The organism is Methylobacterium sp. 142-1Y, assembly GCF_057747795.1.
Map to the genome: position 1 here is coordinate 3,713,670 of NZ_CM173224.1, position 55,751 is coordinate 3,769,420.

51 protein-coding genes and 1 tRNA gene (1 of these 52 only partly in view) are annotated in these 55,751 nt (G+C 70.7%); 23 read left to right on the forward strand and 29 right to left on the reverse strand.

Annotated elements, in window-relative coordinates; all coding sequences use genetic code 11:
* A protein-coding gene (locus tag AC3AOF_RS16975; RefSeq protein WP_236989736.1) for a Pls/PosA family non-ribosomal peptide synthetase crosses the window boundary here: on the forward strand, nt 1-3,474 show its 3' portion. 606 nt of this gene lie to the left of the window's left edge; the window shows 3,474 of its 4,080 coding nt (coding positions 607-4,080); its start codon lies off the left edge, out of view; the stop codon is at nt 3,472-3,474.
* Between the two features lie 285 nt (nt 3,475-3,759).
* Here AC3AOF_RS16975 and bchO read toward each other — a convergent pair whose 3' ends face one another.
* From bchO to bchF, 17 genes are all read right to left on the reverse strand, one after another.
* Complete coding sequence (gene bchO, locus AC3AOF_RS16980) at nt 3,760-4,647, reverse strand: alpha/beta fold hydrolase BchO (protein WP_488345967.1); 888 nt, start codon at nt 4,645-4,647, stop codon at nt 3,760-3,762.
* A 5-nt stretch (nt 4,648-4,652) separates the two neighbouring features.
* A complete protein-coding gene (locus AC3AOF_RS16985; RefSeq protein ID WP_488345968.1) occupies nt 4,653-6,602 on the reverse strand; it encodes a VWA domain-containing protein in 1,950 nt (649 codons plus the stop codon).
* Entirely contained in the window at nt 6,599-7,621 is a 1,023-nt protein-coding gene (bchI, locus tag AC3AOF_RS16990; protein WP_488349007.1) for a magnesium chelatase ATPase subunit I, read from the reverse strand. The genes AC3AOF_RS16985 and bchI overlap by 4 nt, the downstream gene beginning before the upstream one ends.
* 521 nt (nt 7,622-8,142) lie before the next feature.
* Complete coding sequence (hemA, locus tag AC3AOF_RS16995; RefSeq protein WP_236989733.1) at nt 8,143-9,354, reverse strand: 5-aminolevulinate synthase; 1,212 nt, start codon at nt 9,352-9,354, stop codon at nt 8,143-8,145.
* A gap of 47 nt (nt 9,355-9,401) precedes the next feature.
* A complete protein-coding gene (puhE, locus tag AC3AOF_RS17000; RefSeq protein ID WP_236989732.1) occupies nt 9,402-10,184 on the reverse strand; it encodes a putative photosynthetic complex assembly protein PuhE in 783 nt (260 codons plus the stop codon).
* Between the two features lie 8 nt (nt 10,185-10,192).
* On the reverse strand, nt 10,193-11,254 hold the full coding sequence (acsF, locus tag AC3AOF_RS17005) for a magnesium-protoporphyrin IX monomethyl ester (oxidative) cyclase (protein WP_236989731.1): 1,062 nt from the start codon (nt 11,252-11,254) through the stop codon (nt 10,193-10,195).
* The gene (locus tag AC3AOF_RS17010; protein WP_058619061.1) at nt 11,251-11,550 is read right to left on the reverse strand and encodes a hypothetical protein; all 300 of its coding nucleotides are present in this window, start codon (nt 11,548-11,550) and stop codon (nt 11,251-11,253) included. Before AC3AOF_RS17010 ends, acsF begins: the two co-directional genes overlap by 4 nt.
* Nucleotides 11,550-11,999, reverse strand: a complete 450-nt coding sequence (gene puhC, locus AC3AOF_RS17015) for a photosynthetic complex assembly protein PuhC (protein ID WP_236989730.1) — start codon at nt 11,997-11,999, stop codon at nt 11,550-11,552. The genes AC3AOF_RS17010 and puhC overlap by 1 nt, the downstream gene beginning before the upstream one ends.
* A 9-nt stretch (nt 12,000-12,008) precedes the next feature.
* Nucleotides 12,009-12,632, reverse strand: coding sequence for a photosynthetic complex putative assembly protein PuhB (gene puhB / locus AC3AOF_RS17020; protein WP_236989729.1), 624 nt, complete (start codon nt 12,630-12,632; stop codon nt 12,009-12,011).
* 14 nt (nt 12,633-12,646) lie between these two features.
* Nucleotides 12,647-13,438 (reverse strand): photosynthetic reaction center subunit H, encoded by a 792-nt coding sequence (gene puhA, locus AC3AOF_RS17025; RefSeq protein WP_236989728.1) that lies wholly within the window; start codon nt 13,436-13,438, stop codon nt 12,647-12,649.
* A gap of 12 nt (nt 13,439-13,450) precedes the next feature.
* Complete coding sequence (locus AC3AOF_RS17030; protein ID WP_488345969.1) at nt 13,451-14,857, reverse strand: MFS transporter; 1,407 nt, start codon at nt 14,855-14,857, stop codon at nt 13,451-13,453.
* The gene (bchM, locus tag AC3AOF_RS17035; protein WP_488345970.1) at nt 14,854-15,555 is read right to left on the reverse strand and encodes a magnesium protoporphyrin IX methyltransferase; all 702 of its coding nucleotides are present in this window, start codon (nt 15,553-15,555) and stop codon (nt 14,854-14,856) included. The genes AC3AOF_RS17030 and bchM overlap by 4 nt, the downstream gene beginning before the upstream one ends.
* Complete coding sequence (bchL, locus tag AC3AOF_RS17040) at nt 15,555-16,448, reverse strand: ferredoxin:protochlorophyllide reductase (ATP-dependent) iron-sulfur ATP-binding protein (RefSeq protein ID WP_048451562.1); 894 nt, start codon at nt 16,446-16,448, stop codon at nt 15,555-15,557. The genes bchM and bchL overlap by 1 nt, the downstream gene beginning before the upstream one ends.
* Nucleotides 16,445-20,152 (reverse strand): magnesium chelatase subunit H, encoded by a 3,708-nt coding sequence (locus tag AC3AOF_RS17045; RefSeq protein WP_488345971.1) that lies wholly within the window; start codon nt 20,150-20,152, stop codon nt 16,445-16,447. The genes bchL and AC3AOF_RS17045 overlap by 4 nt, the downstream gene beginning before the upstream one ends.
* The gene (bchB, locus tag AC3AOF_RS17050) at nt 20,127-21,662 is read right to left on the reverse strand and encodes a ferredoxin:protochlorophyllide reductase (ATP-dependent) subunit B (protein ID WP_488345972.1); all 1,536 of its coding nucleotides are present in this window, start codon (nt 21,660-21,662) and stop codon (nt 20,127-20,129) included. The genes AC3AOF_RS17045 and bchB overlap by 26 nt, the downstream gene beginning before the upstream one ends.
* A gap of 4 nt (nt 21,663-21,666) precedes the next feature.
* Nucleotides 21,667-22,941, reverse strand: coding sequence for a ferredoxin:protochlorophyllide reductase (ATP-dependent) subunit N (locus tag AC3AOF_RS17055; RefSeq protein ID WP_488345973.1), 1,275 nt, complete (start codon nt 22,939-22,941; stop codon nt 21,667-21,669).
* The gene (gene bchF, locus AC3AOF_RS17060) at nt 22,938-23,429 is read right to left on the reverse strand and encodes a 2-vinyl bacteriochlorophyllide hydratase (protein WP_236989722.1); all 492 of its coding nucleotides are present in this window, start codon (nt 23,427-23,429) and stop codon (nt 22,938-22,940) included. The genes AC3AOF_RS17055 and bchF overlap by 4 nt, the downstream gene beginning before the upstream one ends.
* Nucleotides 23,430-23,870: 441 nt before the next feature.
* On the opposite strand from bchF, the gene AC3AOF_RS17065 reads away from it, so the two are divergent.
* The 9 genes from AC3AOF_RS17065 to map all read left to right on the forward strand — a co-directional run bounded on the left by AC3AOF_RS17065 (nt 23,871) and on the right by map (nt 34,149).
* The gene (locus AC3AOF_RS17065) at nt 23,871-24,596 is read left to right on the forward strand and encodes a cobalamin B12-binding domain-containing protein (protein WP_488345974.1); all 726 of its coding nucleotides are present in this window, start codon (nt 23,871-23,873) and stop codon (nt 24,594-24,596) included.
* Nucleotides 24,597-24,676: 80 nt separating this feature from the next.
* A complete protein-coding gene (gene ppsR, locus AC3AOF_RS17070) occupies nt 24,677-26,089 on the forward strand; it encodes a transcriptional regulator PpsR (RefSeq protein ID WP_236989720.1) in 1,413 nt (470 codons plus the stop codon).
* A gap of 342 nt (nt 26,090-26,431) precedes the next feature.
* Nucleotides 26,432-27,346, forward strand: a complete 915-nt coding sequence (gene chlG, locus AC3AOF_RS17075) for a chlorophyll synthase ChlG (RefSeq protein WP_488345975.1) — start codon at nt 26,432-26,434, stop codon at nt 27,344-27,346.
* Nucleotides 27,343-28,677 (forward strand): BCD family MFS transporter, encoded by a 1,335-nt coding sequence (locus AC3AOF_RS17080; RefSeq protein WP_488345976.1) that lies wholly within the window; start codon nt 27,343-27,345, stop codon nt 28,675-28,677. The genes chlG and AC3AOF_RS17080 overlap by 4 nt, the downstream gene beginning before the upstream one ends.
* A 358-nt stretch (nt 28,678-29,035) precedes the next feature.
* Nucleotides 29,036-30,277: a geranylgeranyl diphosphate reductase gene (locus AC3AOF_RS17085; protein ID WP_488345977.1), complete on the forward strand. Its 1,242-nt coding sequence runs from the start codon at nt 29,036-29,038 to the stop codon at nt 30,275-30,277.
* Nucleotides 30,274-30,762: a TspO/MBR family protein gene (locus tag AC3AOF_RS17090; protein ID WP_488345978.1), complete on the forward strand. Its 489-nt coding sequence runs from the start codon at nt 30,274-30,276 to the stop codon at nt 30,760-30,762. Before AC3AOF_RS17085 ends, AC3AOF_RS17090 begins: the two co-directional genes overlap by 4 nt.
* A 247-nt stretch (nt 30,763-31,009) precedes the next feature.
* Nucleotides 31,010-31,279, forward strand: coding sequence for a hypothetical protein (locus AC3AOF_RS17095; protein WP_236989715.1), 270 nt, complete (start codon nt 31,010-31,012; stop codon nt 31,277-31,279).
* A 20-nt stretch (nt 31,280-31,299) separates the two neighbouring features.
* The gene (locus AC3AOF_RS17100; protein WP_236989714.1) at nt 31,300-32,862 is read left to right on the forward strand and encodes a cytochrome c; all 1,563 of its coding nucleotides are present in this window, start codon (nt 31,300-31,302) and stop codon (nt 32,860-32,862) included.
* Nucleotides 32,863-33,393: 531 nt separating this feature from the next.
* Complete coding sequence (gene map / locus AC3AOF_RS17105) at nt 33,394-34,149, forward strand: type I methionyl aminopeptidase (RefSeq protein WP_236989713.1); 756 nt, start codon at nt 33,394-33,396, stop codon at nt 34,147-34,149.
* A 62-nt stretch (nt 34,150-34,211) separates the two neighbouring features.
* On the opposite strand, the gene AC3AOF_RS17110 is transcribed toward map, so the two are convergent.
* The 4 genes from AC3AOF_RS17110 to AC3AOF_RS17125 form a co-directional block, all read right to left on the reverse strand.
* Nucleotides 34,212-35,138 carry a bestrophin family protein gene (locus tag AC3AOF_RS17110; RefSeq protein WP_488345979.1) on the reverse strand — a complete coding sequence of 309 codons (927 nt, stop codon included), beginning with the start codon at nt 35,136-35,138 and terminating at the stop codon, nt 34,212-34,214.
* Nucleotides 35,139-35,418: 280 nt separating this feature from the next.
* Nucleotides 35,419-35,991, reverse strand: a complete 573-nt coding sequence (locus AC3AOF_RS17115) for a YceI family protein (RefSeq protein ID WP_236989711.1) — start codon at nt 35,989-35,991, stop codon at nt 35,419-35,421.
* Entirely contained in the window at nt 35,988-36,593 is a 606-nt protein-coding gene (locus AC3AOF_RS17120) for a cytochrome b (protein ID WP_236989710.1), read from the reverse strand. The genes AC3AOF_RS17115 and AC3AOF_RS17120 overlap by 4 nt, the downstream gene beginning before the upstream one ends.
* Nucleotides 36,594-36,618: 25 nt before the next feature.
* A complete protein-coding gene (locus AC3AOF_RS17125; RefSeq protein ID WP_236989709.1) occupies nt 36,619-37,230 on the reverse strand; it encodes a YceI family protein in 612 nt (203 codons plus the stop codon).
* Nucleotides 37,231-37,430: 200 nt separating this feature from the next.
* On the opposite strand from AC3AOF_RS17125, the gene AC3AOF_RS17130 reads away from it, so the two are divergent.
* Entirely contained in the window at nt 37,431-38,294 is an 864-nt protein-coding gene (locus AC3AOF_RS17130) for a LysR family transcriptional regulator (RefSeq protein WP_236989708.1), read from the forward strand.
* 12 nt (nt 38,295-38,306) lie between these two features.
* Here AC3AOF_RS17130 and AC3AOF_RS17135 read toward each other — a convergent pair whose 3' ends face one another.
* A complete protein-coding gene (locus tag AC3AOF_RS17135; protein WP_442919258.1) occupies nt 38,307-39,587 on the reverse strand; it encodes an alpha/beta hydrolase in 1,281 nt (426 codons plus the stop codon).
* A gap of 292 nt (nt 39,588-39,879) precedes the next feature.
* Between AC3AOF_RS17135 and AC3AOF_RS17140 the strand changes: the two genes are divergently transcribed.
* The 3 genes from AC3AOF_RS17140 (at nt 39,880) to AC3AOF_RS17150 (ending at nt 41,827) form a co-directional block, all read left to right on the forward strand.
* A complete protein-coding gene (locus AC3AOF_RS17140) occupies nt 39,880-40,671 on the forward strand; it encodes a glycosyltransferase family 2 protein (protein WP_488345980.1) in 792 nt (263 codons plus the stop codon).
* A gap of 93 nt (nt 40,672-40,764) precedes the next feature.
* The gene (locus AC3AOF_RS17145) at nt 40,765-41,442 is read left to right on the forward strand and encodes a hypothetical protein (RefSeq protein ID WP_488345981.1); all 678 of its coding nucleotides are present in this window, start codon (nt 40,765-40,767) and stop codon (nt 41,440-41,442) included.
* Nucleotides 41,432-41,827 (forward strand): type II toxin-antitoxin system death-on-curing family toxin, encoded by a 396-nt coding sequence (locus AC3AOF_RS17150; RefSeq protein WP_488345982.1) that lies wholly within the window; start codon nt 41,432-41,434, stop codon nt 41,825-41,827. Before AC3AOF_RS17145 ends, AC3AOF_RS17150 begins: the two co-directional genes overlap by 11 nt.
* 155 nt (nt 41,828-41,982) lie before the next feature.
* Here AC3AOF_RS17150 and tnpC read toward each other — a convergent pair whose 3' ends face one another.
* Nucleotides 41,983-43,266 (reverse strand): IS66 family transposase, encoded by a 1,284-nt coding sequence (gene tnpC, locus AC3AOF_RS17155; protein WP_236993540.1) that lies wholly within the window; start codon nt 43,264-43,266, stop codon nt 41,983-41,985.
* Between the two features lie 348 nt (nt 43,267-43,614).
* On the opposite strand from tnpC, the gene AC3AOF_RS17160 reads away from it, so the two are divergent.
* The 4 genes from AC3AOF_RS17160 (at nt 43,615) to AC3AOF_RS17175 (ending at nt 45,989) form a co-directional block, all read left to right on the forward strand.
* Nucleotides 43,615-44,082, forward strand: coding sequence for a chemotaxis protein CheB (locus tag AC3AOF_RS17160; protein ID WP_488345983.1), 468 nt, complete (start codon nt 43,615-43,617; stop codon nt 44,080-44,082).
* Complete coding sequence (locus AC3AOF_RS17165; protein ID WP_488345984.1) at nt 44,082-44,648, forward strand: HWE histidine kinase domain-containing protein; 567 nt, start codon at nt 44,082-44,084, stop codon at nt 44,646-44,648. Before AC3AOF_RS17160 ends, AC3AOF_RS17165 begins: the two co-directional genes overlap by 1 nt.
* Nucleotides 44,638-45,387, forward strand: a complete 750-nt coding sequence (locus AC3AOF_RS17170) for a Crp/Fnr family transcriptional regulator (RefSeq protein WP_488345985.1) — start codon at nt 44,638-44,640, stop codon at nt 45,385-45,387. The genes AC3AOF_RS17165 and AC3AOF_RS17170 overlap by 11 nt, the downstream gene beginning before the upstream one ends.
* A 344-nt stretch (nt 45,388-45,731) precedes the next feature.
* Entirely contained in the window at nt 45,732-45,989 is a 258-nt protein-coding gene (locus AC3AOF_RS17175) for a hypothetical protein (protein ID WP_236989701.1), read from the forward strand.
* Between the two features lie 7 nt (nt 45,990-45,996).
* Here the strand turns inward: AC3AOF_RS17175 and argE are convergent, their stop codons facing one another.
* The 3 genes from argE to AC3AOF_RS17190 form a co-directional block, all read right to left on the reverse strand.
* Nucleotides 45,997-47,187 carry an acetylornithine deacetylase gene (gene argE / locus AC3AOF_RS17180; protein WP_488345986.1) on the reverse strand — a complete coding sequence of 397 codons (1,191 nt, stop codon included), beginning with the start codon at nt 47,185-47,187 and terminating at the stop codon, nt 45,997-45,999.
* A gap of 136 nt (nt 47,188-47,323) precedes the next feature.
* Nucleotides 47,324-47,665 (reverse strand): DUF1491 family protein, encoded by a 342-nt coding sequence (locus AC3AOF_RS17185; protein ID WP_236989699.1) that lies wholly within the window; start codon nt 47,663-47,665, stop codon nt 47,324-47,326.
* A 109-nt stretch (nt 47,666-47,774) separates the two neighbouring features.
* Nucleotides 47,775-47,975, reverse strand: coding sequence for a hypothetical protein (locus AC3AOF_RS17190; RefSeq protein ID WP_236992764.1), 201 nt, complete (start codon nt 47,973-47,975; stop codon nt 47,775-47,777).
* Nucleotides 47,976-48,443: 468 nt separating this feature from the next.
* Here AC3AOF_RS17190 and AC3AOF_RS17195 point away from each other — a divergent pair, with 468 nt between their 5' ends.
* Both AC3AOF_RS17195 and AC3AOF_RS17200 read left to right on the forward strand, forming a co-directional pair.
* Nucleotides 48,444-49,625, forward strand: a complete 1,182-nt coding sequence (locus AC3AOF_RS17195; protein WP_488345987.1) for an MFS transporter — start codon at nt 48,444-48,446, stop codon at nt 49,623-49,625.
* A gap of 27 nt (nt 49,626-49,652) precedes the next feature.
* Nucleotides 49,653-50,723 carry a spore photoproduct lyase family protein gene (locus AC3AOF_RS17200; RefSeq protein WP_488349008.1) on the forward strand — a complete coding sequence of 357 codons (1,071 nt, stop codon included), beginning with the start codon at nt 49,653-49,655 and terminating at the stop codon, nt 50,721-50,723.
* Nucleotides 50,724-50,736: 13 nt separating this feature from the next.
* Here AC3AOF_RS17200 and AC3AOF_RS17205 read toward each other — a convergent pair whose 3' ends face one another.
* Nucleotides 50,737-51,045 (reverse strand): ETC complex I subunit, encoded by a 309-nt coding sequence (locus AC3AOF_RS17205; RefSeq protein WP_236989697.1) that lies wholly within the window; start codon nt 51,043-51,045, stop codon nt 50,737-50,739.
* A 25-nt stretch (nt 51,046-51,070) separates the two neighbouring features.
* Nucleotides 51,071-51,147, reverse strand: a tRNA-Pro gene (locus tag AC3AOF_RS17210).
* Between the two features lie 395 nt (nt 51,148-51,542).
* Between AC3AOF_RS17210 and AC3AOF_RS17215 the strand changes: the two genes are divergently transcribed.
* Nucleotides 51,543-52,571 (forward strand): P63C domain-containing protein, encoded by a 1,029-nt coding sequence (locus AC3AOF_RS17215; protein ID WP_488345988.1) that lies wholly within the window; start codon nt 51,543-51,545, stop codon nt 52,569-52,571.
* Between the two features lie 563 nt (nt 52,572-53,134).
* The gene (locus AC3AOF_RS17220; protein ID WP_236989695.1) at nt 53,135-53,938 is read left to right on the forward strand and encodes a BglII/BstYI family type II restriction endonuclease; all 804 of its coding nucleotides are present in this window, start codon (nt 53,135-53,137) and stop codon (nt 53,936-53,938) included.
* Here the strand turns inward: AC3AOF_RS17220 and AC3AOF_RS17225 are convergent.
* Nucleotides 53,928-54,779, reverse strand: coding sequence for an MT-A70 family methyltransferase (locus AC3AOF_RS17225; protein ID WP_236989694.1), 852 nt, complete (start codon nt 54,777-54,779; stop codon nt 53,928-53,930). The two genes, AC3AOF_RS17220 and AC3AOF_RS17225, sit on opposite strands and share 11 nt — an antisense overlap.
* A 259-nt stretch (nt 54,780-55,038) precedes the next feature.
* Here AC3AOF_RS17225 and AC3AOF_RS17230 point away from each other — a divergent pair, with 259 nt between their 5' ends.
* The gene (locus tag AC3AOF_RS17230) at nt 55,039-55,644 is read left to right on the forward strand and encodes a PAS domain-containing protein (protein ID WP_236989693.1); all 606 of its coding nucleotides are present in this window, start codon (nt 55,039-55,041) and stop codon (nt 55,642-55,644) included.
* Nucleotides 55,645-55,751: the final 107 nt, after the last annotated feature.

Below are 55,751 nucleotides of genomic sequence, written 5' to 3' on the forward strand. Positions count from 1 at the left end.
GGCGTGCCGAAGGGCATCGTCATCAGCCACCGCAACATCTGCCACTTCCTGCGCTCGGCCAACGACCTCTACGGCGTCACGGGCGACGACGTGGTGTTCCAGGGTGCGTCCGTCGCCTTCGATCTCTCGATGGAGGAGATCTGGGTTCCGTATCTGGCCGGCGCGACCCTGTTCGTGGCGAGCCCGGCCCAGATGGGCGATGCCGAGGCCCTGCCCGACATCCTGATCGAGGCCGGCATCACCGTCCTCGACACGGTGCCGACCCTGCTCGGCCTGATGACCAAGGACGTGCCCGCCTTGCGGCTGATCCTGCTCGGCGGCGAGGCTCTCCCCGAGCCGCTCATCGCCCGCTGGGCCACCGGCTCGCGAAAGCTGTTCAACACCTACGGGCCGACAGAGGCGACCGTGGTGGCGACCGCCGCCGAGATGAAGCCCGGCGACCCCGTCACGATCGGCGGGCCGATCGCCAACTACACCGCCTACATCGCCGACGAGGCCCTGAACCTGGTCGGGCCCGGCGTGCAGGGCGAACTCCTGATCGGCGGTCCCGGCATCGCCAAGGGCTACCTCGCCCGGCCGGAACTGACGGCGGAAAAGTTCGTCGCCAACCCGTATGGCGGCAATAGTTCGGACCCGGTGCTCTATCGCTCGGGCGACGCGGTCTCGCTGGATCACGCCGGCCGCATCGTCTTCCACGGCCGCATCGACGACCAAGTGAAGGTTCGCGGCTTCCGGGTCGAGCTCGGCGAGATCGAATCGCGGATCCGGGTGCAGCCGGGCATCGCCTCGGCGGCGGTGGTGCTGCGCCAGGATGACGGCGTCGACCGGCTCGTCGCCTTCGTGGTTCCCGAGCGGGGCGCCGAGTTCGATCGCGGCCGGCTGCGTTCGGCGCTCGCCGAGACGATGCCGCCCTACATGATCCCGGCGCATTTCGAGGTGGTGGAGAGCCTGCCCGTGCTCGCCGCCTCCGGCAAGGTCGACCGCAAGGCGCTTCGCGCTCGGCCGCTCGCCGTGGTCGAGACCTCCGGCGAGCAGGAGGAGCCCCGCGACGAGACGGAAGCCGCTTTGCTCGCCGCCGCCCACACGGTGTTCGGCAACCAGCCGATCCCGTTCGAGGCCGACTTCTTCAACGATCTCGGCGGGCACTCGCTGCTCGCCGCGCGCTTCGTCTCGGCGGTGCGCACGGTGCCGGCGCTCGCCGCCATCACCCTCCAGGACGTCTATAACGGCCGCACCTTGCGGGCGATGTCCGAGACCCTGATCGAGCGGACCGGCGGCGCGGGCGCGGCGGCCGCGACCCACGACCTGTCGTTCGCGCCGCCGCCGCTCATGCGCCGCTTCCTGTGCGGCCTGGCGCAAGCCGCCGTGCTGCCCTTCGTGATCGCGCTCGCCACCGCGCAGTGGCTCGGCATCTTCGTCACCTACCTGCTCATCACCGGCGGAGAACTCGGCTTCTTCTCCGAGATGGCGGTGCTGCTGCTGGTCTATATCGGCCTCAACGCCGCCACGGCGCTGATCGCCATCGCGGTGAAGTGGCTGGTGCTGGGGCGGACGAAACCCGGACGCTATCCGCTCTGGGGCACCTACTATTTCCGCTGGTGGCTGACCCAGCGCCTGACGCCGCTGGTCCACGTCAAGTGGCTCCAGGGCTCGCCGATGATCCGCATCTACCTGCGGCTGCTCGGGGCCAAGATCGGCGAGGACGCGCTGATCTCCGACATCGAGATCGGCGCGCCGGACCTCGTCAGCATCGGGCGCGGTGCCTCGCTCGGCGGCCGGCTGACGCTCGCCAATGCCGAGGTGGTCGGCAACGAGCTGATCATCGGACCCGTCTCGATCGGCGACGACGTCGCCATCGGCACCTCCTGCGTCGTCGGCTACGACACCCGCATCGAGGATCACGCGGAACTGGCCGACCTCACCACCGTGCCGTCGGGCACCGTGGTCGGCCGCGCCGAGGCCTGGGACGGTTCGCCCGGCCGCAAGGTCGGCATGGTCGATCTCTCGGACATCCATCCGGAGCCCGAGGTCTCGGGCCAGCGCCGGGCGGTGTTCTTCGCGATCTACGCCGTGCTGCTGGCGGCGATTCCGGCGGTCGGCCTGCTGCCGATCTTCCCGGCCTTCTACATCTTCGACCAGATCAGCGATTCGCTGGCGACGATGACCGACGTGGATTACCACTGGTACCTGCCGTTCCTGACCTGGCCGACGGCGATGCTGATGACCGCCGGCACGGTCGGGCTGATCGCCGGCATCCGCTGGCTGGTGCTGCCGCGCCTGCGCGAGGGCAGCTACTCGATCCATAGCGGCGTCTACCTGCGCAAATGGGCGGTGGCGCTCGCCGCCGAGGTGACGCTGGAAACCCTCTCGTCGCTCTTCGCCACGGTCTACATGCGGGCCTGGTACCGGCTGATGGGCGCCGGAATGGGCCAGGGCGCCGAGATCTCCACCAACCTCGCCGGCCGCTACGACCTCGCGGAAGTCGGCCCGCGCAACTTCATCGCCGACGAGGTCGTCTACGGCGAGGAGGAGGTGCGCCGCGGCGTGATGGAGCTGGCCCCGGTCCGCACCGGCGCCCGGGTCTTCGTCGGCAACGACGCGGTGGTGCCGCCCGGCGCCATCATCCCGGACGACGTGCTCATCGGCATCAAGTCGAAGCCGCCGGCCAACGACCGCATGGCGCCCGGCGAGACCTGGTTCGGCTCGCCGCCGATCAAGCTGCCGGTCCGCCAGAAGGTCGATCTCGGCCAGGCCCAGACCTTCGAGCCCGGGATCTGGCCGCGGGTCCGCCGCGGCGTGTTCGAGGCCTTCACCTCCTCGTTCTCGCCGATGCTGTTCATCACCTTCGCCATCCTGGCGATCGACTTCGTATTCTACCCGGCCATCCTCGCCGGCGACTGGTCGGGCCTCGCCATCAGCTTCGTCGCCACCAGCGTGGTGATCGCGGTGCTGCAGACCCTGGTGGTCATCGCCGTGAAGTGGCTGCTGATGGGCCGCTACGAGCCCGGCATGCACCCGATGTGGTCATGGTGGGCGATGCGCACCGAGGCGGTGGCGGTGATGTACTGGGGTCTCGCCGGCAAGGTGCTGCTCGAGCACCTGATGGGCACGCCGTTCCTGCCCTGGGTGCTGCGGCTGTTCGGCACCCGCACCGGCGAGGGGGTGTGCCTGCTCGCGACCGACATCACCGAGTTCGACTGCGTCACCATCGGCGACTTCGCCTCGGTCAACCGGATGTCGGCGCTCCAGACCCACCTCTACGAGGACCGGGTGATGAAGGTCGGCCGGGTCGAGGTCGGCCGCGGCGTCAGCGTCGGCGCCTTCGCGACGGTGCTCTACGACACCAAGGTCGGCGACTACGCCCAGCTGCGTCCGCTCACCATCGTGATGAAGGGCGAGAGCATCCCGGCCAATTCCCGCTGGGAGGGCGCGCCGGCGGTGCCGGTGGTGCATCAGGCGATGGCGGCGGAGTAGGGTCGCCACGCGCGAACCCTCCCCCCTCTGCGGGGGAGGGTGCCCGGCGGAGCCGGGCGGGAGAGGGGAACCACGGTTCCGGAATTGACTGAACCGCTCTGAAGGGCGCCCTCCCGACCACCGTCGCGCTGCCCCTCTCGGCGGGACTTCGTCCCGCTGCGCTCACTGCGTTCGCCACCCTCCCCCCGCAGAGGGGGTGAGGGTTGTTGCGCGGCGGCCGTCGCTCCCACTTGGTGAGGTCGGTCCGTTTGCCGGATTGATCGACGCAACCGCTCGAACAGCCCCTCAGCCCAGAACCCCCTCCCGCTCCGCCCCGGCCCGGATCAACTCCGCCACCAGCTCCGGCTTCTCCTCGTGGGCCAGGTGCCCGAGGCCGCGCAGCAATTCGACTTTGGCCCGGCCGCCGAGGCGGTCGGCGAGGGCGAACGACACGTCGGGGGCGATGGTGCGGTCCTGGCCGCCGACGATCAGCAGGAGCGGGCCCGCGAGGCGGGGCAGGTCGCGGTCGAGGGGGACGAGGTCCCAATGCGCCATCATGCCGAGGGCGCCTGCGACGTGGCCGGGAGTCTGGAACAGGCGCCGGTACAGGTCGAGGCCGGTCCGGTCGAGGGCCGAGCCGGTGCCGTGGATCAGCCGCTCCACCGCCGCCCGGTCGGCCGACCAGGCGAAGACCCGTGGCGTCACCGGGTTGAGGAACAGGGCGCGGGCCATCGCCGGGAAGATGAAGCCGGCCATGCCCGGAAAGGGCTTCAGCGCCGCGTTGAGCCCGACGAGGAGGCGCGGCGCCAGGGCGCCGTCGAGGCAGAGCCGCGCCAGGATCGCGGCGCCCGCGGAATGGCCCGCCGCGACCTCCGGCCGAGCATCGAGGACGCGCAGCAACTCGGCGAGCGCCCGGGCCATGCGCGGCAGCGAGGGCGTTCGCAGCGGATCGGTGAAGCCGTGACCCGGCAAGTCGGGGGCGATCACCCGGAAGTCGCGGGCGAGCAGCGGCATGAGCCCGCGCCAGGAATGGGTCGCCGCACCCGTGCCGTGGACGAGGAGCAGGACCGGGCCCTCGCCCGCCTCCTGCACGTGCCAGGTCAGGCCGCCGGCCGAGACGAAGCGGCTCGCCTCGCGGTTCGGCCAGTCGCGGCCTGCCCGCGCGAAGACGGGCCTGTCGTCGGAGCGCGCCATCGCGGTCAACAAGCAGGGGCCGCTTCGCGCACGGCCTGCGTCAGGCGCGCGGCGTCGGCGAGCGGCATCGCCAGGTAGCGCGCCGCCATCGCGGCGGCGAGCGCCCTCGCAGAATCCTGCGGGCGGGCGGCGGTGTCGATCACGAGCGCCCGCGTGCCCTCGGCGGCGAGCGCCCGGGCCGCCGCGAGGGCATCCGCCGCGGCCTGCGCCCGGCCCGGCGCGCCGGAGCGGTCGACATTGGCCCGGCCGTCGGTGAGGAGCAGCACGACCGGGCTTCGGCCGCTGCGGCGCTCGGCGGCGGCGAGCCGGCCCGCCGCCGCGATCCCGGCCGCGAGCGGGGTGCCGCCGCCACCCGGCAGGGAGGCGAGCGCACGCTTGGCCCGTACCAGCGAGCGGGTCGGGACCAGCAACAGGTCGGCGCCGCGGCCCCGGAAGGCCACCAGGGCGACCCGGTCGCGCCGGACGTAGCATTCGGCGAGCAGTGATTCGACCGCCCCCTTGGCCTCGGCCAGGCGTTCGAGGGCGGCGGAGCCGGAGGCATCGACCGCGAAGATCGTGGTGGTCTCGCGCTTCTGCACCAGGCGGCGGATGCGCAGGTCGTCGGCCGTGATCCGCAGGCGCGCCTCGCCCTCGCCCCGGCGCAGGCGCTGCCAGGGAGCGGCGGCCCGCAGGGTCTCGATCAGGGCGAGGCGCCCGCGGCGCGGATCGCCCGGCCGGGTCCCGACCGGCCGGCCGCGCTGGGCCGAGGCGGCGGCGCCCATGCGGCCGGCGCCCGGGCTGCGGGTGCGCGGTCCGCCTCCCGCGACGAGGCGGGCGAGGAGGCCGGGCGGCAGGCTCGCGGCCGCGGCGGCGAGAAGACGGTCCTCGCCGCCCTCCTGGCCGACGGGCCCGGCCTCGTCGCTCTGCTCCGGCGGCGGCTCGGCGGGGTCGTCCGGCGTTTCTTGCGCCTCCTGCGGCCAGCAGCACGCCCGGGGCGCCAGCACCAGGGCGGCCGCGAGAGCCAGATCGGAATCCTCGACCGCGTCGCGTCCGGCCAGGACCGCATGCAGCCGCGCCACCCGCAAGGCCAGGAGCGGCGCACGCAAGGACGCGATGCCGAGCCGCGATGCGAGAGCGCAGAGCGTGACGGCGGCGTCGGGGGGCTCGTCGGGTTCGGACGGGACCTCGACCCGGTCCGCATCACGGGACACGACACCGACGCCGAGTCCGTCGTCATGTCCCCTCCCACCCGTGACCTCATCCTGAGGTGCCCACGCAGTGGGCCTCGAAGGAGGGCTCCAGATATCGTGGCGATCCCTGGAACCCTCCTTCGAGGCTCCCTCCGGTCGCACCTCAGGATGAGGGCCCGGGTGGGAATGGACCGTTCCGGGGATGGACCACACTGTCGTATTCCAGGGGCCCGCATGGGCAACGGCGAGGCCCGGCGCCGCCATGACGGCACTCACCGGCACACTATCGAGATCGAGATGAAACGCCAGCCGGTCGGCGAGGCAGGCCGGTACCGCCTCGTCCTCGCCCTCCCCTTCGTCGAGGAGCACGAGGCCGACCTGCGCCGGGTGGCGGGCCGCGATCCCGTCCCGGGCGATTTCGACGAGGCCGGTATCGAGCGCTTGCGCGATCCGCGCCGCGGTACCGGGGGCCAGCCGCTCGGCCATCGGGACGACGATCACGCCGCCATGGCTGCGGGCGAGGAGCCCCGTTTGCGCTACCGGCTGCCCCGCCGCCAGGGTCGCCGGCAGGTCGAGCCCGCCGAGCAGCGCGTCGTCGGCGATGCCGGCCGGCAGGCGCGTCACCGGCGTCCCATCGGGGAGAAGGCGGCGCAGGTGGTCGAGCCAGGCCTCGCGCACCGGGCCGGGCCGGGCGCGCAGCACGACGCCCGTGCCCGCCGGATCGCGCGCGAGGAGGGACGCCGCCAGGCAGGCCTGGATCCAGACCGGATCGGGCGCGGCGCTCACCCGAGAACCTCGGCGAGCGCCCGGGCGATTCGGGCCTCGGAACCGGCCTCGTCGAGGGGGTTGCGGCGCAGGCGGTGGCTCAAGCAACTCGGGGCGACCGCGCGCAGGTGGTCGAGGGTCACGGTCTCGGCGCCATCCAGGCTCGCCTGGGCCCGGGCGGTGCGCATCAGGGTCAGCTCGCCGCGCAACCCGTCGGTGCCGAGCGCCAGGCACAGCCGCGCCGCCGCCTCCAGCACCGCATCCGGCACGGTCACGTCGGGCAAGCTCGCCCGCGCCGCCAGGATGGCCTGCCCCAGCCGCGCCTCCTCCGCCGCCCATTCGGCGGCGAAGGCGGCCGGGTCGCGCTCGTAGGCGTCGCGGCGGCGCACGATCGTCACCCGGGTCACGAGGTCGGTCGGCGTCGTCACCGTGACGGCGAGGCCGAACCGGTCGAGGAGCTGCGGCCGCAGCTCGCCCTCCTCCGGGTTGCCGCTGCCGACGAGGACGAAGCGGGCCGGATGGCGCAGGCTCAATCCCTCGCGCTCGACGGTGTTGACGCCGGAGGCCGCCACGTCGAGGAGCAGGTCGACGAGGTGGTCCTCGAGCAGGTTGACCTCGTCGATATACAGAAAGCCCCGGTTGGCGCGGGCGAGCAGCCCCGGCTCGAACGCCTTCTCGCCGGCCCCGAGCGCCCGGCCGATATCCAGCGCCCCGACGACCCGGTCCTCGGTGGCGCCGAGCGGCAGGTCGACCACCGGCACCGGCACGGTCTTCACCGTGAGCCCCTGCCCCCTTCGCGCCGCGCAGGCCGGGCAGAGGGAGGCGGCATCGACGGGATCGCAGGCATAGGCGCAGCCCGCCACGGCCCGCATCGGCGGCAGGAGGGCGGCGAGCGCCCGCACGGCGGTGGACTTGCCGGTGCCGCGATCGCCGAAGACCAGTACGCCGCCCACCGCCGGATCGACCGCCGCGACGAGCAGCGCGCGGCGCATCGCGTCCTGCCCGACGATGGCCGCGAACGGATAGGGCGGACGGGGCATCGCCTCGGGACGTGCGGCGGGATCCACAGCGATCGGCTTCGAGAAGCCCGGCTTGGGGGCCCGCCGGGACAGGGCCGAGTGGGTGGGGGCCACGGTGCGTGTCCTTGCGGGTGGATGAGAGGGGCAGGATCGGACGGAGAGGTGGGATTGTCTAATGAAAATGACGGTTGTTTTTGGTGACAGTGCTGCGCCGATCGTCTTCGAAGGATCACATCATACCGTGTCCGGAAGATCCCTTCCGGACACGGTATGACCAGCCCGCGCGGCGCCTGAGCGAAGCCGGTTTCCGCATCGCGAAGCGATCAGCCGGAAACCGAATCAGTCGAGCGCAGAGAACCCTCCCCCCTCTGCGGGGAGGGTGCCCGGCGGAGCCGGGCGGGAGAGGGGAACCACGCTTCCGGAGAGGTCGCGAGCGTGGTGAAGAGCGCCCTCTGGAACACCGTCGCGCTGCCCCTCTCCCGGCCCCTGCTCACGCAGGGTCCACCCTCCCCCGCAGAGGGGGAGGGTTCAGGCGGCGTGCCTCACGCCGCCCGCGCCAGCCCGATCCGGCCCCAGATCGTCCCGAGGGCCAGCGTCAGGTGATCGATATCCGCATCGCTGTGCAGCGGCGACGGGGTGATCCGCAGCCGCTCGGTGCCGCGGGGCACGGTCGGGTAGTTGATCGGCTGGACGTAGATCCCGAACTCGTCGAGCAGCGTGTCGCTGATCTCCTTGCACTGGACGGGATCGCCCACCATCACCGGCACGATGTGGCTCGGATTGTCGAGGAGCGGGATGCCGATGGCCGAGAGCCGCCGGCGCACCGCGGCGACGCGGTCCTGATGCCGCGCGCGCTCCGCCCCGCTCGCCTTGAGGTGGCGGATGCTCGCCGCCGCCCCCGCCGCTATGGCGGGCGGGAGCGAGGTGGTGAAGATGAAGCCCGAGGCGAAGCTGCGCACGAAATCGCACAGCGCGCTGGAGGCCGCGATGTAGCCGCCCGACACCGCGAAGGCCTTGCCGAGCGTGCCCTCGATCACGGTGAGGCGGTGCATCAGCCCCTCGCGCTCGGCGATGCCGCCGCCGCGGGGTCCGTAGAGGCCGACCGCATGGACCTCGTCGAGATAGGTCATGGCGCCGTGCGCCTCGGCCACGTCGCAGAGCTCGGCGATCGGCGCGATGTCGCCATCCATCGAGTAGACCGATTCGAAGGCGACGAGCTTCGGGAGCTTCGGGTCGACGAGGCGGAGCTTGCGGTCGAGGTCGTCGGGATCGTTGTGGCGGAAGATATGGCGCTCGGCCCGGCTCGAGCGGATACCCTCGATCATCGAGGCGTGGTTGCCCTCGTCCGAGAACACGACGCAGCCCGGCAGCTTCGAGGCGAGCGTCCCGAGACCGGCCCAGTTCGAGACGTAGCCCGAGGTGAAGAGGAGTGCGGCTTCCTTGCCGTGCAGGTCGGCGAGTTCCTGCTCCAGCAGCACGTGGTAATGGTTGGTGCCCGAGATGTTGCGGGTGCCGCCCGCCCCCGCGCCGCAGCGGTCGATCGCCTCGTGCATCGCGCCCGTCACCGCCGGGTGCTGGCCCATGCCGAGATAGTCGTTCGAGCACCACACCGTCACCTCGCGGGTGCCGTGGGCACCGTGCTGGGTGGCGTAGGGGAACCGGCCGGCCTGGCGCTCGAGGTCGGTGAAGACCCGGTAGCGTCCCTCGCGGTGCAGACCCTGGAGAGCGGCGGAGAAGTGCGCTTCGTAGTCCATCGAACGTCCCCTTGTACGGCGTTTTTCCGGTTGTTTTCTTCTGGGTGTCAGGGTGCGGCGTCGGCTCCCGGGCGGCGGGCGGGCAGCCCCCAGCCCCAGAGCGCGGCCGAGGGCAGCGGCAGCATCAGGAAGCCGTGCTCGAGGATGGCGAGCGCCATCAGGGTCGCCATCATGGTGTGGCCGGAGCGCTTGAAGGCCGACGCGCTCTCGGTGACGGCGGGGTGCAGCAGCACCAGGAGGAAGCCGGTGGCGAGGATCATCGCCACCGGAAACAACGCGTTCATCGGCGCGCGGCGAAAGAAGCTGCCGAGATAGCGAAGATGTTCGGGCAGGAACTCGGCGTGGAGGTTGCGCACGCCGAGAAAGAGGTTGAGCCGGGCGCTGAGGTTCATCCCCCACAGCACCAGGTAGGTCCAGAGCGCCATCCGGTTCGGGCCGCCCGCCGTGAGCCAGGCGATGGCGGCAAAGCCGAGGATGATCGCCGCCTCGTGCCAGAGATTGGTCGCGGCGGCGGCGCCGAAGCGGGCGAGGCCCCGGTCGGTGGCCGAACCCGGGGTGCGCCGGGGACCGGCGACATAGCCCATGTAGAAGGCCATCTCCTGCCAGCCCCAGACGATCAGCGCCGCCGTGAAGGCCGCGTAGGCCCCCGCCTCGCTCTCTTGGGTTGTGCTCCAGGCGATCACCCAGAGCGCACCGAAGAGCGCCACGGTCGTCGCGCCGAAGCTCCAGGCATGGGTGCGGCGCGGCCGGTGGTTCAGCCAGAGGATCGCCCCGGTCAGGAACCACCAGATCACGACGGCATAGACGATCGGCGCGGCATAGTCGGACATGCGGGGCGCTACCAGGCGGGGCTGAGGCGGATCTGCGCGGGCATCGGGTTGGCCTTCGCCGGCATCACCATCAGCCGCCCGAAGGCGAGTGCTGCCTTGGCGACGTAGCCGGCATGCTTGATCTTGCCGACGATCCCGCCCCTCGCCTTCGCCTCCTCGATGCCGCGGGCGCAAGCGAGCAGCCGCTCCAGCCCGGCCCGGAAGCCCGGATTTTCGATGTCGAGGGTGAGCGGGAAGACCTGGCGCGAGATTTCCGAAGTGATGGCGAAGACCTGGAAGTCGTATTGCTTGGGATCGACCCCGAGCGCCTTGTGGAAGGCCGGCCGGCACTGGTCGCGCACGTACATCGTGCAAAACACGGCGAGCAGAAAGAACTTGATCCAGTAATAGTTGATGCCGGTGAGCAGCTTCGGGTTGGCGCGCATCAACAGCGCGAAGGCCTCGCCGTGGCGGAACTCGTCGTTGCACCACTTCTCGAACCACTTGAAGATCGGATGAAAGCGCTTGTCCGGATGGCGCTCGAGGTGGCGGAAGATCGCGATGTAGCGCGCGTACCCGATCTTCTCCGACAGATAGGTGGCGTAGAAAATGAATTTCGGCCGGAAATACGTGTACTTCTTGGCCTTGGTCAGGAAGCCGAGATCGATGCCGACCCCGAAATCCTTGAGCGTGTCGTTGATGAAGCCGGCGTGACGGGCCTCGTCGCGGCTCATATAGGCGAACAGCTCGCGGATGTCCTTGTTCTTGGCGCGCTTGCGCATCTCGGCATAGAGCACGCAGCCCGAGAACTCGGCGGTGATCGACGAGACCAGGAAATCGAGGAATTCCTTGCGCAGCTCCGGGTCGAGACCGGAGAGGTCGAGATCGAAGTCGGAATTGCGCACGAAGTGGCGCTTGTTGGGATCGGCGCGCATCTCGGCGAGGAGCACGTCCCACTCGGCCCGCACCGGCTCGACGTTGGTGCGGTCGAGTTCCTCGAAGTTGGTGGTGTAGAAGCGCGGGCTCAGGAAAGTGGTTTCCTGGGCCGACTTGGTGCTCTCGTTCGGGGTCTTCAGGGTCGTCGCGCTCATAGCCGCGTCCTTTCCGAGAAGCTGACTTCGTAGAGTTCGGTGAGTTCGAAATGGCCCGCGATGCGGGTCCACAGGCGCTCCATGGCGCCGGCGCGCACCACCGTAGCGGTGCGGCGCACCACGATCCGGTCGCCATAGGGAACGGAGGTCGGCGCGTCGTGCACCGTCACCTCGTCGCCGGGGGCGATCAGCAGGCCGCCGTCCAGCGTGACATGGGCGTGCAGGCTTTCCGCCGTCTGCTCGATCTCGACCGTGCACGGCACCTCGATGCGGCGCTTGCCGCCGAACCACTGCATCACGATGCGCCCCTCCCCTGTTCGAGCAGCCGCGCGAAGGCGACCGCGTTGTCGAGCCCGAAGGCTTCGAGGTTGATCCGCCGGCCCGACGCGACGTCGTCGAGGGTCAGCGTGCCGTTGTCCCAGCGGGTGAGCCGGAACGGCGGGTTGCGGGGCAGGCCCTCGCGCAGGCGCGCCTGGGCCATGACCCGCAGGGTCGCCCGCAGGAACCCGTCCTCGCCGGGCTGCACCTCGGCGACGAGGCGGCCGCTCTCGGCGTTGCGGAGATCGACGCGGCCGTCCGGCCGGTCCTCGACCGCGAGGTCGAGCACCTGGACGGGATTGGCCGGCGGCATCTGGGTGGTGCCCACATCGCCGAACCGGCCGATCGCCACCGCGGCGAGCGAGAAGGCGACGAGGAGGCCGGCATTGCGCAGGAGCGCGCGGGGGACCGGGATGTCGTGCGCCATGGTTACCCCCTAGTGGCCCGCCGCCGCGAGGCGGCCGGGGAGGACGGGGCTCGCGACCGGGGCCGGCGGCAGGGCCTGGACCGGCTGGCCGTTCGCCTCGGCGAGCGCCATGGCGATGCGCTTAGCCACTCCTTCCGCGTCCGGCACGCAGCGCAGCATCGGCTCGGGCCGGGTCAGGCGCCACGGCCGGGCATGGGGCCAGAGATGCAGGTAGGCGAGCCGCACGCCGGGCTTGAGCAGGAGCGGCAGGTCGCCGCTGCCGTCGTTGAAGCGGCGGAACGAGGCGCCCTCGATCTCCTTCAGGGGGAGATTGATGTCCATCTGGAGCGCGATGCCGATGCGCAGCATCAGCCGCCGGTCGGTCAAGGTGTAGACCGTGGTGCGGCAGGCGCCCCAGGCGAGCGCGAACAGGATCGCCAGTCCCAGGGCACCGGCGAGCAGGATCGGCCAGGCGGCGGAGACACGCCCCGAGGCATAGGCCTGGAAGGCGGCGAGCCCGGCGAAATACAGCGCGACGAGATCGACGTGGAAGGCGCGGCGCGCCAGGCTGAGGAGCGCCGGGCGGCCCTGCCACAGCAGGCGCTCGCCCTTGGGCAGCGGGCCGGGCAGCCCGTGAGGAAGCAGGTCCGTCACAGCAGCGGCTCCTGTCACAGCAGCGGTTCTTGGCGGCGATCGGTGGCGTAGAGCGTGCCGGCGCCGTAATAGGCGATGACCCGCTCCTCCTCCCGCAGGGTGATGCTGTCGGGGTCGCGCGGCTGCGGCACGCCGGCGAACTGGCGGGCGAGCAGGGCCTCGACGACGATCTTCTTGTGCCGGCTGAAGCGGTTCAGGTCGGCGAAGGTCACCGGGATCAGCACGGTGCGGTCGCGGGCGCCGTCCAGCTCCATCTCGTAGTAGCGCGGCAGCGACTCGCCGCGATCGACCCAGATCTCCGTGACGGTGCCGGCGAGCACGCCGTCGGCGCCGTAGACCGGCATGCCGCGCGGATCGGGATCGGACGACGCGACGGTGAACTCCTCGGCGACGCGCATCGGCACGATGCGGGTCTTGCCCTCCCAGGTCAGGTCAGGCCGCTCGGCGCGGAGCGCATAGGCACCCGGGCCGACGCCGTCGGCGAGCCGCGAATCGTCGGTCGAGGTCGGGACGATCGGGGCGCCGGGCCAGGGTTCGAGCTTGACCGCCTTGAGCTCGCCGACCGGGCCCTCGTGCGGACGCGGCGCCAGCACGGCCGAGCCGTCGGCGAGCAGGAAGGTTTTGGGAGACGGCACGAACAGCCAGTCCCAGCCCTTCAGGCCGCCATGGACCTCGGATTCGAGCGGATAGCCCTCCCGGCGATCCTCGCGGCGCAGGTAGAAGACCAGGCCGGCAAAGAAGATCCAGAAGGCGTAGAGCACCACTTGCGCGACGTCGAGATAACCTGTGAGGGCACCCTTGGGCATGATGGCCTCCTTCTAGGATAGGGCCGGACGGGCGGAGAGCGGGGGAAGAGCGGGCCGGCGCACCAGCGGCCCGATCGCCACCAGGGTGGCGAAGAGGAGCCCGATCTCGATGTGGTAGACGACGAGGTAGCCGGTGGACGCCTCGGACAAGGCCTCGCCGAGGCGGCCCGAGACCGCCAGCGCCGAGCCGGCATCGCGCAGGATGCCGCTCGCCGCGATGGCCAAGCCCGCGGCGCAGGCCTGGACGGCGCCCCAGGCGCCGAGCGCGAGCCCGGTCTGCTCGGGGGCCGCGCCGGCCATCGAGGCGGTCAGCGTCCCGTGGGCGAAGAGCCCGCCGCCGAGCCCGATCAGCGCGACGCCGCAGGCGAACAGCCCGCCGGAGCCCAAGGGGGCGGCGAAGACCACCGCCGAGAAGGCCGCGATGCCGACGACGGCGCCGGCCGCCGCGACCCGGAACGGATCGCCGCCGCGGTTGAGCCAGCGCGCCGCGGTCAGCAGCCCGATCCCGCCGCCGATTGCGAGCACGGCGGTGAGAGCGGTGGTCGCGGCCACCGGCAGGTGCAGGATCTGGCCGCCATAGGGTTCGAGCAGGATGTCCTGCATGCTGAACCCCGCCGTGCCGAGGCCGGTGGCGATGAGCCGCCGCCGGGCCTGCGGCTGGGCCGCGTAGGCCTCCCAGGCCTCGCCGAAGCGGCGGGCGGGCGCGGATTTGCGCGAGGTGTCGCGCGGCTCCTGCTTCCACAGGGCGATGCCGTTGAGGACGAGGGTGGCGAGCGCCGCGCCCTGGATCACCTGGATCAGTCTTATCGCCGAGAAATTGTGGAGTGCCAGCCCGAACACCACGGCGCTCGCCATCATGCCGGCGAGCAGCATGGCGCAAAGCAGCGCCACCACCTTCGGGCGGGCGTGCGCCGGCGCGAGGTCGGCGGCGAGCGCGAGCCCCACCGTCTGGGTGGTGTGCAAGCCCGCACCGACGAGCACGAAGGCGAGGGCCGCCGCGGCCTGGCCGATGACGATCGGACCAGTCGTGTCCCCCGACAGGATCAGGAGGGCGAAGGGCATGATGGCGAAGCCGCCGAATTGCAGCAGCGTGCCGAACCACAGGTAGGGCACGCGCTTCCAGCCCAGCACCGAGCGGTGGCTGTCGGAGCGAAAGCCCACGAGCGCCCGGAACGGGGCGGCCAGCAGCGGCAGCGACAGCATGACGGCGACGATCCAGGCCGGCACGTCGAGCTCGACGATCATCACCCGGTTGAGGGTGCCGATCAGCAGCACCGCCGCCATCCCGACCGTGACCTGGAACAGCGACAGGCGCAGCAGCCGGCCGAGCGGCAGTTCCTTCGTCGCGGCATCCGCGAAGGGCAGGTAGCGGGGCCCGAGATCGGCGAGCACCCGGGCGATGCGGCTCGCCGTGCTCATCGGCGTGCCAGTTCGAGGGCGTTGGAGAGGTAGAAGCCGGAATTGATCCGCCGGCTGCGGGCGACGGCGAAGGCCTGAAGGCCCGGATCGGCGGCGACGCGGCGGCGTAAGGTCCCCTCGCCGACCGGCTCGATCGCCGGCGCCCGGTCGCCGCGGGGGAAGAGGCGACCGGCCGCGTGCATCACGGTCAGCAGCGGGGTGCGCGGGGCGACCGTGAACACCACCGACGCATCGGTGCGGCGCGCGAGCGCCGAGAGGGCGCGGACGATGTCGGGGGTGCGGTAATGGATCAGCGAATCCATCGCCACGACGTGGTCGAAGCGTCCCAGCCCCTCGCCCAGCATGTCGCCGACCTGGAAATCGAGGCGGCCCTCGAGCCGGAGGCTCGCGGTGCGCTCGCGGGCGAGGCCGACCAGCGTCGGCGACACGTCGATCGCCACGACATCGGCGCCGCGGCGCGCCGCCTCGAGCGCGAGCGCGCCGGTGCCGCAGCCGGCATCGAGCAGGCGCCGGCCGGAGAGGTCGGCGGGGAGCCAGGACAGGAGTTCGGCCCGCATCGCGTCGCGGCCGGCCCGCACGGTGGCGCGGATGCGGCTCACCGGCGCGTCCGAGGTGAGCCGCGCCCAGGCCTCGACGGCGGTGCGGTCGAAATAGGTTTCGAGCTGGGCCCGGCGGGTGGCGTAGGTGGAGCTGGTCATCAATCGAATCCCAGGAACTCGAACAGGTCGCGATCCTTCATCGGCACCGCCGGAAGCGGGTCGACGCCGGCCCAGAGTTGCTCGGCCAGTTGCAGGTACTCGGCCTGCACGGCGAGCAGTTCCGGCGAGGGATCCATCTCGAACAAGGTCGCCTTCTTCAGGCGCGAGCGGCGCACCACGTCGAGATCCTGGAAATGCGCCAGGCGCTTGAGGCCGACCGCGTCGTTGAACCGGTCGATCTCGTCGGTCTTGGCCGAGCGGTTGGCGATGACGCCGCCGAGGCGCACGCCGTAATTCTTGGATTTCGCGTGGATCGCCGCGACGATGCGGTTCATCGCGAAGATCGAATCGAAGTCGTTCGCCGTGACGATCAGCGCCCGGTCGGCATGCTGGAGCGGCGAGGCGAAGCCGCCGCAGACCACGTCGCCCAGAACGTCGAAGATCACCACGTCGGTGTCTTCCAGAAGGTGATGCTCCTTGAGGAGCTTCACCGTCTGGCCGACGACGTAGCCGCCGCAGCCGGTGCCGGCCGGCGGGCCGCCGGCCTCGACGCAGCGCACGCCGTTATAGCCCTCGACCACGAAATCCTCGACGCGCAGCTCCTCCGAGTGGAACTGCACCGCCTCCAGGGCGTCGATGACGGTCGGCGCCAGGCGCTTCGTCAGCGTGAAGGTCGAATCGTGCTTTGGGTCGCAGCCGATCTGGAGCACGCGCTTGCCGAGCTTCGAGAAGGCGACGGAGAGGTTCGACGAGGTCGTGCTCTTGCCGATGCCGCCCTTGCCGTAGACGGCGAAGACCTTGGCGGTCTCGATGCGGATATCCGGGTCGAGGGCGACCTGGAGGCTTCCCTCCTCCCGGCGCGCCGGGACGGGGTTTCGGATCGCGATGTTCATGCGGCAGCCTCCGCGGTGATGCCTTCGAGCCGGTCCTCGAGGGCCTCCTCGGCCCGGTCGAGGGCGGCCCGGGTCTCGGGGTCGGGGGTCCAGAAGCCGCGCCGATGCGCCTCGATCAGGCGATGGGCGACCTTGGCCGAGGCGGCGGGGTTGAGCGCCGCCATGCGCTCGCGCATCGCCTCGTCGAGGACATAAGTTTCGGTGATGCGCTGGTAGATCCAGGGCGCGACCTGATCGGTGGTGGCCGACCAGCCCACGGTATTGGTGAGATGCTGGTCGATCTGGCGCACGCCCTCGTAGCCGTGGCCCAGCATCCCCTCGACCCATTTCGGGTTGAGCATGCGGGTGCGGGTCTCGAGCGCCACCTGCTCGGAGAGCGAGCGCACCCGGCCCTCGCCGCGGGTCTGGTCGCTGATATAGACGGGGACCGAGGTCCCCCGGGCCTTCGCCACGGCGCGGGCCATGCCGCCGAGCCCGTCGAAGTAATGGTCGACGCTGGTCACCCCGACCTCGACCGAATCGAGGTTCTGGTAGGCGAGATCGACGCCCGCCAGCACCGCCTGCATCAGGGCGCGGCGCGGTTCCGGCTTGCCCGTACGGCCGTAGGCGAAGCTCTTGCGCCGCGAGAAGGTCTCGCACAGCTCGGTCTCGTCCTCCCAGCGCCCGGACTCGACGAGGTGGTTGAGGTTGGCGCCGTAGGCCCCTTCCGCGTTGCTGAAGACCCGGAGCGCCGCCGTCTCGAGGTCGATGCCCTGCGCCGCCTGATGGGCGAGCGCGTGCTTGCGCACGAAGTTCATCGCCTCCGGTTCGTCGGCGCTGGCGGCGAGCCAGGCCGCTTCGGCGAGCAGCTTCGTCTGGAGCGGCAAGAGATCGCGGAAGATGCCCGACAGGGTCGCCACCACGTCGATGCGCGGGCGGCCAAGGTCTTCGAGCGGGATCAGCACCGCGCCGCAGAGCCGACCATAGCCGTCGAAGCGGGGGGCTGCGCCCATCAGCGCCAGGGCCTGGGCGACCGGCGCGCCCTCGCTCTTCAGGTTGTCGCTGCCCCACAGCACCAGCGCGATGCTCTCGGGGTACGCGCCGCCGTCAGAGGCGTGGCGGGCGAGCAGCTTCTCGACCTGGGCGCGCCCGTCGGCGAGCGCGAAGGCGCTCGGGATCCGGTAGGGGTCGAAGCCGTGCAGGTTGCGCCCGGTCGGCAGGATCGCGGGCGAGCGCAGCACGTCGCCGCCGGCGACCGGGGCGATGAAGCGGCCGTCCAGCGCCCGCAGCAAAGCGGGGATCTCGTGATCCTCGGCGAGCAGCCGGTCGGTCTCGGCCAGCGCCCGGAAGGCGGCGAGGGCCGCATCGTCGGTACCGGGACCGGCCACCTCTTCGGGCGAGGCGCCGGCCACCAGCCGCATGATCCCGGCACGGTCCGGCGCGAGGCCGTGGACGGATTCGGCGAGCGCGAGCAGCAGGTCGATGCGCTCCTCCGGCGGCGTGCCCTGCCCGACCACGTGCAGCCCGTGCGGGATCAGGGTGTGTTCGAGCTCGATCAGCCGGATCGCGAGGTCGGCGATGCGGTGTTCCGCGTCCTCGCCCCAGCCGTCGCCCTCGGCGAGGTCGAGGCCGCAGGCCTGGCCGTGGATCAGCACCGCGAGCTTTGCCCGCTCGGCGGCATCCTCCGGCGGCAGGGCGCGGCGGCGCTCGAGCGAGGCCTTGAGGTCGATGAGCCCGCGATAGAGCCCGGCCTGGGCGAGGCTCGGCGTCAGGTAGCTCACCAGCGTCGCGGCTACCCGGCGCTTGGCGAGCGTGCCTTCCGAGGGATTGTTGGCGGCGTAGAGGTAGACGTTCGGCAACGCGCCGATCAGCCGCTCGGGCCAGCAGGCGGAAGACAGCCCGGTCTGCTTGCCGGGCATGAATTCGAGCGCCCCGTGAGTGCCGAAATGCAGGACCGCGTCGGCACAGAAGTCCTCGCGCAGGTAGCGGTAGAAGGCCGAGAAGGCGTGGGTCGGGGCAAAGCCCTGCTCGAACAGCAGGCGCATCGGGTCGCCCTCGTAGCCGAAGGCCGGCTGCACCCCGACGAACACGTTTCCGAGTTGCGCACCGAGCACCAGGATCGACGACCCGTCGCTCTGGTGCCGGCCCGGCGCCGGACCCCATTGCGCCTCGATCTCGGCGAGATGGGCCTCGCGCCGCACATGGTCGTCGGCCGAGATGCGATGGGCGACGTTGGCGGGCGCGCCGTAGCGGGCGGCATTCCCCTCCAGCACCCGGGCGCGCAGGGCGTCGACGGTCTCCGGCACCTCGACGGAATAGCCGTCGGCCTTCAGGCCCTGGAGCACCCGGTGGAGCGACTCCCACACCGACAGGAAGGCGGCGGTGCCGGTGGCGCCGGCGTTGGGCGGGAAGTTGAACAGGACGACGGCGACCTTGCGCTCCGAGCGCGCGCGGGACCGCAGGGACACGAGGCGCGCGACCCGGTCGGCGAGGCGCGCGGTCCGCTCGGGATGCTCCGCCATGTCGCGGGAATCGCCCATGCCGGCCGCGCGGCCGCCGAACACCATCGGGGCGGTGGCGCCGTCGAGTTCGGGGATCGCCACCATCATGGTCGCCTCGACCGGCGACAGGCCGCGGGCGGAGGCCTCCCACTGCTCCAGGGTCTGGAACTCGACGGCCTGCGCGGCGAGATAGGGCACGTCGAGCCGCGCCAGCATCGCGCTCGCCGCCGCCGCATCGTTGTAGGCCGGCCCGCCGACGAGGGAGAAGCCGGTGAGCGAGACCAGGGCGTCGATGGCCGGCCGGCCGTCGCGCAGGAAGAAGGTTTCGACCGCCGGGCGGTTGTCGAGCCCGCTGGCGAAGGCCGGCACCACGGTGAGCCCGCGCGCCTCCAACGCCGCGATCACCCCGTCGTAATGCGCCGTGTTGCCGGCGAGCACGTAGGAGCGCATCAGCAGGAGCCCCACCCGTCCCGCCTTGCCGGAAGCCGGCAGCCGGTCGAGGCGCTCGGTCACCCGCTCGGTCAGGCGCGGGTGGTAGAGGCCGGTCTCCGGGTAGGTCAGGGGCTCGGCCGCCGAGAGGTGGCGGCGCCAGGCGGCGCGCTCGCCCGCGGCGTAGCGGCCAGCGAGGAAGCGCACGAGGTTGACGACGTTCTCGTCCGAACCGGCGAGCCAGTATTGCAGGGTCAGGAAATAGGCCCGCACGTCCTGGGCCGAGCCCGGGATGAAGCGCAGGATGCGGGGGATCTGGCGGATCAGCGCCATCTGGCGCGCGCCGTTCCCTTGCGTTCCTCCCGGCCCCGACTTGCCGCGCAGCCGCTTGAGGAAGTCGAGTGCGCCGCGCTGCGAACCGTCCATGGCGAAGCGGTTCATCCGCGTGGTGCGGACCACTTCCGCCGCCGAGAGGCAGCCCACCATCGCGTCGCAATGCGGGCGGCGGGCGAGCAAAGCGGGGAGCACCGCCCGGACGTGCTCGTCCATGAACAGCATCGCCGAGAGCACGATGTCGGCCCGCGCGATGTCGGCCCGGCAGGCTTCGACGGCCGAGGGGTCGGTCTCCCACTCGGCGGCGGCGTGGAAGCCGAGGACGAGGCCCGGCGCGGTCTCGGCCAGCACCCGGCGCGCCCGCTCCACCGCCCCGGCGAGGTGGTTGTCGAGGGTGACGATGACGACGCGCAGCTCCGGCAGCGCGCCCGGTCCGTCACCGGCTGAAATGCGCTTTGGCATCGTACAGGGTCTCGACGGTGATGAGCGGGAGCGCCCGCTCGCGGGCGAAGCGTTCGGTGTTGTGCCGGGCCTTGCCCCGGACGAAGAACGGGACCTTCTTCAGTTCGCGCTCGGCCTCGATCGACCAGACCACCGGCGTCGCGGCGGTGGAGGCGGCCGCAACGACGACCGTCTCGGCCTCCTCGCGCGGCCGGCCGCCGAGATGCGAGGGGGCGACGCGATCGTGGAATTCCGGGTCGTCCCGGAACATCGCCAGCAGGTGCTCCTCCAACCCCATCATCAGCGGGTGGACGAAGGTGTCGAAGAGCACATTCGCACCCTCGAAGCCCATCTGCGGCGCGTGGCGGGCCGGCACGTCCTGGACGTGCATCGGCGCCGAGATCACCGCGCAGGGAATGCCGAGCTTCTTGGCGACGTGGCGCTCCATCTGGGTGCCGAGCACCAGCTCCGGCTGCGCGGCGGCGATCGCCGCCTCGACCGCCAGGTAATCGTCGGTGATCAATGCCTCGATGCCGTGGCTTGCGGCTTCCGCCCGCACCTCGCGGGCGAATTCGCGCGAATAGGTGCCGAGCCCGACGAGGTTGAAGCCGATCTCGTGCGTCGCCACCCGGGCCGCCGCGACCGCATGGGTGGCATCGCCGAACACGAAGACCCGCTTGCCGGTCAGATAGGTCGAGTCGACCGAGCGCGCGTACCAGGGCAGGCGCGAGCCTTGCGCCCCGAGGACCGGCGCGGGATCGATGCCGGCGAGCGCCGCCACCGCCTCGATGAAGGCGGTGGTGCCCTTCACGCCGATCGGCGCGATCTCGACGAAGGGCTGGCCGTGGGTCTTTTCCAGCCATTGCGCCGCGCTGCGGGCCACTTCCGGATAGAGCACGACGTTGAAGGCCGCCTGGCCCAGCCGCCCGAGATCGGCCGGCGTCGCGCCGAGCGGCGCCACCACGTTGACGGCGATGCCGAGGTCCCCGAGGAGGCCGCGCACCTCGCGCAGGTCGTCGCGGTGGCGGAATCCGAGCGAGGTCGGTCCGAGGATGTTGCAGCTGGCTCTCAGCCGCTCCGGGGCTGGCGCGGCGGGGGCGAGCGTGCGGACCAGGCGATAGAAGGTCTCCGACGCGCCCCAGTTCTCCTTCTTCTGGTAGGCGGGCAGTTCGAGCGGGATCACCGGGATCGGCAGGCCGAGCGCCTTCGACAGCCCGCCCGGATCGTCCTGCAACAACTCGGCGGTGCAGGAGGCGCCGACGATCATCGCCTGGGGCCGGAAGCGGCCATAGGCGGCGGCGACCGCCTGCTTGAAGATCTCGGCGGTGTCGGCGCCGAGGTCGCGGGCCTGGAAGGTGGTGTAGGTCACCGGCGGGCGGGCGCCGTGCCGCTCGATCATGGTGAAGAGCAGATCGGCGTAGGTGTCGCCCTGCGGCGCGTGCAGCACGTAATGCAGGCCGCGCATCGCGGTGGCGACCCGCATCGCGCCGATATGGGGAGGGCCCTCGTAGGTCCAGAGCGTGAGCTGCATGGCGCTAGCCCTCCAGCCGCGCACGGCGCGCGAGCGGTCGGGTGAACAGCCCGGCGAGGTCGCCGGCCTGCTCGTAACCCTGGATCGGGGTGAACAGCAGCTCGATCGACCACTTGGTGGCGAGATCCTCGGCCTCCAGCGGATTGGCGAGGCCGAGGCCGCAGACCGTCAGGTCGGGCCGGGCCGCCCGGCAGCGGTCGAGCTGGTCGTCCAGGCTCTGCCCTTCCGTCACCGCCGTCCCGTCGGGGAGCAGCGCCAGGTCCTCGGCGAGGTGGCCGCGGTGCAGGTAGGGCGTGCCGACCTCGATCAGCGCGGCGCCCATCTCCCGCGACAGGAAGCGGGCGAGCGGCACTTCGAGCTGCGAATCGGGAAAGAAGAACACCCGCCGGCCGGACAAGGCGGCGCGATGGGCCTGGAGCGCCCGCGCGGCCCGGGCTCTTCCGGCCTCCGTCACCGCGACGACACGGGCGGGCGAGATCCCGAAGGCGCGGGCGGCGGCGGCCAGCCACAGGGTCGTGCCCTCGGCGCCGAGCGGGAACGGGGCCGGGATGCGGGTCGCGCCGCGATCCTCCAGCGCCCGGGCGGTGTCGGTGAGAAAGGGTTGCGCGAGGAGGTAGCGGGTGTTCGACCCGATGGGCGCCCGGTCCGCCGCCCGGCGCCCGGGCAGGAAGCGGACGTTGCCGATGCCGAGATCGGCAAACAGCCGCGCGAACTGGTCCTCGACCACGTCGGCGAGCGCGCCGACGACGACGAGGGATTCCTCGTTGCTCCGGGGCAGGTCAGGCACCAGGGCGGCAAGGCAGGCATCCTCGCCCTGCGTGAACGTCGTCTCGATGCCGCTGCCGGAATAGCTCAAGACCCGCACATCGGGCGCGAAGGTGCCCGAGAGGCGCGACGCGGCGCGGCCGAGATCGAGCTTGATCACCTCCGACGGGCAGGAGCCGACGAGGAACAGGAGCTTGATGTCGGGCCGGCGCTCCAGCAGGCGGCGCACCACCCGGTCGAGTTCCTCGTGCGCGTCGGTGGTGCCGGCGAGGTCGCGCTCCTCGATGATCGCGGTGGCAAAACGCGGCTCGGCGAAGATCATCACGCCGGCGGCCGACTGGATCAGGTGGGCGCAGGTGCGCGAGCCGACCACCAGGAAGAACGCGTCCTGGATCTTGCGGTGCAGCCAGACGATGCCGGTGAGCCCGCAGAACACCGCCCGCTGGCCGCGCTCGTGGCGGATCTCGGGACCGCAAGCGACCGGGGACGAAAGGGGCGAGGCCAAAGCCGTCATCGCGCCGCCCCCATCGCGTAAGTGGGCGCCTGCATCCGGGCGGCGCGCAGCTTGAGCAGGAACTGGCCGGCATTGACGAGGTAGGTGGCGTAAGCGCCAAGCGCGAGCCACATCAGCCCGGCGGTGCCGAGCGCGCCGGTGGCGAGCGCCACCAGGTAGGCGGTGTGGAGCGCCAGCACCAGCATGCTGACCGCGTCCTCCCAGAAGAAGGCCGGGGCGAACAGGTAGCGCCCGAACACCGCCTTCTCCCACAGGGAGCCGGTGACCATGATCGCGTAGAGGGCCAGGGTCTTGGCGACCACCGAGGCGTTGGCGAGGGCCGCGCCCTCCCCGGTCGCCAGGGTGCGCGAGACCAGGGCGAGGCTCACCAGGAAGACCGCGAACTGGAGCGGGGCCAGCACCCCCTGGACCAGGGTCCAGGGCGACGCATCGCGGCGGCGACGCTCGGCCTCGCTGTAGAGAAACGGCCGGTCCATGGACGTCGCCATCGCGCCTGCCCTCACCTGATCCGACCCGCGTTGGCCGCGGATGCCGATGGACGAAGCCTAGGGCCGGCGGCGGCGAAGTGTCAACCTAAGTTGACACTCGATCGTGATGACATTCCGGCGAGGCTCTCGCGAAAGCGCCTTGCGGGGAAACGCCGAGGCTGTATCCTGGAATGAATCCGGATGACGCCGCTCCACAACGGCGCTCCCAAGGTAGAAAACCCGAAACAAGGTCGAGACAACTCGATTTTCCGGAGCATCGGGGAGGTGCCGGTGGGAGATCAAGCACAGGCCGGTACCTTGCCCGGCGACAGATCAAGCGCCCGTGACCGGGCTTTTCACGACCGGTCTTCCCTCGATACAAACTCAGGGGGAGTACAAAGGCGCCTGCGCTGGCGGGACGACCTCGCACAGGTCGTCGAATCCGAGATCATCCCGCGGCTGATGCTCGCCCATCGCAGCGACCGGCAGCCGCGCGCTCTTCCCCCTCGCGCCGCCCGCACGAGCGGGACCGGCGATATCGAGCGCCTCGGCGCCCTGCTGCTGCTGCCCGAGGACCGCGACGTGCTCGCCGAGATCCGCGGCCTGATCGGCGACGGCATGAGCCTCGAGGAGGTGCTGACCGGCCTGCTGGCGCCCACGGCCCGGCATATCGGCCGGCTGTGGGAGGAGGACGTCTGCGACTTCGTCCAGGTGACGACCGCGATGGCGCGGCTGCGCCGCCTCGTCCACGACCTCGAAACCCTCTGCCTCGACCCGCAGCCGGTCGATCCGGCGAGCCGGCGCGTCCTGCTGATGCCCGCTCCGGCCGAGACCCACACCTTCGGGCTGACGCTGACGGCGCATTTCCTCGCCCAGGCCGGCTGGGAGGTGACGACGAGCTTCGACCCCCACCCCGCCGAGGCGCTGGAGCGCCTGCGGGCCGAGTGGTTCGACGTGGTCGGCCTGTCGCTCTCCTGCGACGTCTGCGTCGACCGGCTGGTCGCGGTGGTCCCGGTGCTGCGACGCGCCTCGCGCAACCGCGACTTGCGGGTGATGGTCGGCGGTCCCGCTTTCCAGGGCCGGCCCGACCGGATCCGGCTCGTCGGCGCCGATGCGGCTGTCGACGATGCGCGCGATGCGCCGGAAATCGTGCAAAGCTTGCTTGATCTGCGGATTAGAGCCTGCTGAAAGACCTGTTCGATGCGGTCGGCGTGTGTTGGTGGCCCTTGAACAGACCCGTGAGCCCTGCTGCGAAGGAATCGTTCGCGGTGCTGCGAGACGCCGTCTCCCGCCTCGATCCCCGGATGACGGGCAGCCTCGTTGCTGCCGCCAGCGACGTGTCGCTCGTCGTCGACGGTGAGGGGATCATCCGCGACGCCGCCTTCGCGGCCGACGGGCTGTCGGAGGAGGCCGGCGACCGGTGGCTGGGGCGGCGCTGGGTCGACACCGTCACGGTCGAGAGCCGGCCGAAGATCCTGAGCCTGATCGAGGATGCGGCGCCCGGCACCGTCACCCGCTGGCGCCAGGTCAACCACCCCTCCGCGCAAGGCGGCGTCGACGTGCCGATCCGCTACGCGGCGCTTCGCGTCCCCGACGACGACCGCATCATCGTGATTGGCCGGGACCTCCGGGCGCTCTCGGCCCTGCAGCAGCGCCTGGCCGAGTCGCAGCAGGCGCTGGAGCGTGATTACGCCCGCCTGCGCAGCGCCGAGACGCGCTACCGGGTGCTGTTCCAGCTCGCCGGCGAGCCGATCCTGATCGTCGACGCCGCCACGCGCCGCGTCACCGAGATCAACCCGGCCGCCGCGAGGCTGCTCGGCCGGGCGGTCAAGCGCATCGTCGGGCGCGACCTCGTCGACCTGTTCGAGCCCGAGGGCGCCCGCGCCGTCCAGGCGCTCCTCGTGGGCCTGCGCCTCACCGGCCAGGCGGAGGACCTCACCGCCCGCCTCGCGCAACGGCGCGGCGAGGCGCGGGTCTCCGCCACCCTGTTTCGCGAGGAGGCCGGGATGAACATCCTGGTGCGCCTCTCCGCCCTCAACCCCGCTCCCACCCCGACGGCGTCGCGCTCGGGCGCGATCGAGGTGATCGAGGCGATGCCCGAGGGCTTCGTCGTCACCGACCGCGACCGGCGCATCATCGGCGCCAATGCCGCCTTCCTCGACCTCGCGCAGCTCGCCACCGAGCACCAGGCCAAGGGCGAATCGCTCGAGCGCTGGCTCGGCCGCGAGGGGACCGAGGTCGCGGCCCTGTTCACCACGCTGTCCGATCACGGCTCGGTGCGCCACTTCGCCACCGTGGTGCGGGGCGAGTTCGGGGCGGTCGACGAGGTCGAGGTCGCGGCGGTCTCGGTGCCGGGGGGCGACCGGCCCTGCTTCGGCTTCACCCTGCGCACCCTGCCCCGCCGCGTCGCCGCGGTGGCGCCGGGCGGGCGCGAGCTGCCGCGCTCGGTCGAGCACATGACCGAGCTCGTCGGCCGCGTCTCGATGAAGGCGCTGGTGCGCGAGACCACCGACCTGATCGAGCGCCTGTGCATCGAGGCGGCCCTGCGCATCACGAACGACAACCGCGCCTCGGCAGCCGAGATGCTGGGCCTCAGCCGGCAGGGCTTCTACGCCAAGATGCGCCGCTACGGCCTCGGCGACCTCGACGGGGCCGAGGAGGCGGACGAGAGCACGGACTGAAGGCGCAAGTCTTCGATCCCGCTCTCCGGATCCACTCCGACTTGAGGAATCAATTCTCTAAAGTCGACCCCTTCCGATCGCGACCCTGTCCCCAGACACGGCCCCTGCTCGCCCGGCAGAGAACTCCGGAGATCTCCGATTCAGCCGGAACTCTCCTGCGAGACTGCGCGATCTTCGATGACGCGGCACCTCGGCGCGAGGCCGTTGGTGAGATAGACTATACGACATCGATCCACCCGCTCCCGCGCGCGTGGCGACGCACACTCCCCCTGCGCTCACGATGCCGCCGCCCGAATGTAAAGTTTACTTGACACTTCTCGGGGGCCGTCCCACCCTCGCGGCATGACGACCGAGCCTCTGATCAAGCCCCTGATCACGCCGCCTGCGGTTCCGGCGCCCCGGGCGCTCCTGGAACTGCTGAAGCCGATCACGTGGTTCGCGCCGATGTGGGCCTTCGCCTGCGGGGTGATCTCCTCCGGCGTCGCGCTCCAAGGGCGCTGGCCCGTGGCGATCGCCGGCATCCTGCTCGCCGGGCCCCTCGTCTGTGCCACGAGCCAGGCGGCGAACGACTGGTTCGACCGGCACGTCGACGCCATCAACGAGCCGCGGCGGCCGATCCCGTCCGGCCGCATCCCGGGCCGCTGGGGCCTCTACGTGGCGATCGCCTGGACGCTCCTGTCGCTCGCGGTCGCCTCCCTGCTCGGGCCGTGGGTTCTGGGAGCGGCCTTCTTCGGGCTGGCGCTGGCCTGGCTCTACAGCGCGCCGCCGGTCCGGCTGAAGCGCGACGGCTGGTGGGGCAACGCTGCCTGCGGCCTCGCTTACGAGGGCCTGCCCTGGTTCACGGGCGCCGCCGTGATGGGAAGCGCCCTGCCGGACGGGCGGACCCTCCTGGTCGCCGCCCTCTACAGCCTGGGCGCCCACGGCATCATGACCCTCAACGACTTCAAGTCGATGGAGGGCGACCGGCGCACCGGCATCCGCTCGCTGCCGGTCCGGCTCGGCGCAGCCCCCGCCGCCCGTCTCGCCTGCTGGGTCATGGCGGTGCCGCAAGCGGTGGTGGTTGCCCTGCTCATCGCCTGGAATACGCCCTGGCACGCCGCCCTCGTCGCCGCGCTTCTCGCCGGCCAGGGCGTGCTGATGCGCCGCTTCCTCGCCGATCCGCACGGTCGAGCGGCCTGGTACAACGGCACCGGCACGCTTCTCTACGTGCTCGGCATGCTGACCGCGGCGCTCGCCCTGCACGGGGGCCTCGCATGACCGGGCCGGCCTCCTTCGGCTGGGGCACGATCCTGCGCCTCGGCCTCGTTCAGACCGCGCTCGGCGCCATCGTGGTGCTGATCACCTCGACGCTCAACCGCGTGATGGTGGTGGAACTGGCGCTGCCGGCCGCACTCCCCGGCGCGCTGGTGGGACTGCACTACGCCGTGCAGGTGCTGCGGCCGCGCTGGGGCTACGGCTCCGACGTGGGCAAACGCCGCACGCCCTGGATCGTCGGCGGCATGGCGCTGCTGGCGCTCGGCGGGGCCGGCGCCGCGCTTGGCACGGCGATCGTCGCGAACCATCCGGCGGCGGGGTACGGGCTCCTCGTCCTGTCCTTCCTCGGAGTCGGCATCGGGGTCGGGGCGGCCGGCACCTCGCTCCTCGTGCTGCTCTCGACCGGCGTGGCACCCCACCGCCGGGGCGCGGCCGCGACGATCGTCTGGATCATGATGATCGCCGGCTTCGTCGTCACCGCGCCGACCGCCGGGCACCTCATCGATCCGTTCTCGCCTTCCCGCCTCGTCGCGGTGTCGAGCGGGGTGTCGGTGATCGCCTTCCTGGTCGCGGTGCTCGCGCTCTGGGGCGTCGAGCCGGCGCGGGCCCCCGCGCCCGTTCAGGCCCGGCAGGCGCGGCCCTTCGCGAAGGTTCTCGTCGAGGTCTGGGCCGAGCCGGAGGCGCGGCGCTTCACGGTCTTCGTGTTCCTGGCGATGCTGGCCTACAGCGCGCAGGAACTGATCCTCGAGCCCTTCGCCGGCCTCGTCTTCGCCCTGTCGCCGGGCGCCACCACCAAGCTCTCCGGCCTCCAGAACGGCGGGGTGCTCGCCGGCATGGTATTCGTTGCCCTCATCACCGCCAACGGGCGCGGGGCCTTCGCCTCCTTACGCCTCTGGACCGTCACCGGCTGCCTCGGCTCGGCCGCCGCGCTCGCGGCGATCGCGGCCTGCGGGTTCGCCGGGCCCGGAGCGCCGTTGCGGGCGTGCGTCGTCGGGCTCGGCCTGTTCAACGGCATCTTCGCCGTCGCGGCGATCGGCCAGATGATGGCGCTCGCCGGCACCGGCAACGCCCCCGACGGCGAGAGCCGGCACGGCACCCGGATGGGTGTGTGGGGGGCGGCGCAAGGGATCGCCTTCGGGCTCGGGGGATTCCTCGGCGCGGCGGGAGTCGATCTCGCCCGGCTCGCCTTCGGCACCGTGGTGCCGGCCTATGCGGCGGTGTTCGTCACGGAAGCCGCGCTGTTTCTCGTCGCGGCCGGGCTGGCCGTGCGGATCGGGCGGCCGAGCGTGAGGGTGCGGGCGATCGAGAGCCTGTCGGTGCGGCACGCGATGTGAGGGTCGGCATGACTTGGAAGCACGATGTCATGATGGGCTCGAATCTCCCACCCACGACCTCATCCTGAGGTGCGACTGAAAGGAGCCTCGAAGGAGGGCTCCAGTTGGCTCGGAGACTTCTGGAGCCCTCCTTCGAGGCTCGCTTCGCTCACACCTCAGGATGAGGTCGTGGGTGGGATGAACTCACGACGGACGCGAACGCATCCTAAGCAGACTTGCGTTGGCCGACCAACGCTTCGCCCGCTCAGGTTCTTGTTTCGTCGCTGATTTTTCGCGCCGAACCGGTCACCGCTTCGGCGAAGTCTGCTTAGAGGAATCCGGTCGCCGAACCCGGCCCGGACGACCCGGAGGCACGGCCATGGACGAGCCAATCGTCGACGCGGTGGTGGTGGGAGGGGGACCGGCCGGGGCGACGGCGGCGACCGATCTGGCGCGACTCGGGCGCCGGGTCGTGCTGCTCGACCGGGCCGGGCGCATCAAGCCCTGCGGCGGCGCGATCCCGCCCCGCCTGATCCGCGACTTCGCCATCCCCGACGAGCTGCTAGTGGCCAAGATCCGTTCCGCCCGGATGGTCTCGCCGCGGGACCGGGCGGTGGACATGCCGGTCGGCGAGGGCTTCGTCGGCATGGTCGATCGCGGGCCCTTCGACGAGTGGCTGCGCGTGCGCGCCGCGCTCGCCGGTGCCGAGCGGATGACAGGCACGTACCTGCGCCTCAGCCGCGCCGGGGACGGCCCGGTGACGCTGCATTACCGGGATGCGAAAGGCGACGAGGCGACGATCCGCACCCGCCTCGTCATCGGGGCCGACGGCGCCAATTCGGCGGTCGGGCGCCAGGAGATCCCGGCGCATGCCCGGATGCGGCAGGTCTTCGCCTACCACGAGATCGTGCGCACGCCGTCGAACGGAGCATTTTCCGACGAAGTGGATACCGGTTCGTCGAAGGAAATGCGACAAAACCAAAGATCGAGTGCAGTCGATGCGACACGCTGCGACGTCTATTACCAGGGCGTGCTCTCGCCGGACTTCTACGCCTGGATCTTCCCGCACGGCGACACGCTGAGCATCGGCACCGGCAGCGCCCGAAAAGGGTTCTCGCTGCGCGGCGCGGTGGGGCGGCTTCGCGCCGCGACCGGGCTCGACCGCGGCGAGACGATCCGGCGCGAGGGCGCGCCGCTGCCGCTGAAACCCCTCTCGCGCTTCGACAACGGCCGCGACGTGCTGCTCACCGGCGACGCCGCCGGCCTCGTCGCCCCGGCCTCGGGCGAGGGCATCTACTACGCCATGTTCGGCGGGCGGCTCGCGGCCGAGGCGGCCCACGACTTCCTGGCGACCGGCAACCCCCGCGCCTTGGGCGCGGCGCGGCGCCGCTTCCTCAAGGCGCATGGACGGGTGTTCTGGATCCTGCGGCTGATGCAGGGCGTCTGGTACCGCAACGATTCACTGCGCGAGCGCTTCGTCAGCATCTGCCGCGACCCCGACGTGCAGTCGCTCACCTGGGACGCCTACATGAACAAGGAACTGGTGCGGGCCAAACCCGCGGCCCATGCGCGGATCTTCTTCAAGGATCTCGCCCACCTCTTCCGCTGGGTCTCGCCGTGATCGACGCGCTCGGGGGACGCTGGGGCCCGATCCTGGTGGCGGCCGTCTCGGCCATCGTGGTGGCGGGAGCGGGCGCGTGGCTGACCACGCTCGGGCCCTGGTACCGGAGCCTGCAGGTCCCGTCCTGGAAGCCGCCCGACTGGGCGTTCGGCCCGGTCTGGACCACGATCTTCACGCTGACCGCCATTGCCGGCGTGCTGGCCTGGAACGCGGCGCCGGAGGGGCCCGAGCGGGCCTGGCTCCTTGCCGCCTTCGCGGTGAACGGGATCCTCAACATCGCCTGGAGCGGCGTGTTCTTCCGCCTGCAGCGACCGGACTGGGCGCTGATCGAGGTGGCGGCGCTCTGGCTCTCGGTGGCGTTGCTGATCGTGGTGGTCGGGCGGCATTCCGGCCTCGGGGCCTTGCTTCTGGCGCCGTATCTGGTCTGGGTCGGCACCGCCGCGACGCTCAACTGGTCGATCGTGCGGCTCAACGGGCCGTTCTGAACGATCCGGCAAAGCATCGGCCGCACGGGTGAAGGTCCGTCCGCGCCAGTCATCGCACCGAGTTCTCGCATCGCGAAAAATCGGATTGCCCGAGACCGGTTCGACGCGGATGCGACATCGTGAACCGCGGGGCGATTTCGGCGAACCCCGCCCTATGTCCCAGATTTGAAGTCTTCGACCGCGACGTTTCCCAAGGTGATTCCCCCGATCGACTGTACCTCCCGGAGGCAGTCAGGAGGATTGATGCGTGCTTGACCTCCTCGCCGGCAGCCACATCGTCGATGCCGCGCTGCTGATCGTCGCGGCAGAGGCTCTCTTGCTCGTCCTGTGGCGCCGCCGGGGCGGGCCCGGGCGGGGAGCGCTTCTCATCAACCTCGCCTCGGGCGCCTGCCTGATGCTGGCCCTGCGCGCCGTGCTCGCCGGGGCGCCCGGATACTGGCTCGCCGCGTCCCTCGCCGGGGCGGGCGCGGCCCATGTCGCCGATCTCTGGCTGCGGCTGCGCTCCGCCGCCCCATAACCCTCCGGAGGAAGCCTCTTATGCGACGCCCGTCCGTCACCCGCCGCACGCTTTCGACCTTGGTTCTCGGCGCCAGCGCGCTCGCCCTCGGGGCGAGCGCAGCGCAAGCGCAAGCAGCCTCCTCCGACCTCGTCGAGAAGGGCCGCTACCTCGCGACAGCCGGCGATTGCGTCGCCTGCCACACCGCGCCGGGCGGCAAGCCCTATGCGGGCGGGCTCTACATCACCTTCCCGGGCGGCATCGGCAAGCTCGCGACGCCGAACATCACCCCCGACAAGGAAACCGGCATCGGCAGCTGGAGCGACGACGACTTCAAGCGCGCCATGCACCAGGGCATCACCAAGAACGGCAGCTACCTTTACCCCGCCTTCCCCTTCCCCTGGTACACCCGCATCACCGACGAGGACGTGGCGGCGATCAAGGCCTACCTGTTCTCCCTCGAGCCGGTGCACGCCCCGCGCAAACCCGCCGACATCGCCTTCCCGTTCAGCATCCGCGACGGGCTCCTCGCCTGGCGCCTGGCCTTCTTCACCGAGGGGCGCTTCAAGCCCGACCCGAAGGCGAGCGACGAGGTCAATCGCGGCGCCTACCTGGTCGAGGGACCGGGCCATTGCGGCGCCTGCCACAACGGCAGCAAGCTCGTCGGCGCCTCGCAATGGAGCGGCTACCTCGAGGGCGGCACGATCGACGGCTGGTACGCCCCGAACCTGTCGGGCGACGACAAGGAGGGCTTAGGGCTCTGGAGCCAGGACCAGCTCTTCACCTACCTCAAGACCGGCGCCGCGCCGGGCCGCGCCGGCGTGGTCGCCGGGCCGATGCGGCAGGTGATCGAGGAGAGCCTGAGCAAGATGAGCGACGGCGACGTGCGCGCCATCGCCGCCTATCTCAAGACGCTGGCGCCGAAGCCCACCTACACGCCCGACGTGAAGTCCGACTTCAAGCAGGCCTCCGCGGCCCCGGGCGCCGACACCTACCTCAACCGCTGCGTCGCCTGCCACCGGCCGGACGGCCAGGGCATGCCGGGGGCGATTCCGGCGCTGGCCGGCAACGGCGCCGTGCTGGCCAAGGGGCCCGAGACGATGATCCGGGTGATCCTCGGCGGCCTCGACGCCAAGGGCGAATACGCGGCAATGCCGGCGGTGGGCGTCGGGATGACCGATGCGGAGATCGCCAACGTCACGAACTACGTCCGCCAGACCTTCGGCAACCAGGCCCCTCCGACCGCCGAGCCCGGCCAGGTGGCGACGTTGCGCGCCGACACCAAGACGATGCTCGCCGGCAACGCCCCCTGCGAGACCGTCTCGAACCCGACCCTGGCCGAGGCGCTGAAGACCGCGGATGCGGCGGGCCAGCTCAAGGACGTGAAGGCCGAGCAGATGCTGCCCCGGATCGCCACCCTGCTGCCGGCGGTTCGCCAGGCCGCCCCGCAGATGAGCACGGCCGATCTCGTCAACGGGCTGACCGCCACCTATTGCCAGGTGGCCGACCGCAACGCCACCGGGCTCGACTGGCCGACGACGCTGGGCGCCTTCGCGGGCGTGGTCTACGGGCAGTTGAAGACGCCGAACCGGGCGGAGAAGTAGATCGGAGACTCCGGTCGATCGGTCCAGACACGCAATCCCACCCGCAATCTCATCCTGAGGTGTTGGTCGATCTTCGATCGACCGACCTCGAAGGAGGGCTCCAGGAAGCTCAGTGATTTCTGGAGCCCTCCTTCGAGGCTCCCTTTGGTCGCACCTCAGGATGAGGTCGCGCGTGGGACGAAAGAGTTCACTGCGGTACATATCTCATACCGACGGTCGTTGAAAACGACCTCTGGTTCCGTTCTCGAGTTTTCGCCAAACCTCTGGCTTGGTGTCGAGAATTCGAGATGGGTCAACGGCCCCGTCGATCTCGGGCCTGCCCGAGATCGAATCGATGCGTCAGCATCTCGGGCCGTTGGTATCACACGTAGAACGGACCCCCGCTCCGTCGGCGTGACAGGAAAGCGCCCCGCCTGCGTCAATCGGGCGGACCCCGTCCGCCATACAGGAGCAGGGCTTTGCCGCCTCCCGCCGCGACGGCTACAAGCGGGCCCGTCCGGGTCCGTTGTCCGGCCGCGCGGGGAATGACGCATGACGGTGTCGAGCGACGACGAACTGGAGAGCTTGCGGCGAATCGGCCGCATCGTCGCCGACGCGCTGGAGATCATGGGCCGGGCGATCGAGCCCGGCATCACCACCCGCGAACTCGATGGAATCGGGCGGGATTTCCTGGAGCGGGAAGGCGCCCGCTCGGCGCCGGAGACCGTCTACGGCTTTCCCGGCGCGACCTGCATCAGCGTCAACGAGGAGATCGCCCACGGCATCCCGGGCGAGCGCCGCATCGCGGCGGGCGACCTCGTCAATATCGACGTCTCGGCCGAGAAGGACGGCTGGTTCTCCGATACCGGCGCCTCCTTCGCGGTGCCGCCGGTGACCCGGGCGGTCGAGCGGCTGTGCCGGGACGGGCGCCGGGCGATGTGGACCGGCCTGCGCCAGGTCGGGGCCGGCAAGCCGCTCGCCGGCATCGGCCGGGCGGTCGGCGCCTTCGCCAAGAAGAACGGCTACACCCTGGTGCGCAACCTCGCGAGCCACGGCGTCGGCGCCTCGCTGCACGAGGAGCCGACCGAGATCGCGACCTGGCCAGACGCCTCCGAGCGCCGGATCATGACGGACGGGCTGGTCTTCACCGTCGAGCCGTTCCTGTCGCTCGGCGCCGATTTCGCCGAGAACCGGGACGACGATCCCTGGACGCTCTATAGCCGCCCGAAGGCGCTCACGGTCCAGTACGAGCACACCGTGGTGGCGACCCGCAACGGGCCGCTCGTCCTCACCATGCCGAGCCAGTAAGCAGATTTCGCGAAAGTGGTCGCCGGTTTTGCGAAAAAATCTGCGAAAAAAAGCGCCAGCACTCAGCGGAGCCAGTAGCGATCGGGCTTCAGCGGCGGCGGCACCGGCTCGCCCAGCGCATCCTGCACCACCCCGTCGACGACCTGCAGCAGCGCGTCGAGGGGCAGGTCGTTGGCCGCCGTGCCGAACGGCTCCTCCAGCTCGTCGCCGAGCGTGTCGAGGCCGAAGAACGTGTAGGCGACCAAGGCCGTCGCCACCGGCGTGCCCCAGCCGAGGGACTCGGCCAGCCCGAAGGGCAGGAGCAGGCAATAGAGCCAGGCGGTGCGGTAGAGGAGCAGCGTGTAGGCGAACGGGAGCGGCGTGCCCTGGATGCGCTCGCAGGCCGCCTGCACCCCCGACAGGCCGGCGAGCTTCTGCTCGATCAGCCCGAACGACACGTCGCTCAAACGACCCTGACGGAGGGCCGCGCCGAGATCGGCGGCGAGGTTGGCCAAGGCCGCGTCGGCCGGGCTGGCGCAGGCCGGGAGGCGTGCGCGCTCGGCCTCCGGCAGGTGGGGAGCGGCCGCCGCCGCGGCGTCCTGCCCGCGCAGGCGGGCGTGGAGCGCGTGGGTGAAGCCGGCCAGCCGCATGAGGCAGCGCCGGCGCATGGCCGCGTTCTCGGCCTCGTCGTCCGGCAGCAGGGCCCCGAGCAGGCGGGCGAGGCCGCGCGCCTCGACGATCAGGCTGCCCCAGACCTTCCGGGCCTCCCACCAGCGGTCGTAGCAGGCGTTGTTGCGGAAGCTGAGGAAGATCGACAGGGCAAGCCCGATCAGGGTGAACGGCCCGATCCCGGCATGGAGCGGGAGCGTCCGCGCCCAGCCCTGCTCGGTCGCCACCACCAGGCAGGCGACCGCCGTGATGGCGACCACCCGCGGGGCGATCTGCGGCAGGATCGACCCGCGCAGCGCGAACAGGATCGCGAGGGCGCCGGGGCGGGGACGGACGATCATCGGGGGCGCAATCCGGGCGGGAACGGGTGCGCGGTCATCCGCTCGCGGGCGGCCGGGGTCAAGCGGGATCGACGAGTGATCAATCCGATCCCTGCGGCCACTGAAGACTTTGGACGCTATCCCAATCCGTGACCTCATCCTGAGGTGCCCACGAAGCGAGCCTCGAAGGAGGGCTCCAGATAGACCTGAGATGTCTGGAGCCCTCCTTCGAGGCTCGCTTCGCTCACACCTCAGGATGAGGTCGCGAATGGGATAGACGTTCGGAGGCTCGAACCGTCGCTCACCCGCCCGACTTCGCGCTCGCCGTCACGTCGATGTCCACCCCCACCTGCAGGGCGACCATCGAGTCGTTGGCCCAGGGGCCCTGGCCGACGCCGTAATCGGTGCGCACGAGGTCGAGATGGCCGACCGCGTGGGCGCTGCCGCCCGAGACCGTGAGGGTGAACGGGAGGGTCACGTCCTTGCGCAGGCCGCGGATCGTCAGCGTGCCGATCGCGTCGTAGGCGTCGCCCCCCTTGGCGACGAAGCGGGTCGCCTCGAAGCGGGCCTGCTTGTCCTTGCTGGCGTTGAACCAGTCGGCCTGCGGCAGGGCCTCGTCGCGCTGCTTGTCGCCGGTCTCGGCGCTGGTGAGATCGATGAGCACCACCGCCTTGCCGGCCTCGGGCTTCTGCGGATCGAAGCTGATCTGCGCGTCGTAGCGGGTGAAGCGGCCCTTGAACGGCGCACCGACCTGGGTGCCCGAGAAGCCGATGCGGCTCTTGGATTGGTCGACGGTCCAGTCGGCGGCCTGCGCGGCGAGAGGCGCGGCGAAGAGAGCGGCGGTCAGGCCGAGGGCGAGGCGGAAGGGTTTCATCGCGAGGAAACCTCGGGTTTCGCGCTCCGACGCGGCACCAGGGGCAGCATCCGCCACAGGGTGTCGTCGCGCAGCGCGAGGTGATGGCGCAGGGCCGCGCCGACATGCAGGAGGAGGAGGGCGATCAGCAGCCAGGCGCCGTAGCTGTGGACGAGCTTCAGCACGCCCTCGACCGCCGCCTTGTTCGGCAATTCGGGCAGGACAGGCAGGTGCGGCCACGGGATCACCCCGTAGAGCACCGTCGGGATGTTGTAGGGCGAGGCAGAGACCATCGCCCAGCCGACGAGCGGCATGGCCAGCAGCAGGCCGTAGAGCGCGAGATGCGCCGCACCCGCCGCCCGCCGCTCGGCCTTCGGCATCGCCGCGGGCAGCGGCGGCGGCGCGTGGAACAGGCGCCAGACGACGCGCAACGCCATCAGCACCAGCACGGTGAGGCCGATGGATTTGTGCCACTGGTAGAACGCGAAGCGGTCCATCGGCGGCAGCGAGCCCCGCGTCATCGCGAGGCCCAGGCCCAGAAGGGCCAGGATGCCGAGGGCGATCAGCCAGTGCAGCACGATCGCCACGAGGGTGTAGCGACGGGGCGTCGCGACCATGTGCATGACCCGATGACCTCCGGCTCTCGATTTACTGGTCCTTGCGCTCGAAGGCGCCGTGGAGGGTGAGCTGGACCTCGTCGCTGACCGCCGGCACGAAGGTCTTCACGCCGAAATCCGAGCGCTTGAGCGTGCCCTTGGCCTCGAAGCCGACGGTCTGCTTCTTGTTCATCGGGTTGGCGCCGGCGCCGACCAGCGTCACCTCGAGGGTCACGGGCTTGGTCACGCCGTGCAGGGTCAGGTCGCCGACGACCTTGGCCTTGTCCTTGCCCTCCGGGGTCACCTTGGTCGAGGTGAAGGTCATCTCCGGGAACTGGGCGGCATCGAGCCACTTGTCGCTCTTCAGCGAATCGACGAGGTGCTGGCTCGGCGCGTAGAGCGACTTCACCGGGATGGAGACCTTCAGCTTGCTCTCGGCGGGCTTGGCCGGCTGCAGGTCGAGGGTGCCCGACACGTCCGAGAAGATGCCGGTATAGGGCGAGAAGCCGAAATGGTTGACCGTGAACAGCGCCTGGGTGTGGTTCGGGTCGACCACGTAGGAGCCCGCCTGGATCTGGGCGGGGTCGCGGGTCGCCTGGGCGCTGGCCGGCACGGCGAGGGCGAGACCGGCGGCGAGGCCGAGGGCGAGGACGGACAGCTTCACGAGAACACTCCGTGTGTCGGGGGCGGCGGGCCTGCGATCAGGTCTCCCGCACTGCACCCGTCTTTGCGGCGCCCGGCTTAAGCCGGTTCCGTCGCGGGCGTAAGACAGCTAAACCGGGACGCATGGTTGCTGGTTCGGAAACCTTCCGGGGCTCCCTCTCCGACGTGAGGGCCTTTTGTGCCGTCGTCGATCACGGAACCGTGACCCAGGCGGCGGAAATTCTCGGCGAGACCAAGGGCAGCATCAGCCGCCGCATCTCGCGGCTGGAGCAGGAACTCGGCGTCACCCTGCTCGCCCGCACGCCGCGGGCGGTCTCGCCGACGGTGGAGGGCCTGGCCTTCCACGCCAAGGCGCAGGAGAGCCTCGCCCTCCTCGACGAGGCGCGGGAGACGGCGCGGGACGCCCGCACCCTGCCCCGCGGCCACCTGCGGGTCACCACCTCGATCGATTTCGGCATCGAGGTGATGCCCGACCTCGTGGCGAGCTTCCGGGTGCTCTACCCGCAGGTCACGATCGACCTGCTCATCACCGATACGCGGCTCGACCTGGCCGCCAACCGCATCGACCTGGCGTTGCGGCTGGGCAGCGGCGAGGGCCAGGACGGCGGCTACCGCGCACCGGTCCTGGCGAGCCTGATGATCGGCCTCTACGCCGCGCCGTCCTACCTCGCCGCCCGCGGCGCCCCGGACAACCTCGACGACCTCGCCCATCACGACCTGATCCTGTCGCGCGAGCGCCTAGGCTCGGCCCCGGTGCGGCTCTCCGACGCCCAGGGCCGCGAGGGCCACATCACCGCCCGGCCGGCGATCCGCGCCACCGACTACGCCACGGTGCTGCGCCTGACCCGGACCGGCGCCGGCATCGGCCACATCCCGAGCCTGGTGGCGGCCCGGGCCCTCCAGGACGGGGCGCTGGTGCCGGTACTGCCGGACTGGGCGAGCCGTGGCGGCGTGCTGCGCGCCGTCAGCCTCGCCGGCCGCGAATTGCCGGCCCGGGTGCGGCTGTTTCGCGACCATGTCCGCCTCGGCCTCGCGGCGAGGCGGGAGGAGACGGCGCCGGGGTGAGGCCCCGGGCCGTCAGCGCCCGCCGAGCGCCCGGGCCGGCGCGGTGGCGAGATCGACCGCGCCCTCGGCGGTGTCGCCGATGCCCTGGCCGAGGTTGCGCAGGTGCTCGCCATAGGTCTCGCGGCTCTGAGGATCGAGGACCGCGACCGGGGCCGAGACCGCGAGGCCGGCGGCGGTGCCGACCGTGGCGGCGGCGCCCGCGGTCATCTGGACGATGCGGTCGCTCAAGCCCACGCGGGAATCGGTGATGGTCTGGCCCTGTGCCAGGCGGTTGCCGAGCAGCGCCACGAGCTGCGGGCTGCCGGCGAACTTGCCGTGGTTGAGGGCGTCGCTCCCCTTCATGGCGGTCAGGTTGAGGACCGCGATGTTCTCGCGGGCGAGTTCGGTCCGGTAGGGCTCGGTCGAGGGGTCGATGGCCCCGAGCCGCGCGCCGGAACTGCCCCAGACCAGGCGCGAGACCGCGAGCGCGTTGTCGTCCTGCGACACGAACAGGCTCAATCGAGGCCGGCCCGGGCCCATGTCGCGAAACGCCTCGCGGGCCAGATCGACGTCGACGTCGGGAGCGGCCAGCACCACGTCGCGGATCTTCGGCGCCACGCGCCCGTCGCGGATCGCCATCTGGCGCAAGGATTCGAGCACCAGCCAGTTGCCCATCGAATGGGCGAGCACCGTGATCTCGGCCACCTCCGGATTCTGCGCGAGGCGGCGCAGCACGCCTTCCAGCGCGTTGCGCGAGTAGTTGGTGCTCTCGCGGTCGTAGCCGTAGGCGAGCACGCTGCCGCGCGACGGCCAGGTGAACAGCACCGGCACCACCTCGGCCCTCGTGTCGTGGACGATCTGGGCGAAGCGGTAGACCGCGTCCTCGAAGCGGTTGTTGAAGCCGTGGACGAAGACCAGCACGTGGCGCTTGCCGGCACGTGCGGTATGACGCAGGCGGGCCGCCGCCTCCGGCCGGTCCAGGGTCTCGGCTTTCAGGGTCACGAAGTCGGTCGCGGGGTTGCCGGGCAGCTCCTTGGGCCACTGCACCGTGCCGGGCTGGCGCACGGAATCCGGCGGGATCGACACCGTGATGTCGGCGTAGGACAGGGCCGGCCCGCGATCGCCCGAATACATCTCGCCCGGATTGGCGGCGGTCTTGCGGGTGGTCGCCACCAGCATGTCGACGCGCGAGGCCCCCGGCACCGTGGCGGCCACCGGCGCCAGCACGCCCTTCGGCGCGCCCGCGCAGGCGCCGAGCATGGTTGCGGCGAGGAGGAGCCCCAGGCACCTTTTCCGTACGAGAGCCCCCTGCACCAAGACCCGCTCCCCACCCGCGCCCGACCGGCAAACCTTGCGGCAGCCGGCGATTCGTCGTGCCCGATTCTCCCGGGCACTCCTTAAGGATCAGCCAAATCGGTGCGGCGCCAATGGGGCGGCGGGGCCGGACCACGTTTCTTCCGGCGGCCGTTGCCGCGAGGGCACGCTCCCGCCCGCCCGCTTGCGTCCCGGACGGGGCCGGTTTCCAGGACCCCGAACAATGCTCTAGAGGCTCAAGGATGACGGTCCGGCGCCCGGTCGAGCCGGCCCTCCCTTTCGCCTGTCGTCCATGGTCGCCCCCCTCCCCCTCTCGATCTTCCTCATCGCCCACAACGAGGCCGACCGGATCGGCGCCACGCTGGCGGCGGTCCGCGACCTGACCGACGACCTGATCGTGGTCGATTCCGGCTCCACCGACGGCACGCAGGCCCTCGCCGCCTCCTTGGGCGCGCGGGTGATCGAACGGGGCTGGCCCGGCTACGGGCCGCAGAAGCGCTTCGCCGAGGAGCAGTGCCGGCACGTCTGGATGCTGAACCTCGATGCCGACGAGGTGGTGCCGCCGGAGCTGTCCGCCGAGATCCGGCGGCTGTTCTCGGCCGGCGAGCCGCCGCATCCGGCCTACGAGCTGGGCATCGCCGAGGTGTTTCCCGGCGAGACGCGGCCGCACCGCCTCGCCTACACCTTGTGGCCGGTGCGGCTCTACCGGCGCGACCGCGGCCGCTACTCGCCCTCGCCGGTCCACGACCGGGTCGACCTCGACGCGAGCGCCACAATCGGGCGGCTCGAGGGCGTGATCCACCACTTCTCGGTCCGCTCCCTCGGAGACCAGCTCGACAAGCTCAACCGCTATTCCGACCAGCAGGCCGACGACCTCGAAGCCCGCGGCGTCGTCATCCCGACCTGGCGCCTGTTCGTCGAGCTGCCGGGCAACTTCCTCAAGGCCTATATCGGCCGGCGCCACTGCGTGCGCGGCGCCTACGGCTTCCTCACGGCGATGAACTACGCGATCTCGCGCCACCTGCGGGTCGCCAAGCATTACGAGCGCCGGATCGGCGGGCGGAGCGGGATGCGGGGGCGCTAACTCATAGCGGCCAGCTTCGGTGAGGCGAGGCGCCGGATTGCGCCATGAGCGACCGGCGCACTACATTCCGTCCATCAGGAGATTCCGATGGGCATGCCCGCCTTCGACATGTCGGCCTTTGAGGCTGCGCAGCGCGCAGTGCGGAGCAAGCCGGGAGCCACAACGACCGTTTTCCTTGCGCCGAGGCTCAATTCCAATACCTCAATTGATGAGGCGAAAGAACACGTTCGCACCTTAACGAACGCCCTGATCGGGGTCTACGCATCTTGGCGTGCTGGTGCCCTGCAAGGCATCGCCGAGCTTCCGACGTTGATCGAAAGCGCATGTCGCTCGCAATCTCTTGATCAAATCCGATTTATTTCAGCCAATCTTGCCGAACTACTGGATAAAGTGGGAGACGACCGCAAGGCCCATGCCGATATGGACGATGAGACCATACGCAATGTCTTGCCGTTCTTAGAACAATCCAGCCAGATCTCAGCCGAGACCGGGCGCTTCATGCGCAAAGAGATCAAACGCGTCGAGCAGATGGCGAAGGCGCGAGCGGCGACATACGATAAAATTCTGATGCGGATTAGAGTGGCCAAGGAGCGGCTGGACGGCTTCATCGCATCTCAGGCCTTGGAGGCCGCCTCTTCGCGAGAGGAGAATGAGAAGGCCGGATACATGGAGAATGCCCTTCGCCGGCCAGCCGATATCGAGGGCGTCAGGGAGCGGACCGCCCGCCGGTTGAAGCAGTTCCCGAAGACGGCTGCCTACCTTGCCCGCTGATCCTCCGATTTGGATCACGGCGGATGAAATCGAAGCGATCAACCAGGAAATCCTGAGCGAGACCTCAGAGCCCTTCCACGTCCTGAATCGGGGCGGCCAGGAGAGCGCAGCCGCTCGGCCGCTCAACGCCTGGGCGTACGAAGGTGAGGACGACCGCATCGTGCTGGCTGTCCGCCTTCTGGAGGGCATCGGCCAGAACCACTGCTTCCAGCAAGGCAACAAACGCACGGCGTTCTTCGCCGCCTTGGAATTCATCGAACGCAACGGCGGCGAGTACGCGGTGAATGACAGCGACGATCTCGGCCGCCTCTGCGAAGCCGTGATTCTCCGGCAGGCCGCCCCGATGGAGTTGGTCGCCATGCTGCGACGGCGAGTGCGGTTCTGATCCATACGGGACGAACAGCGATGCCCCGCTCATCCTAAGCAGATTTCGCAAAAGTGGTGGCCGGCTTTGCGAAAAAAATCTGGTAATTACCCAGGGGGTATTTTTCGGCACGCGCGTTTTCCGCCCCCCCCTCTTTCACTTGGAGGGGGGGTTGCTCAGGCGGTGATGGTCGCGAGCAGGGTGGTGAAGGGCGTGGCCTTGGTCCGGAGGGCGGCGGTGGCGACGACGGTGCGCACGTCTGCCTCGCCTTTGGCCGCCCACATCGCCCGATAGCCGTTTGTCACCTTGCGCTGGACCACGGCCGGCCGGAGGTCGCGCTCGCAGGCGTTGTTGGTCACGTCGACCTTCCCCGGGAAGGCCACGAAGGTCAGGAGCTGGTCGCGCGCCCGCTGCATCCGGGTCTGGAGCGCTCGGGTGAGGTCGCAGGTGGCGGGCACCTTCAGGAGGGCGTCGAGATCCCCCTCCAACTCGCGCCGTTTGCGCGCCAGGGTCGAGGCGGCCAACGCGGTCAGCCGGCGGGCGAGCCCGAAGGCGTTGTCGAGCCACCACTTGAACCGCAGGGCGAGCAGGTCGTCGCTGGCTTCGGCTGCATAGGCCACGTCGCGGGCGAGGTGCGCCAGGCAGGTCTGCTGGCGCTCGCCGTGTCCCTGCTGGGCCGAGTACCGGTCCGAGAGCCACACCAAAGGCCGGTGCCCGGCCATCACCTCGCCGACGACAGCAGCAGACCGGCTCGGGGCGGCGTGATGCACCACCGCCTCCTCGCAGCGGAACACCCAGTGCCAGCTGTTGGTGCCCTCGATCCGCACCCCGGTCTCGTCCGAGGCCACCACCGGCGCCTGCCGCAGACGCGCCAGCGCCGCGTCCCGGCCCCCGGCAAAGCAGCCTTGGGCGCGCCGCAGCACGTTCATCAGCCCGCCCTGGCTGAGCTTCAGCCCGAACAGGTCCGACAACGCCGCCTGCAACCGTTCGTAGGACAGCGCCTGGAAGGTCTTCAGGTAGGTCGCCACCGCGTGCAGCCGCGACCCGAAGGGTGTCGCGTCGGCTCCCGCCGGGCGTCGGGCGGCGACCCGGGTCCGGCAGGCCGGGCAGGTCACGCACAGGCGCCGGTGCTGCTCCACCACCGGGCGAACCAGCGGCAGGTCGATCCGCTCGTGCACGCTGACGACCTCGGCCGGAAGGTCGGCCGGCAGTGGTTCGCCGCACGACGAGCAGGCGCAGGGCCGATGCTCCACCACCTGATCCGGATCCGGGGTCAGCGCCCGCTTGTGGCCCTCATGCCCGGGCTTGGCCCCGCCGGGACGGGACTTCTCCCGCCTCTCCTTGCGATCCGTGGCCGGCGGCTTGGACGAGGTGCGCGAGGTCTTCTCCGGCCGGTGCAGCTTCAGCACCAGCTCGATCAGTTCCTCCTTGCTCAGGCGCTCCAAATCGCTGCGGCTCATCCCGACAGGGAATCAGCCAAACCATCAGACGGCAAGGGGGGGCGACATGACACCTAAGCCGCGACCGAGCCGCCCGTCACGGCACCCCCCTGGGTAATTACAAAATCTGCGATAAAACAACAACCTAAGCGGACGAAGCGTTGGCTTGCCAACGCAAGTCTGCCTAGAACACCCGATCGCCGGCACGGCCTGCGCGGCGACCGGGGGCAGGTTCGGCGGGCAGGTGATCATCCGGCCGATAAGCCGCGGGTTTGCCGCCGCTTGGCCTGACAGCGCGGCGCCGGGCGCGTATGGTCGGGGACTGTCGGCAGCAACCTCAGATACGACGTGCACCGGAGGCGACGACCCTTGGCGAGGAAGACCCGCGCGGAACCGGGCACCGATGGCGCGGACGAGCGGCCGGGGGTGGTCGGCGTTGGCACCTCGGGAGCCGCGATCGAGTCCCTGGGACGCTTCCTCGCCGACGCGTCGGAGATGCCGGGCGTCGCCGTCATGGTGGCGCTCCAGCAACGCGAGGCGATCGACGCGGTGCGCCGGCGCACGGGACTGGCGCCGGCCCCGGTCGAGACCGGGCACCTCGACCTCCTGCCCGAGGACGGCACCGTCGCCCTGGTCCAGGGGCGGTTCCGCCTCGCGGCGACGGACAACCCGGGCGGGCGGGGCACCCTCGACACCGTCCTGGTCTCCCTCGGCGAGGACCAGGCCGCCAGCGCCGGAGCAGCGGTGCTCGCCGTCGGCGACGGGACGCTGGGCATCACCGCCATTGAGGCGGCGGGCGGCCTGACCCTGGCCGAGCCGCACTCGACGACTTCGTGATGCATCTCGACGGCCGGCTCGGGGCGCTCGCCCGCACCCAGACCATCCTGACCCGCAGCGCCGACGCCGCCACCGATCTCGCCGAGCCGGTCGGCGAGGAGGTACTGTCGCACGCGGTGCGGGACGGCGGCCAGGCGACCCTCACCGGCCCGGAGGTGCGCCTGCCGCAGAAGACCGCCGAGACCCTGGGCCTGGTGCTGCACGAGTTCGCCACCGACGCGATCGAGTACGGGGCGCTCGCCCGGCCGGAGGGGCGGATCGCCATCGCCTGGCGCGTCTCCGGCGGGGGGGCGGACAAGCGCCTGCGCCTCGAATGGCAGGAGAGCGGCGCCGCCCTGCTGGCGACGGCGCCGACCCGGCGCGGCTTCGGGCGCGAGCTGATCGCGCAGGGGCCGGTCTACGAGTGCTGTGCCACGACGGCCCCGGAATACCGCCCCGGCGGCGTGCGCTGCATCGTCGAGCTGCCGGTCCAAACGCCGCGGGCCGTGAACCGAGCGCCGCAGGCAGGAGCCGGCGTGCCGCAGGCGCCCGGTGCGTCGTCGGGGGAGACCGACGGTGCCGGCTGAGCCCCTCGCCCGCGGCCTCGCCGCCCCGGACGCGGTCCTGCGCCAGCTATACGGCTACGCCCCGCTGACGTCCGACGAGGAGGGGCTGCTGCGCCAGGTCACCGCCCGTCCGGTGCCGGTGCCGGCCCGGGCCGAGCTGGTGCGCGACGGCGAGGCCGCGCCGCGGGCGCAGGTGCTGATGGAGGGCTGGGCCTGCCGCCAGCGGCTCCTCGCCGACGGGCGGCGCCAGATCGTCGTCGTCCTCTTGCCCGGCGACCTGATCGGCTTCGACCTGCGCCGGCGCCCGCTGCCCTTCGGCTCGGTCACGACCCTGACGCCGGCCCTCGTCTGCGAGGCGGGCGCCCTGCGCGAGCGCGCCGCATCGCAGGACACCCCGCCGGACCGCGGGACCGGCCTGGCGGCGGCCCTGCGGCAGGCGCGGGAGATGGAGGAGTTCTGGCTCGTCAACCAGGTGGTGCGCCTCGGTCGCCAGACCGCCTACGAGCGCGTCGCCCATTTCCTCCTGGAGCTGTGCGAGCGGCTGGCCGCGGTGGACAGGGTGCAGGAGAACCGGTTCTCGTTCCCGATCACCCAGGAAGTGCTGGCCGATGCGCTCGGCTTGAGCGTGGTGCACATGAACCGCACGATGCAGCAGCTGCGCCGGGACGGCCTGATCGAGCAGCGCGCCACCGCCATCACCCTGCGCGACGTGCCGGCCCTCGTCTCGATCGCGGATTATGCAGGTGCACACGGCCCCTGAACGCCGAGGATACTGCACAGGCCCGCCGAATCTTCACATAGGTGATGGAATGGCCTGAAAAAGACCAGCAACATCGCGAGTGTTGCGGCAATTCTTGCCCGACCGTCCCTGCTGGCCCGGTCTCGACCGGGTGGACGACCATCAGGGATGTTGCTGAGGCCCCCAAGTCGACTTCACCGCCCTGCTCGCTCCCGCCGGCAGGGCTTCTTTTTGGGCGGCCGCTTACGCCTTTTGCAGACGGGCGACGATGCCGCGTTGCCACCGTCGGCGAACCTTCCCATCCTGTCGGCGCCGCACCGAGCACGGCATCTCCTTCAGACGGATGGGCGAGGGGGGAAACGGGCGTGGAGGATTACCGGGCCGAATTGCGGCGCCAGGTCCGCCTCGGCGACATCGCCACCGGCGAGGCGGCGGGCGCCTGCCTGCCGGGCCTGCTGCGGCGCCTCACCCACCACGAGGCCCGGGCCGGCACCGCCCGCTACCCGCTCCGCCTCTATCATCTCTGGCGCCGCAACAGCCTGCGCCGGCAGGTGGCCGATGCGCGCTGGCACGTCGAGCAGGGCCGCGCCGCCCGGATGGGCGAGCTGGAGCCGCGGCGCTGAGCCTGTCTCAGGCGCGGCTCTCCACGATCAGCCGGCGCACGAACCCCGCGCACTCGGCGAGCTCCGCGGTCTCGACGTATTCGTCGGCCTTGTGGGCGCGGGCGATGTCGCCGGGGCCGATCACCACCGAGGGGATGTCGCCGAGGCTCTGGAACAGGCCGGCCTCGGTGCCGTACGACACCTTGGCGTGGGCATTGCGGCCGGCAAGGCGCTTGGCCAGGGTGACGAGGGGCGCGTCGGGGGCGATGTCGAGGCCCGGATAATCGATCGTCGGCTCGACCGTGAGGCCGCTGGCCGGATCCCGGGCCTGCATCTCCGGCACCAGCACGTCGCGGGCGTAGGCCAGCGCCGTCTCGGCGAGGGCACGGGGATCGTCGGCGGCGATGGCCCGGAACTCGAACGCGACGGTGCAGCGGTCCGGCACGATGTTGGACGCCGTGCCGCCCTGGACGAGGGCGGTGAGTCCGGTCGTGTGGGGCACGTCGTAGAGGTCGTCGCGGGCGCCGTCCCGGGCCAGGCCCTCGGCGGTGAGCCGCACCCTGTCGATGAAGCGCGCGGCGTATTCGATGGCGTTGACCCCCGTCGGCGCCAGCGCCGAGTGGCAGGCGCGGCCGCGGAACGTCGCCTTCGCACCGTACTTGCCCTTGTGGCCGGTCACCACCGCCATGCCGGTCGGCTCGCCGACGAAGCAGCCCAGCGGCGCGATCCCGCGCGCACGGATATGGGCGATGAGCGGCCGGACGCCGAGGCAGCCGACCTCCTCGTCGTAGGAGATCGCGAGGTGCAGCGGCCGGGTGAGCGGGGCCGCCGCCATCTCGGGCAGGAGCGCCAGGCAGACGGCGAGGAAGCCCTTCATGTCCGAGGTGCCGCGGCCGTAGAGGCGCCCGTCGATCTCGGTCAGCCGGAACGGGTCGTGCGTCCAGTCCTGGCCCTCGACCGGCACCACGTCGCTGTGGCCCGACAGCACGTAGCCCGGCCGGTCGGTGGGTCCGACCGTCACCCACAGGGCCGCCTTGCGCCCGGTCTCGTCCATCACCCGCTCGACCGCGGCGCCGTGGCGGCGGCAATAGGCCTCGACGTGATCGACGAGGGGCAGGTTGCTCGCCGAGCTGACCGTCTCGAAACCCACCAGGGTGGCGAGGAGGTCCGTGATGGCGGAGAGCGTGGAATCGGGGACCGCTGGGTCGGAGGGCGTCATGAGAAGAGTGCAGGCCTGACGGGGGATGACGAAAAAACGCGACCCCGCGAGGCTTGCAGGGCCGATGCCACCGCGTGGCGGGCAGCCGCCCCCTTATGCCGCGTTCCGGCGCCGACGGACAGCGGGCCGTCCGGCCCTACTCGGCGAGATCCAGGAAATGCCGCCCCTCCCGGTCGTCGATCTCGACGATCCAGAGGTCGGAATCGAACCGGATCTCACGGGCGAGCCGGGCCTCGACGTCGGGCGGCAGGGCCTCGCGCATCAGGGTCTCGAAGCGGCGGCCGGCGGTCTCGTCGCCCTCGAACAGGGCCTGGGGCGCCGGGCCGTAGAGATCGGCGCGGCCGTCGAGGCGGTCGACCTTGACGAAGATCGCGCCGGCCTCCGGCGCGCCGCGGCGGCGCTGCACCGCGCTCACCCCCTCGACCGCGCAGCGGCGCAGATGGGCGGCGACCCAGAAATCGGAGCGCAGGCGAGCCATCGGGCGGGGCATCCTCGGAGGGGGGTGTCGCCGGCTCCTCATAGGACAGCGCCCGATCGCGGGGCAATCGGGCGCTGCTTCGAACCGTGGATGTGAGACGGGTCCGGGATCAGGAGGCCGGAGCCGCGCCATTGACCTCCGCCACGTCGGCCCGCTCGCGCCAATCCTCGACGCCGTGCTGGCGGGCGAAGCGTAAGGTCGCGGCGCGGACCGCCCGCTCCGGATCGCGCGCGCGGGCGATTTCCACGGTCCCGACGGTGAACGGGACCCCGAGGATCTGCTTGGCGAACTGTACGCGGTACGGCGACATCATCCGTCTCCTCCAGCGATGGATCGCGTCGATGACGGGTGGGTTACCGCTCCCGGCTCCCGAGGCGACCGCGCCGCGGCCATCGGCCGGGACCAGGAATGAAGCACGCGTCCGCGCTCCGCCCAGTCTGTCGCGTCTCACCCGTCGGGGAACCGATCGACCACGATCGGAAAAAAGGTATCGGCGCATCCTGCACCAGAGCAAGTCGGTATTTCGGGCTCGCTCGATCCATCATGTGGCGACGATCTCCGCTCACGGAAGGTGCCTCACGGGCGTGTGATCGATGGCACGGCCGGATCGAGCTTGGCCGATCTTCTCGGCCGACCTCGGCCGGCGATGCGGCATGCCCGCAGGGCGGCCCCCCCGTGCGGGCGGCCCCGGTGCCGCAGCGCGAAAACCCGCTATGTCGGGCGCGCGTCCCCCTTCGAGACGCTCCCCGCGCAAGACACACGCACGCAGGACGCACTCATGCAGGACGCGACCATGCCGCCCCTCTCCGCCGCGACCCGCCTGAGCCTCAGCCTGATCGCCGGGGGGGCTGTCGCCAACATCTACTACAACCAGCCGCTGCTCGGACTCTTGGTCCAGGTCTTCGGCCACGACGCCTCGGTGCTGGTGCCGACCGCGACGCTTGCCGGCTACGGAATCGGCATCCTCGGCCTCGTGCCGCTCGGCGACGCCGTGGCGCGGCGCAGCCTGATCGTCGGCCAGCTCCTGCTGCTGGCCGCCGTGCTGGTCCTGGCGGGCTTCAGCGGCTCCTTGAGCGTCCTGGTTCTGGCGAGCTTCCTGATCGGGGTACTGTCGACGGCGGCGCAGCAGGCGGTGCCCTTCGCCGCCGAACTGGCGCCGGACGCGACGCGGGGCCGGATGGTCGGCCAGGTGATGACGGGCCTGCTGCTGGGCATCCTGCTCGCCCGGACCTTGAGCGGCTTCGTCGGGGCGTGGCTCGGCTGGCGGGCGGTGTTCCTCGGCGCGGCCGGGCTCTCGGTCGCCTTCGCGGCTCTCGCCTGGTTCGGCCTGCCGAGGACGCCGCCCGCCGCGCGCATCGGCTACGGCGCGCTGATGGGCTCGATCCTCGACCTAGTGCGCCAGCAGCCGATCTTACGCCGCGCCGCCCTGGCGCAGGCGCTGCTGTTTGCCGCCTTCAACGCGTTCTGGACCACGCTGGCGCTCCTCGTCGAGGCGCCGCCCTTCGGGCTCGATCCCGCCGGGGCCGGCCTGTTCGGGCTGATCGGCGCGGCGGGCGCGCTCTGCGCTCCGGTCGCCGGGCGCTTCGCAGATACGCGCAGCCCGCGCCCGGTGCTGGTCGGCGGCGCCGTGCTGACGCTCGCCGCCTTCCTGGTGTTCGGCCTCTTCGGCGGCCACTCGCTGGTCGCGCTCGCGGTCGGGGTCTTGCTCATCGACATCGGCATCAACACCGCGCTGATCGCCAACCAGACCCGGGTCTACGCCCTCGCCCCCGGGGCGCGGGGGCGGATCAACACGGTGTTCTTCACGGCGATCTTCGCCGGGGGGGCGCTCGGCGCCTCGGCCGGCACCCGGGCCTTCGCGGCCGGCGGATGGCCGGCGCTCTGCGCCGTCGGCGGCGCCTTCGCGGCGGCGTCCCTGCTGGTGCCCCTGCTGGAGCCGCGCGACCACCCTAGATCCTGACGGTCTCCTTTCGGCAGAGCCCGCCCCCTGTCCAGTCCCCCCGCCCGCCTGCTCGCCATCGACACGATCTACCACGAGCCCGCGGTCAAGGACTTCGCCCGCGGCCGGGAGGTCCTGGCCCGCTTCCCCGACGCACGGCGGATCGAAGTGCCGTCGCACTGGAACATCCCGGAGCTGCACGGCAATGCCGGCTCGGTCGAGGATTGGGTGCGGATCAAGCGCTCGACCCTGGTGCTCGGGGTCAAGAAGGGCTTGGCCTCGCGGCCGAACGGGCGCAGCGCCCATTTCATCGCGCCGTCGAGCTCCAACGGCTGCGCCATGGCCTGCGCCTATTGCTACGTGCCGCGCCGCAAGGGCTACGCCAACCCGATCACCCTGTTCGTCAACACGGAGGCCGTCGGCCGGGCGATCCAGCGCCACGCCGCCGCCCAAGGCCCCCTCCCCGCCCCCGACCAGATCGACGAGAGATTCTGGGTCTACGACATCGGCGAGAACGGCGACCTCTCGGTCGATGCCCTCGCCTGCGACAGCGTGCGCGACCTCGTCGGGCTGTTCCGGGCGATCCCGAACGCCAGGGCCTCGTTCGCCACCAAGTTCGTCAACCGCGACCTGCTGGCCTACGCGCCGGAGGGCAAGACCCGGATCCGCTTCTCGCTGATGCCCGAGCGCATCGCCCGGGTGGTCGACGTGCGCACCTCACCGATGCCGGAGCGGATCGCCGCGATCGACGATTTCGTGGCCGCCGGCTACGAGGTCCACGTCAATTTCTCGCCGGTGATCCTGTACGAGGGCTGGGAGGAGGATTGGCGGATGCTGTTTCGCGCGCTCGATGCCGGAATCGGCCCGGCTGCCAGGGCGCAGCTCAAGGCCGAGATCATCTTCCTCACCCACAACGTCGCTTTGCACGACGTGAACCTGCGCTGGCACCCGAAGGCCGAGGCGCTGCTGTGGCGCCCCGACATCCAGGAGACCAAGCGCTCCGAGGGCGGGATGGAGAACCTGCGCTACCGTGCGCGCTGGAAGGGCCGGTGGCTTGCCCGGTTCAAGGCGCTCCTCGCCGAGGAGCTGCCCTATTGCGCCGTGCGCTACGCGTTCTGAGTCGCGGCCGGGATCAGTGGGTCCAGGGGGCGGTGCGGTTGTACTTGAAGTTGTCGGAATAGGAGAGGCCGCGGCGCAGGGCCTCCTGCGGCTCCTCGACCCGGTAGGCCAGCCCCTCGCGGGTCGCGTAGGCGATCGCCTCGTCCTTGGTGTCGAATTCGAGCCGCACCTGCTGCAGCATGTCCGAGGACGAGGTCCAGCCCATCAGCGGCTCGGTCTCCCGCGGGCTCGTCTGCTCGAACTCCAGCGTCCACTGCTTGGTCCGGGCGAGGCCGGACTGGGTCGGGTCCTTGGCAGGGCGGAAGATGCGGGCGGTCGACATCGCGGGCTCTGATCCGTGGGCTGAATGGTCGGGGCGGCCGGATTCGAACCAGCGACCCTCTGGTCCCAAACCAGATGCGCTACCAGACTGCGCTACGCCCCGATGCCTCGTGTCCTAGTGAAATTCCCGTCAGGGTGCAAGCTGCGGGGCGGGGCGGAAGGGGCGCGAAGGTGCTCGAAAATGCCGCTTCGGCGCGCAGAGTCCCGGAAAAGTCCCACCAGTCGTTCGTGACTTGTTCCGATTGGGATCGGGCATGGTGAAGCCCTACCGCCCTGCCCTACCACTGCCGATCTCGTGGCGTGGCGGCCTTACCGCGCCTCAACATCGCCGCGGCCGTCCTGGCGCGCTAACGGCCCATCGACGAGTTCGCGGCCCAGGATGCGAGGCAGCCCCGGCTGAGGAATGAGGCTCCCGATGAAAAGAGCCGCGCATCGCCTCTTGTGCTTGCTGAAGCAAGCACCACCTCATGCTTGGTCATCCAAGCATGAGGTGCCGCGATGTCGGACGGACAGAAAAAAGGCGGCGCTTCGCGCGCTCGCAATCTTTCCACGGAGCGCAAGCGTGAGATTGCTGCGGCGGGCGCGCGTGCTCGTTGGGAGAAAGCGGTGCCAGAGCGCAAGGACCTCCCGAACGCCGAGTTCGGGACCGACGATCGCCCGCTCAAGATCGGCGACATGCGGATCCCCTGCTACGTCCTCAATGACGAGCGCCGTGTGCTCTCAGCCGGTGGATTCCAGGGCGCCTTGGGAATGGCGGCCGGTGGTAGTATGAAGGCCGGTATGAGTCGGCTTGAGCTTTTCGTGTCCGGAAAGCTGCTGAAACCATTCATCAGCAATGACTTAGCCGAGAGAGTCCGCAACCCTATCCACTTCATCACGCCGAGCGGCGCGTTGGCCTACGGTTACGAGGCCGAGATCTTGGTCGAGTTGTGCGAAGCAGTTCTTGCTGCGCGAGCCGCGCGTGTGCTGCAGAAGCAGCAGTTGCCAATTGCCCAGCAGTGCGAACTCATTATGCGCGGGCTCGCGCGGGTCGGCATCGTCGGCATGGTCGACGAGGCTACGGGATATCAGCGCCACCGTGCGTCAGATGCCTTGGCGCAGATCCTCGAGCGGTTCATCGCCAAGGAGTTACAGCCCTGGGTCCGCACATTCCCAGATGAGTTCTACAACGAGTTGTTCCGGTTACGCGGATTGGAGTACCCCGGGGATACGGTCCGGAAGCCGCAGTACTTTGGACACCTTACCAACGACATCGTTTATAAGCGCCTAGCTCCGGGAGTTCTGGAAGAATTAAAGCGGACCGTACCGAAAACGGCTTCGGGTCGAGCGAAAGCTCAACTGCATCGTAAGCTCACACCCGAACTTGGACACCCGAAGTTGCGCGAGCACCTGGCATCAGTTATTACAGCAATGAAATTGAGCGACGACTACCCGGATTTTAAGCGCAAGATGGATCGCATCCACCCGCGCTACGATCGGACATTGGATATCGATTTCAGCGATCCCGAGCCCGACGAGGGGCTTTAGCCAGACATCTTGGCAGCGGCGCGAAGAGACCAAAACCTAGGAAATATAAAAGCCCCGCACAGCGGCTGCCGGCGGGGCTGAAGGCGGGTCTCGAGGCCTTGAAGATCCGCGGGGCCAACGGGCGGGCAGCAGGATGGGTCCGGGCCGCCCCGGGTCAGTCGTGGCCGTGGTTACGGATCTGCTCCCTGTCGATGGAGCGCAGCAGTTCGACCATCTGCCGCATGATACGAAATCCGGACGATCACTTCCGGATTCCGTATCATCAGCCCGCGCGGCGCCTGAGCGAAGCCGCTTTCCGCATTGCGAAGCGATCAATCGGAAAGCGTATAAGATCCCGGATCTCCCGCAGGAGAGTCAGCACCTCGGCCGGCCCCTGCAGGTGCACCATGGCGTCGCTCACCGTGCCAGGAGCATGGAGTGGCACCTTGTGCTTGTAGAGTTCGCCTCGCGAAACATCCGGAACCTGACCCAGACAAGGACCCCGGCCCCAACCGCGCGACCAGGGCCGTGGCGCAGGCTACAACCTGGTGGATCCCGATCACTCGGTCTGGTAGCCAGCCGGCATGCTCGACTCTCTCGCCCAAGCCGGCTTCCAGATCGAATTCCGCTCGCACGCGCGGGCGATCCTGGGCGTCGATTTCCCCGAGGTCGCCACGGAGATCGAGCAGATCCTGCTCGCGTCGTCCGTCCCCATCGAGGAAATCGTCGGATCGGGTGGCGGCGAGACGAAAGGCACCCAGCGGCTTCGGCGCGCCCTCAAGGATCGGGGCTGGCGCAAGCACAACTTCGTCGTCCAACGGGTGATCGACGGCCGGGCGCGGGAGAGCCAGTCGCACGAGGTCGACCATATCCGCGACTTCGCCGCGGGCACCGTCGCCCTGGAGATCGAGTGGAACAACAAGGACCCGTTCTTCGATCGGGACCTGGAGAACTTCAAGCGCCTGCACGCGGACGGCGCGATCAGCATCGGGGTGATCGTGACGCGCGGCGCGTCCCTCCAGGACGAGCTCCGCGCGCTGGTACGTCGGTTCGCGGAGGAGCGGGGCCTCGCCTCCGTCGACGACCTGACGGGTCTAGGACTGAGTCCGACGAAGCGGCAGCGCAACAACTACGCCAGCCGTCAGCGCGGGGGCATGACGTTCCCCGAGGCGTGGTCGGCGTCGTTCGTCGCCGACAAGTTCGGCGCCGCGACGACGCATTGGCGCAAGCTCGAGGACAGGGTCCATCGCGGCGTCGGCAATCCCTGCCCCCTGCTGCTGATCGGCCTGCCGGCATCCATCGTGACGTTCGGCGAGCCGGAGGCGGTCGTGGAAGCTCTCCTTGATGAGGGCGAGGCCGAGTCGATCGACGACACCTCTAATCGATGAGGATTCGGTCCTCGTCGCGGTGGCCCGGCGCCCGGGAATGATGGGCGTAGGTGTCCCATGTCGGCGCGTAGCTGTCGTCGGCCTGGTTTCCCCAGGTGTGCCAGCCGGTCCTGACACCGCGCCCGAAGAGCTCGAGGCGCGGCCCGGGCGAGCAGGCCTCGATCAGGTCGTACTGCTCGTCCGGCTTGCGGGAATGCTCCCGCTTGCGGGTCTGCAGCATGTTGACCTGCGTCCGTCCCGGGGCGAGCGTGCGAGCGTTCTTGCCCCGGATGCCGAATAGCAGGAGCTCGGTGACGTTCCGGAAGTAGAAACCGACGCCGCGCCCGTCGGAACCACCGTCCTTCCTGATCTTGTGCCAGACGATGTTGGACTTGTAGGCGAAACCCCAGGCCCGCATGACCTCCAGCCCCTCGGGCAGCAAGGCGTTGGGGACCCAAAGGTACAGGTGACTGACCGGGGCGGCGGCCTCCTGGACGGGCAACATGCAGATTTCGGGCAGCGTCATCGTCGCGTAGCGGGAGAGGCGCTTGTGCTCCGGCGCCATCTTACCGGTGCGGTTCACGAACTGCCACGGCGGATCCGCCATCACCGTCCCGTACTTGGTCTTCTTCGCCGCCAGAAACGCGCGAAGATCTTCGGCGGACGAGCCGACATCGATCGGAGGCGGCGATTGCTTCATAAAAACCCGACCTGAGATGATGACTGGGTTCACAGTGAGATCTGCGCCGACCGTAGCCCATGCGGCGCCCGTCGTCGCGGGCAGAATGACGCCATCCACCCCGCTCGCATCGCCGGTGATCGGGACGACGAAGGACGGCACCTCGGCGTGGAAGGCATCCACCTCGGGCCCGGGATCGACCGCCCCGCCACAACGGCACCGATCGCCGGTCGCATAGCCCGGGTATCGACGCCGTTCAGCCGCGTCTCCGCGCCCGTCCGGCGGTCCGCGACCGGCGGCCGGACCTTGCGTTCATCGCGGCGCGACCGTCAGGACCACCGCAAAATACCTGCATTGACCGGCCTCGCCGGGAGAGCGCACAAGGCCGGAAACGCGTCCGATACTCCGGGGGCGTCGGGCGAGGCGGAGGCCGCGGAGATCCATGATCAGGGACGCCGAGGGAATGCGCGTCGCCGGTGCGGGGCGGCCGATACTGCCGGCGACGGTGGACATGGTCGGGACCTGGTCGTGGGATATCGCCGACGACCGGATGCATGCCGACGATGTCGCCGGCGACCTGTTCGGGGCCGATCTCGACCGCCTGGCGAATGGCGTGCCCCTACGGGTCTTCGCGGCCCGCATCCATCCCGACGACCGCGACGCCGTCCTCGCCCGGATGCACCAGGGTGCGGCGCAGGGCGGCTCCTTCGTGGCCGAGTTCCGGGTGCGGAACACCGCCGGCGGGACCCTGTGGGTCCTCTCCCGCGCCCGCTACGAGCGCGACCGCGGCGGCCGCCCGGTGCGGGCGCACGGCATCCTGGTCGACATGACCGGCAGCGCGCTGAGCGAGACCGCCTACGACCATTGCGTCGACGCGCGGCCGGACTGCCCGCTCGAGCAGGCCGCCGAGGCCTGCATCGCCGCCCGCGAGGCCCTCGTGACGGCGGACCGGCCGTTCCTGCTGCGGATCGTCGACATGCTGCTCCTGGAACTCGGTCGCGAGATCGGCAAGGGCCTGCGCCGGGCCTATCTGCGCCGCCTGAGCTGACGGCCGTAGTCCGGGACGCGCCGGGGCGACGCGCCGCATCGATGCGGCTTGTGGGCCGGGGCCGGTCTGGCTAAGGCCGGGACCCGGGCGCTTCTCGCCCGCCAGAG

What these genes read in the sequence shown, in the direction of transcription:
- AC3AOF_RS17185 (WP_236989699.1), bottom strand. Translation starts at nt 47,665, where the DNA reads ATGGCTCGCCTGCGCTCCGATTTCTGGGTCGCCGCCCATCTGCGCCGC.
- AC3AOF_RS17220 (WP_236989695.1), top strand. Translation starts at nt 53,135, where the DNA reads ATGCTCGACTCTCTCGCCCAAGCCGGCTTCCAGATCGAATTCCGCTCG.
- AC3AOF_RS17230 (WP_236989693.1), top strand. Translation starts at nt 55,039, where the DNA reads ATGATCAGGGACGCCGAGGGAATGCGCGTCGCCGGTGCGGGGCGGCCG.
- AC3AOF_RS17085 (WP_488345977.1), top strand. Translation starts at nt 29,036, where the DNA reads ATGGACGAGCCAATCGTCGACGCGGTGGTGGTGGGAGGGGGACCGGCC.
- map (WP_236989713.1), top strand. Translation starts at nt 33,394, where the DNA reads ATGACGGTGTCGAGCGACGACGAACTGGAGAGCTTGCGGCGAATCGGC.
- AC3AOF_RS17190 (WP_236992764.1), bottom strand. Translation starts at nt 47,975, where the DNA reads ATGTCGCCGTACCGCGTACAGTTCGCCAAGCAGATCCTCGGGGTCCCG.
- chlG (WP_488345975.1), top strand. Translation starts at nt 26,432, where the DNA reads ATGACGACCGAGCCTCTGATCAAGCCCCTGATCACGCCGCCTGCGGTT.
- acsF (WP_236989731.1), bottom strand. Translation starts at nt 11,254, where the DNA reads ATGAGCGCGACGACCCTGAAGACCCCGAACGAGAGCACCAAGTCGGCC.
- hemA (WP_236989733.1), bottom strand. Translation starts at nt 9,354, where the DNA reads ATGGACTACGAAGCGCACTTCTCCGCCGCTCTCCAGGGTCTGCACCGC.
- bchF (WP_236989722.1), bottom strand. Translation starts at nt 23,429, where the DNA reads ATGGCGACGTCCATGGACCGGCCGTTTCTCTACAGCGAGGCCGAGCGT.
- bchL (WP_048451562.1), bottom strand. Translation starts at nt 16,448, where the DNA reads ATGAACATCGCGATCCGAAACCCCGTCCCGGCGCGCCGGGAGGAGGGA.
- AC3AOF_RS17045 (WP_488345971.1), bottom strand. Translation starts at nt 20,152, where the DNA reads ATGCCAAAGCGCATTTCAGCCGGTGACGGACCGGGCGCGCTGCCGGAG.
- bchI (WP_488349007.1), bottom strand. Translation starts at nt 7,621, where the DNA reads ATGCCCCGTCCGCCCTATCCGTTCGCGGCCATCGTCGGGCAGGACGCG.
- AC3AOF_RS17110 (WP_488345979.1), bottom strand. Translation starts at nt 35,138, where the DNA reads ATGATCGTCCGTCCCCGCCCCGGCGCCCTCGCGATCCTGTTCGCGCTG.
- puhE (WP_236989732.1), bottom strand. Translation starts at nt 10,184, where the DNA reads ATGTCCGACTATGCCGCGCCGATCGTCTATGCCGTCGTGATCTGGTGG.
- AC3AOF_RS17115 (WP_236989711.1), bottom strand. Translation starts at nt 35,991, where the DNA reads ATGAAACCCTTCCGCCTCGCCCTCGGCCTGACCGCCGCTCTCTTCGCC.
- bchB (WP_488345972.1), bottom strand. Translation starts at nt 21,662, where the DNA reads ATGCAGCTCACGCTCTGGACCTACGAGGGCCCTCCCCATATCGGCGCG.
- AC3AOF_RS17215 (WP_488345988.1), top strand. Translation starts at nt 51,543, where the DNA reads ATGTCGGACGGACAGAAAAAAGGCGGCGCTTCGCGCGCTCGCAATCTT.
- AC3AOF_RS17055 (WP_488345973.1), bottom strand. Translation starts at nt 22,941, where the DNA reads ATGACGGCTTTGGCCTCGCCCCTTTCGTCCCCGGTCGCTTGCGGTCCC.
- puhA (WP_236989728.1), bottom strand. Translation starts at nt 13,438, where the DNA reads ATGCCCAAGGGTGCCCTCACAGGTTATCTCGACGTCGCGCAAGTGGTG.
- puhC (WP_236989730.1), bottom strand. Translation starts at nt 11,999, where the DNA reads ATGGCGCACGACATCCCGGTCCCCCGCGCGCTCCTGCGCAATGCCGGC.
- AC3AOF_RS17065 (WP_488345974.1), top strand. Translation starts at nt 23,871, where the DNA reads ATGCTCGCCCATCGCAGCGACCGGCAGCCGCGCGCTCTTCCCCCTCGC.
- AC3AOF_RS17120 (WP_236989710.1), bottom strand. Translation starts at nt 36,593, where the DNA reads ATGCACATGGTCGCGACGCCCCGTCGCTACACCCTCGTGGCGATCGTG.
- AC3AOF_RS17140 (WP_488345980.1), top strand. Translation starts at nt 39,880, where the DNA reads ATGGTCGCCCCCCTCCCCCTCTCGATCTTCCTCATCGCCCACAACGAG.
- AC3AOF_RS17195 (WP_488345987.1), top strand. Translation starts at nt 48,444, where the DNA reads ATGCAGGACGCGACCATGCCGCCCCTCTCCGCCGCGACCCGCCTGAGC.
- AC3AOF_RS17165 (WP_488345984.1), top strand. Translation starts at nt 44,082, where the DNA reads ATGCATCTCGACGGCCGGCTCGGGGCGCTCGCCCGCACCCAGACCATC.
- AC3AOF_RS17145 (WP_488345981.1), top strand. Translation starts at nt 40,765, where the DNA reads ATGCCCGCCTTCGACATGTCGGCCTTTGAGGCTGCGCAGCGCGCAGTG.
- AC3AOF_RS17010 (WP_058619061.1), bottom strand. Translation starts at nt 11,550, where the DNA reads ATGCAGTGGTTCGGCGGCAAGCGCCGCATCGAGGTGCCGTGCACGGTC.
- bchM (WP_488345970.1), bottom strand. Translation starts at nt 15,555, where the DNA reads ATGACCAGCTCCACCTACGCCACCCGCCGGGCCCAGCTCGAAACCTAT.
- AC3AOF_RS17080 (WP_488345976.1), top strand. Translation starts at nt 27,343, where the DNA reads ATGACCGGGCCGGCCTCCTTCGGCTGGGGCACGATCCTGCGCCTCGGC.
- bchO (WP_488345967.1), bottom strand. Translation starts at nt 4,647, where the DNA reads ATGGCGCGCTCCGACGACAGGCCCGTCTTCGCGCGGGCAGGCCGCGAC.
- tnpC (WP_236993540.1), bottom strand. Translation starts at nt 43,266, where the DNA reads ATGAGCCGCAGCGATTTGGAGCGCCTGAGCAAGGAGGAACTGATCGAG.
- AC3AOF_RS17100 (WP_236989714.1), top strand. Translation starts at nt 31,300, where the DNA reads ATGCGACGCCCGTCCGTCACCCGCCGCACGCTTTCGACCTTGGTTCTC.
- AC3AOF_RS17030 (WP_488345969.1), bottom strand. Translation starts at nt 14,857, where the DNA reads ATGAGCACGGCGAGCCGCATCGCCCGGGTGCTCGCCGATCTCGGGCCC.
- AC3AOF_RS17205 (WP_236989697.1), bottom strand. Translation starts at nt 51,045, where the DNA reads ATGTCGACCGCCCGCATCTTCCGCCCTGCCAAGGACCCGACCCAGTCC.
- argE (WP_488345986.1), bottom strand. Translation starts at nt 47,187, where the DNA reads ATGACGCCCTCCGACCCAGCGGTCCCCGATTCCACGCTCTCCGCCATC.